Source organism: Haladaptatus sp. DYSN1 (assembly GCF_029489995.1).
Taxonomy (GTDB): Archaea; Halobacteriota; Halobacteria; order Halobacteriales; family Halococcaceae; genus QDMS2.
The window spans coordinates 2,169,881-2,223,201 of the sequence record NZ_CP120470.1 but is presented as its reverse complement, the minus strand read 5'-3'; the positions used below and the strand labels follow the sequence as shown (position 1 = coordinate 2,223,201).

The window sequence follows — 53,321 nt, the reverse complement described above, 5'->3', positions numbered from 1 at the left end:
TCTTTGCCTTTGGAATCGTGTTCGGTTTCATCCTGAGCACTGCCGTTTCGAGATACGCTGGCCGACGTGGCGTCCCATCCTCGAAAAGTGTCTCCGCGTTTTATCTCGTGATTACGCTGGTCCTGCTGTACAGCGTGGGTTCGACGTTCGTCTTCGTCACGTTCCGCAATCACGCGCCTGACCACTCGCTGGTGTGGCCGGTCACCAACGCGGCCGGAATCCTCGTCGCTGTCGTTGGCGGTGTGTACCTGTACCGCGAGCAACTCGGACGCTCGCTCTCTTCCCCGACGAAAAATCAGTAACGGACCGACTATCCGCGTAGCGCTTTCATGTGGTCGATTCTACGCTGGACGAGGTCCGCCTTTCCGATGTCGTGGCGGATGTGGAGGCCTTCCTCGCCAGCGACGGCGAGGGCGTCCTCGGCGATTTCCTCGGCCTCGGCAATCGTGTCCGCGACGCCGACGAGGGCGAAGGACCGAGAGGTAGTCGTGTAGATGCCGTCGTCTCGGTCGTCAACGCTGGCGTAGTAGAGCAGCGCGTCGCCTGCGCTCTCCTCGTCGACTTCGACTTTCGCGCCGGCTTTCGGATTCTCGGGGTACCCCTCGGGTACGGCGTACTTACACACCGTCGCCTGCGCCGAGAAGGCGAGTTCAGGCAGTTCCTCACCGTCACGCGCGGCGGTGAGAACGTCCACAAACCGGGTTTCGAGGACGGGCAGCGTGTTCATCGCCTCCGGGTCGCCGAATCGGGCGTTGAACTCGATGACCTTCGGACCCTCCTTCGTGAGCATGAACTGGCCGTAGAGGATGCCCTTGTAGCCGTCCAGCGCGGAGACCGTCGCGTCGAGGATGCGCAGAGCTTCGTCGTAGTCGCGCTCGGTCATGAACGGCAGTTCCCACGTCGCGTCGGAGTAACTGCCCATGCCGCCGGTGTTCGGCCCCTCGTCGCCTTCGTAGGCGCGCTTGTGGTCCTGCACGGCGGGCGTGGCGCGGAACTCGCCGTTTGCCACGAAGGCCTGCACCGTGAACTCCTCACCAATCAGGCGCTCTTCGAGGACGAGGCGGTCGTAGTCGTTGTCTCGAATGTACTGCTTCGCGCCCTCGGCGTCCACCTGGTCGCCCATGACGACGACGCCCTTGCCGCCGGTCAAGCCCGCGGGTTTCACCACGAGGTCGCCGTCGTACTCGTCGATGAAGGCACAGGCTTCCTCGGGGTCGTCGAACGTCTCGAAGTCGGGGCATCCCGGAATGTCGTACGAGCGCATGAACCGCCGCTGGAACGCCTTGTCAGTCTCGATGCGGGCTTCCTCGGCGTGCGGGCCGAAGGCGTAGATGCCCGCCTCGTCGAGTGCGTCTGCGACACCCGCCGCGAGGGGAGCCTCTGGACCCACCACGGCGATGGTCGCGCCGACGTCTTCGGCGTAGGCGACGATTGCGTCTGCGTCCGTCTCAGAGAGCGTCTCGAAGCCGTCCGCCAAGCGAGCGATGCCGGGGTTGCGGTTGCTCAAACAGGCGTAGAGGTTCACGTCGGGCGCGAGGGCGCGGGCGATGGCGTGCTCGCGGCCGCCGCCACCGACCAGCAGGATGGTCTCGGTCATATCCGAATACCCTACACATGGGAGTGTAAAGGTTGCCCTTCAGCCGGCTGTAATTGTGCAAGAACGTGTATCGGTTCAGCGTCGAAGGCTGCCCCGCGAACGGTCTAGCGAGAGGACGTACAGGACGGCGGTGACGATGCCCGTGTACTGGAGCGTGCCGGCGATGGTGGAGCCGAATCCTCTGAGTACCCCAACCGCGGCGAACAGTTCCCCGACGACCAGCCCGGCGAAGAAGCCGGTGAAGATGATGGCAGCGATATACTTTGCGTGACCGAGAAGCCAGTACACGTTCGGCTGGGTCTGCGTTTTCATCCTCGAAATCAAATCAGGGAGTTGAAATAAGTGAGAGGGTTGCCAGCCCAGCCACCGAACGTACTTGTGAACCTCCTGCGAACGACTCGTATGCCCCGCGACACGTTCATCTCCTGGAAGTGGTTCGCGCTGTTCCTCCTTTTTCCGGGGTTGCTGGTCGTCGCCATCGTCTTCTTCCCACTCCCCCTCGCCGTACTGTTTTGGCTGTACTACCGCGGAAAGCGTCAGACGCGATTCGGGGAATCATCCACGAAAGAGTAAGGTTTTTTTCGCTTATCCCGTCGTTCGAACAATGAATCGAACTCGCCTCGCAGAGTGGGTCATCGTCGCCCACGCGGCGACGGCACTCGCCCTCCACGCATTTCTCCTACTCTGGATTGGGGCCATCTTCCTCCCAATTCCAGGGGTCGTTCAAACTGGCCTCATCGCGTTCATTCCGCTTCCAATTCTCCTCGCAATTCCGTTTTTCTACGCCTTTCAGCTCCAGAAACGCGCGATGGTAGCGGAGTTCGACTGGTCACCGAGCGTTCTCTACTATCTGGCTGCGCTGCCGGCGATGACCAGCCTCCTGTCTGCGGTGTACCTGTTCGAGCGACGGCGGCGAGTCGGACGGTATCAGCTTGTTTGACCAGTTCTACGGGTCCCCCACCCGCCCCAGCACGCAGAACGCGTCCGCCGTCTCAACCACGTCGACAAATTCGAGCTTGCTCGCTGAAACCGTCTCGACTGCCGCATCGCGCGACAGCCCGCTGTGCGTGGAAAACGAGAGCGCCACCGTCCCGTCGGGTTTACAGACGCGCCGAATCTCTTTCAGCCCCGCCTGCGCGTCGGGCCACACTTGCATCGAGTTGGTGCTGAAGGCGCACTCGAACGTGTCGGCTTCGAAGGGGAGCGCCTCAACGTCGCCTCGACACAGACTTGTTCGTCCAGTGGCCAGGGCTTGCTCGTTGCGGGCAGCGGCCTGTTCGACCATGGGACGGGACGGGTCCACCCCAACGACGTGCCCGTCGAAGACGCGGGCGAGTGCGCTTTCGACGCCGAGACCCGGCCCGAACCCAATTTCGAGGACCGAATCGGCGGGTTCCGGGTCGAGTAGCGACAGCGTCCACGCTGTGCTCTCAGTGCTGGACGACGCCATCAGGCGGCCGCCGAGGCGGCCGAGTCGGCCACGCGGGCGGGCGAACATCCGGTGGAGGAGCGCGTACAGAGGATTCATGATTCGAATGCCGGATGCTAGCACTCGTCCAGTCGGGATAAAAACGATTTTCGTGGCCCACGTGCCGCCGCAACTTCGACCTTTTACGTGTCCGCAGGCCCAACCTCCGGTATGGACGACCCCACCGGACGCAACCGCCTGTCGGAAGAGGAGAGTCCGTACCTCCGACAACACGCGGAAAACCCCGTGAACTGGCAGCCGTGGGACGACGACGCCCTCGACGCGGCCCGCGAGCGCGACGTGCCCATCTTCCTCTCTATTGGCTACTCGGCGTGTCACTGGTGTCACGTCATGGAGGAGGAGAGTTTCGAGGACGAGGAGGTGGCCGAACTGATGAACGAGAAGTTCGTGCCCATCAAAGTAGACCGCGAGGAGCGCCCGGACTTAGACCGCATCTACCAGACCATCGGGCAACTCGTGACCGCCCACGGCGGGTGGCCGCTTTCGGTCTGGCTCACCCCGCAGGGCAAACCGTTCTACGTCGGGACGTACTTCCCGAAAGAGCCACGCGGCCAGATGCCGGGCTTCCTCGACCTGCTCGACAACATCGCTCACTCGTGGGAGACAGACCGCGAAGAAATCGAGAATCGGGCGACTCAGTGGACGGCGGCGCTCACCGACGAACTCGAAGACGTGCCCGACCAACCCGGGGAAGCGCCCGGCCCGGACTTCCTCGAAATGGCCGCGAACGCCGCGCTCCGGGGCGCAGACCGCGAGCACGGCGGGTTCGGGAGCAGCGGGCCGAAGTTTCCCCAGACCACGCGGCTTGACCTTCTGTTCCGGGCGTACGAGCGAACCGGGCGGGATGCCTACCGCGAGGTGGCACTCGAAAATCTCGACGCGATGACTTCTGGTGGCCTCTACGACCACGTCGGCGGCGGGTTCCACCGCTACGTCGTCGACCAAACGTGGACCGTCCCGCACTTCGAGAAGATGCTCTACGACAACGCGGAGATTCCGCGTGCCCTGCTCTGGGGCTATCAGGTGACGGGCAACGAGCGATACGCCGACGTGGTGCGAGAGACGTTCGAATTCGTCGAGCGCGAACTCACCCACGACGAAGGTGGCTTCTTCAGCACGCTCGACGCCCAGAGCGAGGGTGAAGAGGGCAAGTTCTACGTCTGGACGCGACAGCAGGTTCGAGACGCCGTCGAGGACGAGGCGGCGGCGAACGTTTTCATCGACCGCTTTGGCGTCACGAAACGCGGGAACTTCGAGGGGACGACGGTGCTCGGCCTCGCAAAGAGCATCGCAGACATCGCAGAGAAGTACGACCTCTCCGAAGCCGAGGTCGAGGAGAAAATCGAGGAGGCCCGCGAGCAGGTGTTCGCCGCCCGCGCAGACCGTGTCCGCCCGGCCCGCGACGAGAAAGTCCTGGCTAGCTGGAACGGCATGATGATTTCGGCGTTCGCGGAAGGCGGCCTCGTCCTCGCAGACCAGTACACGCACACCGCAGAACGCGCCCTCGCCTTCGTCAAGCGACACCTCTGGGACGCGGAGACGCAGACGCTCTCCCGGCGGTTCAAGGACGGCGATGTGAAGGGCGACGGCTACCTCGAAGACTACGCCTTCCTCGGGCGAGGGGCCTTCGACCTGTACCAGGCGACGGGCGACGTGGCGCATCTCGCGTTCGCCCTCGAACTGGCCCGCGCCATCGACCGCGAGTTCTGGGACGAGGAACGAGGCGCGCTCTACTTCACTCCCGAATCCGGCGAAGCCCTCGTCACCCGACCGCAGGAACTCGGCGACCAGTCTACGCCCTCGTCCGTGGGCGTTGCCCTCTCGCTGTTCCAGTCGCTCTCCCACTTCGCCCCCGACGAGGACTTCGGCGAGAAGGCAGAACGCGTCATCGAAACCCACTCGTCGAAGATTCAGGCGAATCCGCTCCAGTACGGCACCCTCGGCCTCGCGGCCGACCGTGTCGGCACGGGCGACCTCGAACTGACCGTGGTCGCCGACGACCTTCCAGCGGTGTGGCGAGCGCGTATCGTCGAGACCTATTTGCCGAACCGCATCCTCGCCCGCAGACCGGCGTCGGACGCGGAACTGGACGCCTGGCTCTCCGAACTCGGACTGGACGAGACGCCGTCAATCTGGGCCGACCGAACCCAGCGCGACGGCGAACCCACCATCTACGTCTGCCGGTCGTTCACCTGCTCGCCGCCCCAGACGAACATCGAGGCGGCCCTCGACTGGGTGGACGAACTCGGAAACGACGCGTAGGCGGGATTGGAATTATAACACTTCACCGTGTTGTCTCGGCTGATGACGTTTCTTGTTCCGTTCGACGGGTCGTCACTCGCCGAGGCCGCACTCGTTCGGGCGGTGGAGTTCGCGAAAGTGTTCGACGAGAAAGTGGTCGCCGTGAGCATCATCCCCCTCGACGACGAGACGTACGCACAGGAAAAAGGATGGCTCGCGACGGGCGACCCATTCGACCGTCACGCCATCGTGGCTCACCTGCACGAGCAAGTGACCGACCTCGCGCCGACGGTCGATTTCTCCCACGAGTTCGTCGGCCGGTACGCCTCCTCGGGGAGCATCGCCCTTGCCATCAGGAAAGCCGCAAAGGAGTTCGACACCTCGATGCTGTTTATCGGGAGCGAGAACGCTGGCCGCCTCGTTAACTCGCTCGCGAGCGTCGGGAGTCAGGTCACCGCAGACCAGGATTACGACGTGGTCATCGTGAGAGACCGGACGCCGGCGAAAATCGAGCGCCTGAAGCGCGTTTCACCGTTTAGGAAAGAGAAATCAGACTTCTACCTCTCGCAATAACCTTACAACTGTTTTTGCAGCTGCTCTGCGAGATAGACGGCCGCCGGTTGTCGTTCCTGCTCGACGTAGCGGGCGACCTCCTTGCCGTCTTTCTCGACGACGATGGTCGGGATGTACTCGATCCCGTACTCGTCGGTGAGTTCGCCCTGTTTGTCGTTGTCCACGGGGTACTCGTGGAGGTTCTCGTCGGGGATGCCTGCGGCTTGCATGGCAGCGGCGAAGTCGGGCAGTTGGTTCCGGCAGTCGCCACACCAGTCGCCGCCCCAGACGCGAATCGTGAGTTCGTCGCCGAGCGCCGCGAACGTCTCGACGGTGGAGGGGTAGGACTCCGCGTCCCAGACGGGGTTCGGTGACATCGTTTCCATGGACACGGCTACGAAGCGGATTCACTTAACCGGCGCGCTCTGTGCAAATTCACGCGAAATCGTCGTACAGCGGCAGCGAGTCGAGGTGGTGCTGTGTCAACTCGGCAACGGCTTTGCTTCGGTCGGAGTAGTCCTGCGCGAGCATGTACGCCTCTGCGGTTCCCTCGGGGTCTGCGACGGGGACGTACCTGACGGTGGTGCCCTCCCCATTCACCGTCACCAGCAGATAGCCCTGCGGGAACGAAGAGAGTGCGGGACAGATGAGTTCGTTCACGCGCTCGGTCCGGGCGACGGCGGGGATGTGCAGGTGACCAGAGAGCGTGAGGGGAACGTCGTGCGTTTCGAGCACTTCGACGAGCGGGTCGTAGTCGAGCATCGGGAACGACGAGCGCCAGGAGACGCCGCCGGTCAGGTCGAGCATCCCCGGGAGGTTGTGGTGCATCACGACGAGCGGACAGATGGCACCGTCTAACACCTCGTCGAGCCACGCCACCTGCGCGGCAGAAATTTTGCCCTTGTGCGTATCGCTGAGGGAGTCGCCGGGGCCCGTCGCAGAATCGAGTCCGACGACGTCTATGCCGCCGATGCGCGTCTCGAACGGCAATCCGCCGGGCGTGAACGTCTCTTCGAACCACTCGAGCGTGGCGGACTCGTGGTGGTCGAACTCCTTTGGCACGTCGTGATTTCCGGGGACGGCGACGGCTGGCGGGTCCAGTTTCGAAACGAGGTCGGCGACGCGCTCGAAGTCCCCTCGCTCGCCGTTCTCCGTCAGGTCACCCGTGAACACGACGCCGTCCACGCCACGACCGTTGATGTCGGCGATGGCGGTTTCGAGGCGCTGTTCGGTTCGGTGGTACACCTTCCAACTGCCGGACTCGCGAGTCGAGAGGTGGACGTCTGAAATAATCGCGAGGGTCGTCTCGGTGGCCGTTCGTGGTCGCGCAAAGCGGGCAAACAGCGGCCCTGCGGCTTCGTGCGGGTGGGCGGGTGTCGGTCGCCGGCTCGGTTGCTGGGGTGCGTCCCGGCGGTTCATGCGGCTTGCTGGTGACTTAGATGCGGTGGACATAAGCGTTCCCCCACTGTCAGTTGGTAGCATTGAACATTCGAGAGACCGAACTATGGAGGGCTCAATAGTAATATATACAGTAATCTGGACAGTCTCGTTGACCCCGAAAAAACGATAAGCCAGCGACGGTGCTACAGGGGGCGTTGTGTCGCACGTGGGAATCTCGTACTGGCCAGTCGGTGGTAACCAGACCAAACAGCGGGTCTTCCGTCGGTTGGGCGAGCGAGTTGAGGTCACGTTCCTCGACCCGTCCGCAGACCATCCCGACCTTGTAGCCCACGAGTTCGACCTCTACCACCTCGCAAAACGTCGCACCGAGTCGATTCGAGACCTCCACCGGGCCGCTCGCGCCGGCGTCCCCACCCTGAATCCGCCAGCCGCCGTGGCCCAGTCGAGCGACCGAGTGGCGACGCTCGATGCGCTTCGCCGCGGGGGTATTCCGGTCCCCGACTATCAGTACAACGCGGCGACGGACGTGACGTTCGACCCGCCGTACATCATCAAGACGCGCCACGAAACCGACGACGGGGCCCACGACCACGACGTCGTGCTCACCGGGAGACCCGCATTCGACGGGGTCAAACTCGTCCAGGAATACGTCCTCGCGACGCGCCACCTGAAGGTGTATCGCGTCGGAGCGACCGTGCGCGTCGTCGAACTCGGCCTCGTTCGCGGCGCGGTTCGCGGCGAACTCGAACCGACGCCTGCACTCGTCGCGCTGACTGAGCACGTCGCGGCGCTCACGGGGCTTTCGCTGTTCGAAGTCGATGTCCTCGACGGGCACGAACCCCTGGTCGTCGACGTGAATCCGGTCGTCAGTCTCGCCGGCGTTGCTGATGCTGAGTCGGTGTATCTCGACTACCTGCTCGCGTCGCTCGCGAAAACAGAACACGCGCAGAATCCGATGCGGGCGACGGCGAGTCTCGACTGACGCGAAAAGGGGTGTCGAATCCCGAAGCGAGTTCGGCGTGGACAGGAGATGGACAGTCGTCCGACTGATTCGACCACCCTTCGGTGACTCCGTTTTCGCGTCTGTGCGACACTGAGCGACCGTAATCCGGCTTCGACAGAGCCCGTCGCGGAGTGAAGGCGGTGACACGGGTGTGATGACGATGAAAGTGTCTCGCCGTCCCTCGCTGCGTGCGTCGGCTGACGCTGACGATGACGCCGGCCGGAACCGAACTGTCTCAGTGTCGTGGTTCACGTCCCGTCGGTACGACGGAGAGCATCCGTCTCCCAACGCGGACACTCGCTTCTACCCGTTCCATCCTCATTATTATCCTGCGAATAAGCGACGGGAACGGGCGGGTTATCTACACATTAAGCAAGAGTGTTCGAACGGAACGGTATGTCATGCCCAGCGTCTGTCCACCGCGGTTGTCTGGAAAAACTGCCCGACTCCATCATCGGTATAAGCACCCGATTCGTAAGAGAGGGCAATGAAAGACAGTATTCTGGATACTGTCGGGACCCCTCTCGTTCGGATTCGCTCCCCACCGGGCTCCATCATCGCGACCAAGTTGGAGTCGTTCAATCCCGGTGGCTCCGCGAAGGACCGCCCGGCCATCTCGATGATTCGGGCGGCAGAACGAGCGGGCATCCTCGAACCCGACTCGCACATCGTCGAACCGACCAGCGGCAACACCGGCATCGGCATTGCCCTCGCCTGCGCCGCGCTCGGCTACGATCTCACCATCGTCATGCCCGCCTCGAAATCGAAAGAACGCCGCCAGTTGATGAAGGCCTACGGCGCGACCCTCGAACTCGTCGAAGGCGAGATGGTCGACGCCCGCGAGCGCGCAGACCAGCTCACCGAACGGGCGGGCTACGTCCAACTCGGCCAGTTCGAAAACGAAGCTAACCCGGAAGCCCACTACCGGACCACGGCCGAAGAAATTCTGCGAGACGTAGGCGACCGGACGATAGACGCCTTCGTCGCCGCGGTGGGTACGGGTGGCACCATCACTGGCACCGCGACGCGCCTGCGCGAGGAGTTCCCCGACATGGACGTCGTCGCCGTCGAACCCGCGGAGAACGCCGTCCTCTCGACGGGCGAAGCCGGCAGCGACGACTATCAGGGCATGGGTCCGGGTTTCGTGAGCGACCTCCTCGACCTCGACCTCCTCGACTCGGTGGAGACGGTCGAACTCGCCGACGCAGAAGACGAGTGTCGAAGACTGGCCCGGTCTGAGGGCATCCTCGTCGGCCAGTCGAGTGGCGCGGCCGCCGTCGCAGCCCGTCGCATCGCCGAACGAATCGCCGACCCACAGGCCGATTGTCTCGCCGCTTCGACCGACGGCGGCACCCCGGACGCGGACTGCCCGCTCGTCGTCACGGTGTTCCCCGACAGCGGCGAACGCTACCTCTCGACCGGCCTGTTCGACTGAAATCCCTCGATTGCTGTTTTCCCGGCAGGTTTACCGCCTGCTCGCGATAGCTTTCTCCATGCGCAGACGAACGGACCTCGACGCTCAGGTACGCGAGGTTCTCGCTGAGTTCGAAGTACAGGGCATCCCGCCGTGGCACGCGATATCCGTGGAGGCCGCGAGAGCGCTGGAAGACGAACTGTTCTCGGCGGGCAGTGGCCCTGAAGTCGGGCGCGTCCAACACCTCGGCATCCCACGGCGGGATGGCCCGGGAACCATCCCGATTCGGACCTACCATCCAGACCCAGCAGCCCCAGAGGACCCGCCGATTCTCGTCTTTTACCACGGCGGTCTCTGGGCGATGGGCACGCTCGATTCGGCGGACGACCTCGCGAGGAATCTGGCTGCACGAGTCGGTGCACTCCTCATCTCCGTCGAGTATCGACTCGCACCGGAACACCCGTTCCCCGCGGGTCTCGAAGACGCCTACGCCGCGTTCGAGTGGGCCAGAGAGCACGGAGCGTCTCTCGGCGGCGACCCAGCGCGCGTCGGCGTCGTCGGCTCCAGCTCCGGCGGTAATTTGGCCGCGGCGGTTGCACTCTGGGCGCGCGACGAGCGTCGGAACGTCGCCGTGCAAGGGCTGTTGTATCCCATTCTTCGGTCCGACTTCGAGACTGGCTCCTACGAGGAAAACGCGGATGCGCCACTGCTGACGCGCGACGCCATCGCCCACTACTTCGACCGGTACGTCAGAAGCGAGGTGGACAGGGCACATCCATTCGTCGCACCTCTTTTGTCCGCAGACCTCTCGAACGTCGCCCCAGCGGTCATCGTGACGGCCGGCCACGACCCGCTGCGCGACGACGGATTCGCCTACGCCGAACGTCTCTCCGAAGCGGGCGTAGAGGTCGCACACCGCAATGAACCGGCGATGTGCCACGGTTTCCTGAGTCTGGCAGACGACGTAGACAGGGCCGCAAAAACGTTCGAGGCTGTTACCGCGGAACTCCGAGCCCGGCTCTAAAATTCGGCTTCAGTCACTCGCACGACGACCGTTTCATCCACGTCGGCGAGGTCGTAGTCGGGCAGGTTTCCGTCGCGTTCCACGGCGAGTGGTTCGGTCAGCTCGCCGTCTTTCACGCCGTAGATGTGGATGAATTCGGCCGACTGCTCGCGGCTGACGTCACCTTCGCGGATGGCCTTCGCCAGTTTTCGCGAGAGCCACTCGTCTTCGGCGACGCTCGGTTCTGTTACGAGCGTGAGTGAGGCAAAGCGCACGAGATACCAGTTCAGGTCGTTCATCAGCGAGACGGCCGCGCCGAGCGAGATGGTATCGACGGCGATGGAGTTCGCGTACGGCTGGTGGAGCCGATACGTCGAGAGCGCCTCGCGGGCGGTGTCCCGCGAGAGCAGTTCGTACCGGAGGTCAACCTCCGGCGACCCGACGATACACACCTGCGTCATATTCAGAACGTGTTTGCCGCCGCGTAAAGCGATTACGCTGTCTGCAGGGCGATGCGTCGCGCCTTCTTCGCCGCCTCGACGGCGAGTTCGGAGAGCTCGTCGGGTTCTGCGGCCTCCACCTGCCCGATGCTGGCACGCGTCTCTGGGCGATTCGGCGCGATACGGTTACACCCGGCTTCGATGTTCGCGGTGGTGAACGTGCCGAGTGCTCGTGCGCGTTCGACGATGTCCGGTTTGTCCATCGTGACGAGCGGCCGGTAGACTGGTAGACTCGTCGCAGCCGTCGTCGTCATGAGGTTCGCGCCGGTCTGACTGGACTTCTGCCCGATCGCCTCGCCGGTGACGATGCCGACGGCGTGTTCCTCGCGGGCGACGTGCTCTGCGACCATGAACATAAAGCGTCGAAGCGACAGCATCCGGGTGTTCTGGAGTTCGTCTACGAGCAGGCGGGCGACCTTCCCAGCGGGAACCATCCGCAGTTCCATATCGAAGTTCGGCGCGTAGCGAGCGAGCGTCTCGACCGATTCGACGACTCGTGCCTGATGGTCCACGCCGCCGAACTCCTCGAAGTCGAAGTAGACGGGGATGATGGGACACCCACGTTTCATGAGTTCCCACGCAGCGACGGGCGAGTCGATGCCGCCGGAGATGAGCGCGACGACGGGGTCCTGCGTTCCGAGTGGGAGACCACCCGGTCCCGCGCGCTTCTCGACGTAGACGTAGGCGTGGTCGGCGCGACACTCGACGAACAGTTCACAGTCGGGCTGTTCTAAGTCCACTTCCGGTTCGAATCGTTCCTCGGTCGCCTCCCAGACGGCAGTCCCGACCTCTCGTTCGATGTCTTCAGAGGAGAATGGGTGGGCGGATTTCTCCCCTGCGCGGCGGGCGCTGACGGCGAACGCACCCTCGGTGTATACCTCGCGGGCGGCCTCGACGACGGCGGATTTCATCGCATCCATCGTCGGGTCGGTGACGGTGACGGGACTCGCAGAGACTACGCCGAAGGCGTCACAGGCGGCGTCGGTGGCCGCGTCTATCGCTTCTTCGGTCGTGTCGATGAAGAGCCGAGAGTGCTGCTTTCGAACGGTGCCCTCGATGGCGCGGTCTGAGAGGAGGGCTCGGATGTTGTCACGGAGCATCTGCTCCATGCGGCCGAGGACCTGCGGACTTTTCACCCCCATATCGCCGTACCTGACGAGGACGGTGTCCGCTCCCGGTGGATTCATACACGAAAATGAACGAGGGGCGAATAAACCCCTATCGCCTTCTTCGCGGCTTAGAACGTGGAGAGTTCGCCGTCGATGACCTGTCGGGTGACGTCGGTCACGTTGGCGAGGCGCTGGTCGATGATGGCCCGGACGTCCGCCTCGATATCTTCGAGTTCAACGCCTTCCTCGGTGACGAGTCGGGCGTCAGCGACGTGGGGTTGGTCGATTGGCTTACCAATCTGGGAGAGTAGGCGGATGCGCAGGTCGCGGATGCCCGCTACGTTCGCGACGACGTCCTCTGCGATTTGCGTGCTGAGCAGGTTGTAAATCTTCCCGATGTGATTGACCGGGTTCTTCCCGGAGGTCGCTTCCATGGACATCGAGCGATTCGGCGTGATGAGACCGTTCGCGCGGTTACCACGGCCCACAGAACCGTCGTCGCCCATCTCTGCTGAGGTCCCGGTGACAGTGAGGTAGACCGACCCAGTCTCGTAGTTGTCTGCGGTGTTGACGTAGACCTCGACAGAGCGGTCCGTGTACTCGCTCGCGAGTTCGGTGACGTACTCGCGGACGTCGTTTACGGCCTCGATGTAGTCGTCTAAGCCTTCGAGATACTTGTCCACCATCGCGGCGGCGACCGTGATGTCGATGTGGTCGCCCTCGCGTTTGCCCATCACCTTAATGTCCTGGCCGAGTTCGCGGTGGTCCGCGGCGTAGACGCCGTTCAGGTGGCGTTCGGTTTCGAGGACGATGGTTTCGGTTTCCGAGAGGGGCGCGTGGCCGACGCCGAAGGAGGTGTCGTTGGCCATCGGAATTGTGGCGTTGTCCTCGCCGAACACCGACTGGAGGTCGCCGGAGCCTTCGCCGAGTTTCACGTCCACGATGATGTCCGTCCCCACGTCGATTTCCGGGAAGTGAGCTGAAAGGTACTCGCGGGCGGCGCGGAGGGCGATTTTCTCCGTCGGAATGTGGATGACCTCGTCTTTCTCCTCGTCTTCGTAAATCTTGGTCGCCCGCCCGACGATGAGCAGGTAGATGGGATTCATAACCTCGCCGCCACCGTACTTCGGGGCCGAGTTGCCAGCGACTAACTGCGTCTCGTCTGTGTTGTAGTGGAGGACCTTTCCGACACGCGTTAAGTATTCGTTGGCGAGCGCCTGGCAGACTGCCTCGGCGACGCCGTCGCAGATGGAGTCCGGGTGGCCGATGCCTTTTCGCTCGACGATTTCGACCTCCTGGTCTTCCACTGCACGTCGATCGATCGGTTCGACGCGAATATTGCGTTCTGTCATTACATCGTATTCGACACCAGCATTTCTATAACTTCCGAAAACCACGACCGCCAAAAAAATTACTCTGAGTTATTCGATTCGAGCAGTAAACCGAGATACGACGTCCGAATTTGGGTCTCAGGGTCCACGCCTAATTTCTCCAGTACGTTGTAGGCCCCCTCTCGCGCCGGTTCTACCGCCCCCTCGACTTCCGTCTCGACTTCGACGAACTCCCCGAGCCCGGTCACGTCGTCCAGTGTGACGGTGTAGCCGTCGAGCTCGTAGAATACTCGACGCTTCTCCACCGTCGCGGTGGCCGCGTATCCGAGACCGGACAGGATGCGGTCCATCGTCTCTCCGTCCGCGACGACGGTTTCTGCCTCTTTGCGGGTTTTCGACTCCTGCTCTACGAGCGGTCCCTTGTAGGTCACCTTCGTGACCGTCTCCTCGTCTGTCATCTCGGTTCGGATACGGAGTGCCTCGTCAGTCTCAGCGAAATCGCGGTCGGGAGCGTTGTAGTAGGTGTCTCGTTGGGTAACGGTGCGCACCTGCGTCGCGCCGCACGCGGCGAGTTTTTCACGCACGGCGTCGTGGTCGGCCCGGACCTTGACTTCGACCTCGTACATGGCATTTCGGAGGTGCTACCTGCTGAAAAACGTGGGTGTTCTTCCGGCGCGAGAAACGTGATTCTTAAGGGTGCAACGACTGTCCGTTGACGTATGAGTGAAGAACCTCAGGCCGAGGAGGCCGAGCAACCGGACGACGTCGAAGAAGAAGTCGAAGAGACGGAGGCTGAGGCTGAGGAAGGCGGGCTCCAGGACGGAGATTTCGTCAAACTCGCCTACACCGCACGCACCGTCGAAGGCGGCCAGCTCGTCGACACGACGGACGAAGAAATCGCAGAGGAAGAGGGCGTCGCAGACCAGGGCGAGTTCGAGCCCCGCGTCATCGTCCTCGGTGCCGGCCACATCTTCTCCGCAGTCGAAGAGGCAATCATCGGCGGCGAAGTCGGTGACTCCGGCACAGTGACCGTGCCTGCCGAAGAAGCGTTCGGCGAGTACGACGAGTCCGAAGTCCGCACCGTCGCCGCCTCGAAGATTCCAGAAGACGACCGCTACCCAGGCGGCCACGTCGACATCGACGGCCAGCACGGTCACGTCGAGACCATCATCGGCGGCCGCGCCCGTGTCGACTTCAACCACCCGCTCGCCGGTGAGGACATCGAGTACGAGTACGAAGTGCTCGGCGTCGTCGAAGACCGCGAGGAACAGGCGAAAGGGCTGCTCGGGATGTACCTGGACGCGGACCTCGAACTCTGGATCCAGACCGACGAGGTCGAAGAGGAAGTCGTCGTCGAATCCGACGACGATGACGAGGACGCAGAGCCGGAGACGGAGATGGAGACCGTCGAGAAGGAGACGCTCTACATCGAGTCTACGCCACAGCTCGCGTTCAACCAGCAGTGGATGTTCCAGAAACAGCAGATTGCCCAGCAGATTATGGACCGCCTCGACTTAGACCGCGTCATCATCCAGGAGACCATCGACGGCTCCGGCGGTATGATGGGCGGCATGGGCGGTATGATGGGCGGCATGGGTGGCGCTGGCGGTGCAGGCGGCGCTGACTTAGAAGAACTCGTCGAAGACGCAGACATCGACGCCGAAGAACTCGTCGAAGACTTAGACGAAGAGTAAGTCGGCTTCCCCATTTTCGATTTTCACGCGACGAGCCGCAGGCTTTGCGGCACAGGCAACGAGGAGAAACGCGCAGTCGCCTCAGGCGATGTCCCGGCTGGTGTCGATGGCGACGCGCTCTGAAAGCTGGAGCTTCACCGTCTCCGGCAGTGCCGCGCCACCGCGGAACTTCGGAATGGCGAGTCGGTTCACGATTTGGTCGCCCTGCACCTTCGTCTCCAGTTGGAAGATGACGTCCACCATGTGTTCGGTGGTGTCCCGAAGTTCGGGGACGTTTCTGCCTTCCAGTGCGTGAAGGACGGCGAGGCTTCCGGTGTTGTAGATGTGATTTTGCAACTCGTTCAGGAAGTTCCGATAGCGGGGGGCCTCCTGCTCTTCGAGGATGTTGACCGGGTCGATGATGAGGTTCGACTCCTCTGGCAGGCTCTTTATCATCTGTCCAGCCCGGTCGAGCGGCGCGTCGCCGGAAACGTATCGTACCGTCGGTTTCCCGGTGCGTGCCGTCGTGTTCTTGATGCTGTCTGAGACCGCCTGCTCCGTCCGGTCGAGCGTGAGATAGAGCGTTCGTCTGCCAGCGGTGAGCTCGTAGAGGAAGAGCTCCGCCTGACTCGCTGGGCTCGCGGTCAGGGCGACGACGCTCCCTGCCGGAATCCCGCCGCCAAGCTTCCGGTCAAGTACGTCGATTCCGGTTGGCAGCCGCTTCGACATACCCGAACATACCAATTCCACCGAATTAAGTGTTCCCCAGTACTGTCCGGGAAACGAGCCGGTCGAACACCTTCGCTTTCTGGCGATTCTGTGTCTCCGACGCCGCGTCCAAATCGAGTGCGGCGAGCACGTCACACTGGAGGAGTCGGTCGATTCCGTCCGGCGTCGTCTCACAGCGCGTGAGCACTACGCCAATGGGGGGCGCGTCGAGCGCTCGGGCCATGGCGGCGGTTTTGGCGGCGTCACGGAGACTCGCCGGATTGCACGTCGAAACGAGGAGCGTTTGCGTGGCGAAGCGGCGTAGCCGCCGCGTTCCCCGCACCCGCCGGACAGTCGAGAAGCGTGCATCCCGCGTCCGGCAGGCGCGAGAGCGCCCTGTTGAGGCTGTGCGCCGCGCCCGGTTTGCCGGCGGGTACGATTCGGAGACGCGGGGTCCTCGGGCAGTGGATGACTCGCCGCCTGGAGGGTCGCACCTCTTTCGAGCGCTGGCAGGCCGGGTTCCCGGTCTACGTCGGCGACGGCGTGGAGGTTCGGCATGGCGGTGTCAGTATCCACCGCGACGACGTCGTGGCCGTGGCGAGCGAGTGCGCGAGCCAGTCCGAGCGTCGTCGTCGTCTTTCCACAGCTTCCTTTGCCTCCCGCGACGGCGAGCATGTGCTCGTCTGGTTCCGTGTTCCTACTTGAACCTTCGGCGGGTGTCGGGAGTTTCAAGAGTGCTGGCGTCAGCCTCTATGATGATGTGGAAGGACCAGCTCGTCAGCGCGAAACAGCTGTCGCGGGCGGACATCGAGGCCGTTCTCGACCACGCGGCTGCAATCGACGACGACCCCGCAGCGTTCGCCGACCGACACACCGACAAACTCCTCGCACTGCTTTTCTACGAACCCAGTACCCGGACCCGCCTCAGCTTCGAGACGGCGATGAAGCGCCTCGGCGGCGACGTCATCGACATGGGTTCGGTCGAAGCGTCGAGCGTAAAGAAGGGTGAAACCCTCGCGGACACGGTGCGCGTCATCGAGGGCTACGCCGACGCAATCGTGCTCCGCCACCCAAGCCAGGGGGCGGCGACGATGGCCGCGGAGTTCGTAGACGTTCCGCTCATCAACGCGGGCGATGGGGCCGGCCAGCACCCGACCCAGACGCTCCTCGACCTCTACACCATCCGCAAGAACGTCGGGTTCGACGACCTGACCGTGGGCATCATGGGCGACCTGAAGTACGGGCGGACGGTCCACTCGCTTGCCCACGCGCTCACGCAGGTGGACGCGAGCCAGCACTTCATCAGCCCCGAGAGCCTGAAACTCCCACGCCGGGTGCGCTACGACCTCCACGAGGCGGGCGCGAACGTCAAGGAACACACCGACCTCGCAGGGATTTTACCGAGCCTCGACGTGCTCTACGTGACGCGCATTCAGCGCGAGCGGTTCCCCGACGAGAGCGAGTACCGGGCGGTCGCCGGGCAGTACCAAATCGACGCGGAACTCCTCGAAGCGGCCAAGGACGACTGCATCGTCATGCACCCGCTGCCTCGCGTGGACGAAATCGCCCCGGACGTAGACGAGACCGACTTTGCGAACTACTTCGAGCAGGCCCACAACGGCATCCCCGTTCGCATGGCGCTGCTCGACATGATGTTAGACCATGAGTGAACACGAACTTCGCGTCAGCAAAATCAAAAGCGGCACCGTCATCGACCACATCCCCGGTGGGCAGGCGCTCAACGTGCTCGCCATCCTCGGCATCGACGGCTCGACGGGCGAGGCCGTGAGCGTTGGGATGAACGTTCCGTCAGACCGCCTCGGCCGCAAGGACATCGTGAAGGTCGAGAGTCGGGAACTCAGTCAGGAAGAAGTGGACGTCATCTCGCTCATCGCACCGATGGCGAGCATCAACATCATCCGCGACTACGAGGTCGAACGCAAACACCGCGTCGAGCGACCGGGGTCCGTCGAGGGCGTCCTCGAATGCCCGAACCCATCGTGTATCACCAACGAGCGCGAACCCGTCAAGACCCGGTTTACCGTCCTCGACGACGCAGTTCGCTGTAATTACTGCGAAACCATCGTGCGGGACAATATCGCGTCCCACATCGCGAGCGAGTAACCTCGTCCGCGGCGAGCACGCGCCCGGTTCAGGCGGATTCGTCCGACGCCCGAACTATTTTATTCTGCGTTTGCGAACATTAGGTATGGCTCGAAAAGTCAAGTTCCTGTTCGCCCTGCTCGCCGTCGCACTGCTCTTCAAGGTCGTCCTGAAGAAGTAACCACCCGCCGTTTTCGAATCACTTACCCCTGTACCCGACTACCTCTCGGTATGTTCGGCGTCGTCACACGAAACGCATCGGAGGTCGACATCCCCGAGTTCGACCGCGCATTCTACGAGGTCAAAGACGTGACCGGGCGGGCCGCCCCGCCGCTGGCAAACGCCATCAACATGGTGTCCTGTTTCGGCGACAACGCCGCCGCGAACGGCAACCCGGACCTCGTTCCGATCAACGAGGAGGGCGACCTCGCCACCCGGGACCAGCCGTACTTCGACTGGGCGTACATCTGCCCGACAAACGAGAAGTATCGGGCTGGTCTTCTCGAAATCATCGACGACTGCGTCGAGGAAAACGAGGACGTCCGCCTGGACGACGTGGGCTTCCCGCGAGAGGGCTACTGCCACTGCGAGCGGTGCAACCGCCTGTTCGCAGAAAGCGACTACGAGGACCGAAACGAGTGGCGTGCATCCGTGATAACGGAGTTCGTCGCGGAGGCCACCGAGCGAATTCCGGGCAAGGTGTACCTCACGCTCTATCCCGACCCGTATCCGGGCCACCTCTATCGCCGGGCGGGGCTCGACGTGGAGGCGCTCGCAGAATACGTAGACGAGTTCGTCGTCCCGCTCTACGACATGGCCTACTCGACGACCTACTGGCTCGAAATCATCGTGACGGGCTTTCTCGACCTCCTCGCGACGCCCTTCAGCGTCGAACTCTACGCGGTGGACGTGGACATCGACAACCTGATTCACGCGACGGACGTGGCCGACGCCTACGCCAACAACGTCTACTTCGGATACGACGCCTCGAACGCGACGGCGGCACTCAGGCGGATGAAAGCAGAGGACAGAGAGGGCGTCTCACACGGACAGTGAACGCTCGCGCCAGGAGACTAACTCCTCCCGGTCGCGGGTATCGGTTGGAATCGCGTCGAACCACTTCACATCCGAGATTTCGTCGTCTGGGTCACACACCTCGGGGTTCGTCGTCTCCGCCCGCGCTGCGAACACCGGGAGGACGCCCCACGTCTCGTAGCCTCCACAGCGCACCGTGATTTTCGTGACGAGTGCAAGCCCGTCGTAGGTCGCTTCGACGCCCGCTTCTTCTGCGAGTTCGCGTCGTGCGGCTTCGAGAAACGATTCGCCGGGGTCGATTTCGCCGCCCGGGAGCACCCACAGGTCGACGCCCTCGTGGCGACAGAGCAGGAGCTTCCCACAGGGTTGGTACACGATGGTGTGTGCGCCGTACGGGGCGCCACACCGGGCGATGCGCGTCGCGAGCGTTCGAAATCGGTCGCGGGACACAGTCCGGGTGCGAGCGTGCTCGATGTACCCGTCGTACGCGTCGGTCAGGCGGTGATAGGCCTGTGCCGCTCGCTGGTTTGCGTTCGACGAGAGAAACCAGAGGTCGTCGACGCGACTCATGGCTTCCCGCGGCCCAGCCGACCAGCAGTAACCGCGAGAGACACCGCACAGCAGAGACGAATCGTGTCAGTCATTGCTCTGTATTCGAGTGGCCACCGGTATAAAGCTTCGAGAGCCTACGGGAGGTAACTGCGACACTGCGTCGCGACTTCTGGCAGACGCAGTTGATAGGAGTCGGCGAAGGTTACGAGCACCTGTTGTTTGTCCGCGACAGGAAGCCGTAACAGCGTCAGTTCGTCGTATCCCTGGACGGTGTAATTGAGGTCACCGACGGTTTCTGTGGCTGGTTCGCGTTCGTCGGTGAGAACTTCGTTTGCCACTTCCGTGATGGTCTCTGTCGGTTGCCCGTTCGTGTATTCCTCCAGCACTGCAGGCGTGTGTGAGTAGACGGAGACGCCGTCCTGGGTGTAGGCGACGACCCCGCGCAACTCGTCGTCGACGTTCGTGAGCAGATACTCGAGGAGGTCGTGGTAGGGGAACCCGGCTGCATCGACGAACTCGAACGAGATGTCCTGGTTCTTGCGGTACACCTCCCAGATTATCTCTTTTCCGTCCCCGGTGAGGCCGTAGAGTCGCCCCTTCTGGGTTTCCTCCGGGACCAACAGGGTTACGAGGTTATTTTCCCGCAGTTCGGCAATGCTGCGCGAGATGTGGGGAAGCGGTCTGTCTGTGGAGTCAGAAATCTCTGATGGAAGCGCCGGGCCTTTTTCAAAGAGGTGACATAACACTTCCGTTCGATGTGTCGAACTCACGACAAACTGTACGCTTTCCCAGTGTTCACTCACTATGAATTCCTCATTACAACCTGGGAGTTGGGTCCGCCGATGTTTATAACCTTGGTCGACGCTGTCCGATTCACCCGCCGTTGGCGATTTATTATGAATTAGTTACAGCAAATAGTAAGAATACAGATAACTACCGTGGATTGTGGAGTTAGTGGCTCCTGACAGGATTCGGTGGCGCTGGTGAGTCACCGCAACTGGACGGACCGCATCGCGCCGTGGGTCGAAAACTGACTGGAACCACGACATTTTTACGCCGCTCAGTTCTAAACCGGCTATGAGTTTCGACGAAGGTGACCAAGTCATCCTGCACGACAAGCACAGCGAATTCGACGGCCAGTCCGGCACCATCAGCCAGGTCGTAGAGAACATGTTCGGTGGCGCGACGTACACCGTGATGTTCGACGAGGGGCAGGAACAGGGAATCGCAGAGGATTCCCTCGAAGCACTCGAAGAGTAAGACCTTCTGGCGACGAGTACGACGCTTTTTACCGACGCGGGGCCAACGCTCGGCCATGTCGAAGGTTCCGTTTCACTACATCGACCTCCGGACGTTTTGCTACGCGACGGAGGACGAAAAGCGCGTGACAGATGCCCTCCAATCGTTTCTCCCCGCTGAGTTCGAACTCGAACGAATGGAGACGAAGGGCCACCACGGCGACCGAATCGTCATCCTCTCGGCTCGCGTCGAGAACGCAGACGACGTTCGCGTCGTCTTAGACCGGCTTGCCACGCTCGAAAACTTAGACCAGGTTCGCGTTGAAATCGACCAACGCGTAGACGACAACTGCTCGTTTTTCATCCATCTCGACAAGCAGGCGGCGTTCAAGGGCGTCACCAAACTTGGCGAGGGCATCTCGCTTCGTGGAAAGGTCGAAGCCTACCCGGCGAAAAAGGAGAAAGCAGTCGAAATCATCCGCGAAGCAATCTAACCGGGGCAGAAACGTGGCCCATGTTACCTAGTAACAATGCTTATGGGGATGGCCCGTGTCGATTGGAAAGAGGCATCATCGAATGCAAGCCTGTCCGTACTGTAATTCTGAGTTGAGCGGAACCAGGAGCCGAACATCGACGCGAACGGGTGGCGGGCGAAAGACGACCGGATCCGAGTTGGTTTCCTGTCCGGACTGCGGCGGGGTTATCGACGGCTTTTCGTCTCACTGACGCGGCCGCCGGGTCGCTCCTTTTATTCGCCGTGGCACGAAACCCGTGAGTGACAGCGCCAGAGGCTTACATGTACGAAGCAGTTCACGCACACCCCGACGGCGACAGCACGGTCGCCAGATTCGCCACCACGGCAGCGACGTACGGCTACGACGGCATCGTCGTTCGTAATCACGGCGACGCAGACGTCACGTTCGACGCACCTGCCCTGAGCGAAGCGACCGGCATCGACGTCGTCGAGGCAATCGAAATTCGCGCCGACAACCCCGCACAGGCGAGCGGTCACGTCGGGAACTACCGCCCGAAGAAGACGCTGCTCGTCGTCCACGGTGGGTCGACGAAGGTGAACCGCTTCGCGTGCGAGCAAGAGCGCGTGGACGTCCTCGCCCACCCGATGGCCGGGCGCGGCGACGTGAACCACGTCCTCGCGAAAGCGGCCGCCCGAAACAACGTCCGTCTCGAATTCAACTTTGGCGACGTGCTTCGCCGCCACGGCGGCCCCCGCGTGCAGGCGCTCCAGAATCTCAGAAAACTGCGCGAACTCGTCGAGTACTACGACGCCCCGTTCGTCGTGAGCGGTGACCCGCACACCCACCTCGAACTCCGCGCTCCCCGCGAACTCGTCGCACTCGGGGAGGCGATTGGCTTCTCGCGCGACCAGGTCGAACGCGGTCTCACGGAGTGGGGGGAGATTGTGGCGCACAATCGCGAGGTCCAGCGTGCGGACTTCATCGAACCCGGCGTCCGCCGCGGGCGCTACGAGGAGGTCTCAGAATGAAGCACTTGCCAAAGCACATCCGCCCCCGGTGGCGCTACCTCGCCGTCCACCTCGAAACGTGGCCGGATGCGCGTCTCGACCGGCGGACGTTCCAGCGTCACGTCTGGTACGCCGCCCAGAACCTCCACGGCGACCCCGGCGGGGCGGACCTGGACATGAAGGTGATTCGCTTTGCGTTCGACGACGGAATCGGCCACGCCATCGTCAGGACACGCCGCGGGGAGGAGGACCGTGCCCGAGCGGCGCTTGCGTGCCTCCACGAAATCGATGGCGAATCGGTGGGCGTACGCGTCGCCGGAATCAGTGGGACGGTGCGTGCTTGTGAAGAAAAGTATATAGGTCGCCGAAGGGTAAAACCGACACAGAGAAAAGTCGTCTTCGCAGGCGCAGACGCAACCGCCGTCGAACGGGGTTCCCGGGTCGACGTGCGGTTAGATGGCGCGTTTGTTGGGGCGACAGAACTCGATCTCGAGTGATACTACATGCAGGGACAAGCCCAACAGCAGGCATACGACCGCGGAATTACGATTTTCTCCCCGGACGGACGCCTCTACCAGGTCGAGTACGCCCGTGAGGCGGTCAAGCGAGGGACGGCGAGCATCGGTGTCCGGACGACGGACGGCATCGTGCTCGCAGTCGACAAGCGCATTCGCTCGCCGCTCATGGAGCGCACTAGCGTCGAAAAGATTCACAAGGCCGACGACCACATCGGCATCGCGAGCGCCGGGCACGTCGCAGACGCTCGCCAGCTCATCGACTTCGCCCGCCGCCAGGCGCAGATCAACCAACTGCGCTACGGCGAGCCAATCGGCGTCGAGACGCTGACGAAGGAAGTCACCGACCACATCCAGCAGTACACGCAGGTCGGTGGCGCACGCCCGTTCGGCGTCGCGCTCATCATCGGCGGCATCGAGAACGGCCGCCCACGTCTCTACGAGACGGACCCCTCCGGCACGCCGTACGAGTGGAAAGCCCTCGCCGTCGGCGCAGACCGCGGCGAGATTCAGGACTTCCTCGAAGCGAACTACGCAGATGACATGGACTTAGACGCCGGCGTCGGTCTCGCGCTTCGCGCACTCGCACAGGTCAACGACGGCAAACTCCGTCCAGAGGGTATCGGTGTCGCCACCATCTCCCTCGACGAGGACTTCGCCGAACTCGACGACGAGTCGGTCGAATCCTACCTGACCGAACTCGACCTCCTCGACACCTCCACCGACGAGGAATAACCCCGTCTCGTTCTTTTCTGGCTCGCTTCCCGGAGCCACTGCTCTCGGCCAATTTTCACCCCGAATGAGGACAACACCCTTTACCCGTGCTGTACTATATTGCACCATGATTTCACTTGACGAGGCCGTCACCGCTCGGCTCGAATCGCACGGTGCTCGATTCGAAGTTCTCGTAGACCCAGACGCCGCCCTCGCTATCAAACGCGACGAATTCAAGGGTGACCTGGAAGACGTCATCGCCGCAGACGACGTGTTCGAGGACGCCTCCCGAGGCGACCGACCGGCAGAAGAGGACCTCGAGAAGGCCTTCGGGACGACAGACCCGATGGAAATCATCCCCGAGGTCATCAAACGCGGTGAGATACAGATTACCGCAGAGCAGCGCCGGGAGATGCAAGAACAGAAGCGCAAACAGCTCATCGCGACCATCGCCCGCAACGCCATCAACCCGCAGATGGACGACGCCCCCCACCCGCCAGACCGCATCGAGAAGGCCTTGGAGCAGGCGGGATTCAAGGTCGACCCGATGGAGCGCGTCGAAAACCAGGTCGAAGACGCCCTCGAGGCGCTGCGCCCAGTCATCCCGATTCGCTTCGACACGGTCACCATCGCGGCGAAGATTCCGGCCCAGTACGCAGGCAGCGCACAGGCTCGCATCCGGAAGTTCGGCGACTTAGACCGCGAGGAGTGGCAAAACGACGGCTCGTGGGTCGGCGTCCTGACCTTCCCTGCAGGGTTGCAAAACGACTTCTACAGCCTGGTAAACGAACTGTCGAGCGGGGAAGCAGAGACCCAGATAATAAAGGACGAAGACGACATAAAAACGCGGTAGCGAGAGCGACCTGAAACACGGAGCCGAAAGGAGCCTGAAAACGACAGACAGGGTCGCCTCGGCAATCGCCTTTTTACAGCCTGACTGCTGAGTCTGTGACATGTTCGGTCAATTCGGGGCTCCCTTCGGACTGCCCACAGCACTCGCAGATTACCAGGAGGTTCTCGCCGAAATCGTCGCGTTCCTCGTCGGAGCGACAATCGTCTATTTCGTCGGCAGAATTCTCCTCTCACCGCTCATCCTTCGGGTCGTCAGGGCGCGCAATCACAACAACCCGACTATCGAGACGGCAGTCGAGACGTACCTCAAGGTCGCCTTCGCGCTCCTCGCCATCTTCACGGGCATCATCGCTGCCGGACACGGGGACGTTCTCACCGGGTCTGCGGTCATCATCGCTGCGCTCACCTTCTTGCTCGGTATCTCCGGTCAGGAGGTGTTCGGGTCGCTCATCAGTGGCATGTTCCTCGTCGCGGACCCCGATTTCAACGTCGGCGACTGGATTTCGTGGTCGGGCGGGGCAGGCACCATAGAGGCGGTCGACTTTCGGGTGACGCGGATTCGGACCGCGAACAACGAGACGATAACCGTCCCGAACACCGAACTCACGACCAACTCGCTCACGCGTCCGTTCGGTCGGGCGACGTTTCGCGTCACCGAGCGGGCGTTCGTCCCGTACAACGAGGACACAGAACAGGCACTCTTGGCGCTACAGCAGGTGGCGGCGAATCAGCCACAGGCACTCTCGGACCCGGCTCCGAACTCGCGCATCACCGACCTCGGAGCGAACGCCATCACCCTCCAGGCTGAGTTCTGGGTGGACGACCCCGCACGGAGCAACGTCGCGACGATTCGCTCTGACTTCAGACGCGAGTTGAAACGTCGGTTCGAAGAGGCGGGACTGACCCTCGCCCCGCCGTCGGGCCAGGAACTCTCCGGGTCGATTCGTGTCGAACGCGAGGCTGTCGAGAACTGAGTTCGAAAAAGCGGGGATTGGGCCTATCCTTTGCGGAAGCCAAGGAGGAAGCCGGCGGTGAAGGCGGCTCCAACCGAGAGCGTTTCGAGAATCGACGTGAGCCACGACGGCGGGGTCGCAGACGTGGCTTCCTCGCCGACCTTGACGAAACCGGCGGTGAGTCGCTCCCAGTCGACGGTGAGAATCTGGCGCGATTCTAAGAATTTGAACAGGGCAAGTTCGAGGCCGATGATGACGGCGATGAGCTTTGCCACCTTCTTGGCCGCAAAGCCGATTATCGCCCCGATGAGGGCACCACCCCCGGCTTCGATGCCGAGTTGTTGGAGGTTGATATCCACCATACCCCACACTCCGCACGTAACTGTTAAGACTTTTGTCCTGAATGGGCCGGTTCCACGTCGGTCACCGCGGGTGGTACGCCGTGACATTGAAGATGCGAGGGCGCATACAGGCGGGCATGAACGTCAGGAGAACAGCGGAGGTGGTCCGCCGTCGATAAGTTGGACCACGATGTGGTGTCGTACCGCATCGAGACGGGTGTATCGTCGCTCCGTGACGCTGCTGACGGGGACCTGCTATGAAGGCCGTTATCGTCAAACGCGTCGACCGGGGGAGTGCCGATGTTGGAGAGATCTGTGACCTCGCGCAAGCGGCCGGCTACACTGTCGCTGGCACGCTCACGCAAACGCGCGAGCAGGACGTCGCCCTCCACATCGGTTCAGGGAAAGCGGACGAACTCGCCGACCTCGTCGTCCAGACGGGAGCCGGCATCGTCATTTTCGACAATCGGCTTGGACCGTATCAGGTGTTCAACCTCGGAAAGCGCCTCCCAGACGGTGTCGAGGTCGTAGACCGCTTCAAACTCGTCCTCGAAATCTTCGGCCAGCGGGCTCGCACGCGCAAAGCACAGTTGCAGGTCGAACTCGCGAATCTTCGGTACGAACTGCCGCGAGCGGAAGCAAAAGCCAGCCTCGCAAAGCGCGACGAGCGTCCGGGGTTCATGGGACTCGGTGAGTACGACCAGAACCGCGAACGTGACATCAAATCGCAGATTTCCCGCGTCCGCGACGAACTCTCGCGCATCGAACAGCGCGAAGAGCAGCGCCGCGAGCACCGCCGGGAGACGGGATTCGACCTCGTCGCCCTCGCCGGGTACACGAACGCGGGTAAATCGACGCTTCTGCGCCAACTCGCCCGCGACATCGAGGTCGACGAAAACGACGACTTACACCCCGACATCGAGGCGACCGCCGAGTCTGAAGACCGCCTCTTTACGACGCTCGGAACCACGACCCGGCGGGCAGACATGGAGCGAAACGTCCTCGTCACGGACACGGTTGGGTTCATCATCAACCTCCCCCACTGGCTGGTCGAATCGTTCAAATCCACGCTGGATGCGGTGTACCACGCAGACCTCGTGCTCCTCGTCGTGGACGTTTCAGAGCCAATCGAGGACATTCGCGAAAAACTCGTCACCTGCCACGACACGCTCTACGAGCGCAACGAAGCACCCATCGTCACCGTCTTGAACAAGGCAGACGCGGTCGAACAGGCGGAGATTCAGGAGAAAATCGAGGCGCTCTCCGCGCTCGCACCTGACCCCGTCGTCATCAGCGCGAAGGAGGACCTGAACATGGACCTCCTGCGCGACCGTATCGAACGCGCCCTGCCACCGTTCGAACACGAGCGCCTCGTCCTCCCGATGACGGACGAAACCATGAGTCTCGTCTCGTGGATTCACGACAACGCCCGCGTCAACGACGTGGATTACGGCGACCAAGTCATCGTAGACTTCGAGGCGCGGCCAGCCATCGTCGAAAAGTCCCGCTCGAAGGCTGGCGACCTGCCAGTTGCAGAATCAGCCTGAATATTCGAGCCTGCGGAGCGTTCCCATCCGGTCGTCGAAGACGTACATTTCTGACTGGGAGACGACAGTGAGTTTGATGGGCCTGTTGTCGAGGTTAGCACTCCACTGCTCGGTTCCGTCGGCGGCGAACTTGACGAGTGCATCGTCCGCCGAAAGGGCATACACGTTACCCTCGGTGACGTCCACGAAGTGAATGGTGTGCTCCTCACTTCGCCACTGCACTGCGCCAGTTTCTACGTCGAGTGCGGTCATCGGGCCCGCACCGTCCGGGTCTTTACTCCAGCGAAACGCGGGAATCTGCCCCCAGAGATACACCTGCGAATCGACGAGCGGCGACCGACTGGGATTGTAGTCCGTCTCTCGGTCCCACACCTGCTCACCAGTCGCCGGGTCGAACGCCGTGGCTGACCCTTCGCCAACCGCGACGACGGCATCCGAGGATGCGCCGACGAACGAATCGAGGCCCACCTCGCTTGTCCATAGTTTGCTCCCGTCTGCCGGGTCGATTACGATGACCTCGGTCACGGCGGCGAAGAACGCGCGTGTTCCGTCGGTTGCGTAATCTCGAATTTCGGTATGGCTCACGGCATCGCTTTCCCACACCTGCTCGCCAGTCGTCGCCGCCACTGCTTCGAGGGCTCCATCTTTCGTCCCGATGAGCGCCATATCCTCGAACAGGTGAAATTCGATGAGTTCCGTCTCGTCGAACGTCCGTTCCCAGACTTCGGTCCCGTCGAAATCCATCGCCAGGATTCGTAGTTCCGCGGCGACGAGGACGACGTCGTCGACGACGTATGGACCAAACCACACGGCTGAGCCATGCCGCGTCGAATCGTCGAAGTCGTACGATGCAGTGACGTCGCCCGTTTCCCGGTCGATGAGATGCACCTGGCCGTCGTACTCGCTCCCCGTCACCACCGTGTCCGACGTGAACGCGAGTTTGCCGACCGGTGAACCCCCGCTTATCTCTGCACTCCAGACTTCTGATACGGGTTCAGGTAGTGGATTTGCTGAACAGCCAGCGAGTGCTGCACTCGCGCCTGCAACAGTAGCGAGAAACGACCGGCGTGACGACGGCTGCATTGCGCCAGACTCCTCAACCATCCAGCAAGTGCTTTCCGGTCAGTCCAGTGACTTCTTTTCTTTGTCCAGCACGCGAACGTTCGAAATCTGCGTCGCTGGATACTGGCCGTCTTCGTCCTTCTCGACGGCTTTCACCATGTCCCAGACGACGTTAAGGCCGGTGGTGACGCCTTCGAGCGCTTCCATCTCACAGCCTGTTTTGCCGGTGGTTTCGACGGCCACGGTCAGCGTAATTTTCTCGTCTCCCACGTCGAACTCCGTGTCCACGTTCGTAATCGGAATCTGGTGACACATCGGGATGGTCTCCCATGTGTGCTTGACCGCCTGAATCGCGCCGACGCGGGCGGTTGCGAGCACGTCGCCTTTACCGATTTCGCTTTCACGAATCGCGTCGATAGTCGAAGCTTTGAGATGAATCTCACCGCGCGCGACGGCGCGGCGGGCGATGTCGGGTTTCTCCCCGACGTTCACCATCTGGACCTCACCCGTTTCGGTCGTGTGGGTCAGGTCGTCACTCATCGCGCTCACCCCAGAGCGCAATCGGGAGGTTCGAGAGTAGGTCAGTTGCCATCATGCCATAGCCTCTTTCCTCTGCGACTATATCACCAGCGCGTCCCGTCGCGTAGGCGGCGATGGCCGCGGCCTGTGGTGGGTCGTGCGTCGCGGCGAGTGCACCAGTCGCACCCGCGAGGACATCGCCGGTTCCGCCGACGGTCATGCCGGGGTTCCCGGTTCGATTCACGCGAATCGTCTCGCCGTCTGAAATCACGTCGTAGGCGCCTTTCACGAGCAGCGTCTGCTCCAGTTCGGCGGCGAAATCGGCGACGAGGTCTTTGCGAGTGCGCCAGTCCGAGTCAGTTTCCCCGCCCATCTTCTGGAGTTCACCCTGATGGGGCGTGCAGATGAGTGTGGCCTCTGTCTCGACGTTCGGAACGACTTGCAGGGCGTCTGCGTCGATGACGGCGGTTCCGTCGAGCGATTCGAGGAACTCACCGACGGCCTCAAGCGTCTCATCTGCGCTCCCGAGGCCCGGACCGAATACGACGGTGTCGTGGTCTGCGGCGAGTTCGAGGAGCGACTCGACGTGGGCGGGTTCGAGCTGGTCGCCGTCGAAGGGCCGTACGATGAGGTTCTCGCTGTAGCCCTGAATCTCGCGAGCGATTGATTCGGGACAGGCGACGCGCACGAGGTCGGCCCCGGCGCGGAGGGCAGACTGGGCGGAGAGTGCGGGCGCACCGGTGTACGGGCCGCCCCCGACGACGAGCACCTCGCCGTGGTCGCCCTTGTGGCTGTCCGACTGGCGCGTGAGCGACTGGAGGTCGCCCGGCCCGACGAACAGTTCGGCGGCTGCCGGAATGCCGATGTCCGCGACTGTTACGTTCGGGAAGTTCTCGAGGCCGGGTTTCATGTCGTGGAAGGTAACGACGTGGTCTGCGCCGACGGCGATTCCTTCCGAGGACCCAGTATCTGCGTCCATGCCCGTTGGAACGTCTACCGAGACGACCGTCGCGCCGGCAGCGTTGATGGCTTCTGCCGCCGATTTCTCGGGTTCGCGGAGTGCGCCGGTCACGCCCGTGCCGAGCATTCCGTCGATGATGAGGTCGGGGCTTCCGAGGTCGAGGTCAGTCGAGTCGCGAACTTCGCGGGAGTCGTACTCCGCTTCTTGCAGGGCTTCCCAGTTCTCGCGGGCGATGTCGGTCGAGATGGTCTCCTCGCGGCCGAGGAGGTGGACCGTCACGTCGTACTCGTCGAGAAACCGGGCGGCGACGAAGGCGTCACCGCCGTTGTTCCCCCGGCCCGCGACGATGGCGACGGCTGCCCCGGGTGCTACGAGGTCGCTGACGACGCGGGCGACGGCGTTGCCACTCGACTCCATCAACTGCTTCTGTGGAACTCCGAGGGCCGCGGCGTTCGCGTCGACGGCGGCCATCCGGTCGCTCGAAATCATGGCAGGGAGTTGTTCCCCATCCCGGTTAAACGTGCGGGGGCGGTGGAGTCAAATTCCTCCGGCCCCTCCTCTCGCGTGTGAACGTCTTCTGGTTGGACGAAGACCCCCGAAAAGCCGCCCGCTATCACTGCGACCAGCACGTGAACAAGATGCTGCTCGAAGCCGCACAAATCCTCTCGACGACGCTCCGCGCCCACGGCCACGACGAGGCGTTTCTATACCAGCCGACTCACACGGGCCATCCGACCGTGAAGTGGGCCTCGCACTCGCGAGAGAACTGGCTCCGGCTCTACGAATTCGCTGGCGCACTGAACGAGGAGTTCATGGAGCGATTCGGCCACGACGAGGCCCATGCGAGTTGGCGTATGCTTCAGTTAATCGACCGCGACAGCATCGCCATTCCGGCGCGAGAGCCAACAGAACCGCCTCAGTGCATGCCCGAGGAGTACTGCCGCGAGGACCTCGTGGACGCCTATCGCGCCTACTACGCCAACGACAAGGAGTGGGCCGAGTGGAAGTACACGGCGGAACCCGACTGGCTGCTCGAATACCGACTCAACGCTTAATTTCGAATCCGTCGAGGCCTTCTGGTGGCTCGAACTCGGATTCGACGCTCGTCACGTCGGCGGCCGGACTGCCGGTGTAACACCACTCAATCATCGACTTCACGCGGTCTTTTTCACCCTCGAAGATGGCTTCGACGCGGCCGTCGTCCAGATTTCGCACCCAGCCGTCGACGCCGAGTTCCGTCGCTCTGTCTCGGGTGTTTGCACGGTAGTAGACTCCCTGTACGGTTCCAGTCACGTACACGTGAGCGCGCGTTCGCTCAGGCATGTGCATGCGTGCAAGCGCGAGGAGCAAAAATGTCCGGACTCACTCGTCGTTGGCCGGGCCGCCGGTCCGGAGATAGTGGAACACGTACGTCTGGGCGTACCCTGCGTACTCACCGCCGAACTGCGCGCGGATGGACCGCGACGTGTTCGTGTAGTTCCCCTGGTCGCAGTCGGGATAGTGGTCGGCGATGGCCGATTGAATCCACGTGTCGAGTGGGACCGCTTCGAGGTAGCCGAGTGAGAACAGCAATACGCAGTCTGCCACTTTATCCCCCACACCGACGAACGTTTTGAGTTCCTCGCGGGCGTTCTCGTAGTCCAGACCTACGGCATCTTCGGGATGGGCGAGCCCCTGCGCGACGATTTCAGCGGAGCGTTGTACGTAGGGTGCGCGGTAGCCAAGGTTCAGGTTGCGAAGTTGCGCCTCGCTCGCGCCCGCGAGTGCTTCGGGCGTTGGGAACGCGTGGTACGCCCGGCCGTCGAACTCGACTTTCTCGCCGAAGGTGCGCGCGAGGCCGAGTTGCATCTGATGGATGCGGGCGACGCGCATCTGCGCAGAGCAGATAAACGAGATGAGCGTCTGGAACGGTGGGTCGCGCACGAGGCGCATCCCCTCGTAGGCGTCGTAGGCCGCGTCGACGAGTGGGTCTGTCGGGATGGCGTCGAAAATCGCGGGCAGGTCGTCGTCCAGGCGGAGCAGGTGGCCGAGCGTCTCCGCGGCGTCGAACTGCGATTCCCACTCTAGCTTGTCCCCGCGCTGGCGGACGCGCAGGACGGCTGGGTCCCCGTCAGCGTAGGTCCCGGGAAGGACGGTGTAGTACCACGCTTCGCCGCCGTAAGCGGGCGTCTGTTCGTACATCCGTCCGTCTTCGCGTCGCCACAGGTAGGACTGACCGCTTTCCACCGTCGATTGCAGGTCGAATTCTCCCTTCAGGTTGCCAAGTGCGAGGGTGCCCGACTCCATTATCACCGCAAAGGAGTGGCGGGCGTTTTGCGCTTTCGACTCCAAAATGACAAACAGGTCACAAACGCGACGTATGACGATTTTGCCTAACCTTCTTACGATAGCGGCGTGAATAATACTCTATGGACTGCAGAGTTGTCGTCGAAGCCGCAGTCCCGGTGTACGACGTCGGAACGCCGGACGAGGCGGTACGCATCGCCATCTCAAAGACTGGTGAGATGCTCAACCCCGACTTGAATTACGTAGAAATCAACATGGGAGAACGGGTCTGTCCGCACTGCAAGGAAGACCTCGACCCCGCTTTCCTGAGCGCAGACGAGAGTCTGGTCGCGCTCGAACTCGAGATGACGGTGTTCAACGTCGAACGGGAGGAACACGCCTCACGCATCGCGCGCAAGGAAATCGGCCAACGACTCCACAACATCCCACTCGAAGTGCTCGACGTGCGGGTACTCGACGAGGACGACGACGAACCAGCGACGGAGGAAGAAGACGACGACCTGCTCGAAATCGAAGAAGTCGCGGACAACTGATGGCTCGCTTTTTTCGAGCGTTGTGACTCGGCGGTGAGTTAGGTCCGGAAGAACGGCGTCTTCGGCGACGCGCTTAATCGGCCGTGGCGGAGATCTTTTCGGATTCCGCCTCGGTCATCTCTGCGGTGATACCGTCTGCGAGTGCGAACACTGCTGCTTTGTGGTCAGTTTTCGATTTGTGGATTGAAGTCGGTCGTACACCGAGAGACTCGTACGCTTCGTGTTCAATTGTAATTCCAAACTCTGTCTCGTAGTGGTTGCATACCTCCGAGAGGAGGCCGTGCAGGTGGATGAGCTCCTGCTTCTTCATAACAACACCATCTAACGAGCGGAGGGTTATATTACTATCTTGAGTCTCGTTAGCATACTTACCGGTTTAGACGGGCTGTATCGACAGTATTCGCCGGAATTTCGTCCGGCTCCCTTCGGGCAGTTGACGGGTCTATTGCGTGACCTTTGACTATGGTTGTCACACGAGTTAGGCTCCGGCAAACTGATTTTTACGAATTCCTAACGAGCCACTCCCACAGACCGTCCCTCGTGTTGACCACAAGTAGGAAACGCAGGTGCTTTCGAGTTGAGCTGATGCGTCGCGAAAAAAATCGAGAGTACGGTTTTGCAGACCGTCACCGCGTCTATTCGAACTGTTTCACCGTGTCGAGGTCGTGGTCCGTGCGCATGAACTCAGAGAGCCGACGGCTCGCGTGACAGTTCGGACAATGAAAGGTCGTTTTGAGGGGCGGAAGTTCACCCGGCGTCGATTCCCAGTCTTTTCCACATTCAGGACAGAGTAGACGGACGTATGCTTCCACCATGTGTGCCTACCTTTCGCAGGGGTAAATGAAAAAGGTTGTTGCCTTGCTCACATCGGGACGTCGCTGCCCTGCGCTTCGAGGAGTTCCTTGTAGCGGTTTCGGATGGTGACTTCGCTGATGTTCGCCACGTCTGAGACCTCGCTCTGGGTGACCTTCTCGTTCGAGAGCAGTGCGGCGGCGTAGACGGCGGCGGCGGCGAGGCCGACCGGCGACTTGCCGCTGATGATGCCGAGTTCCTTCGCGTTGCGGAGCAGGTCGCGTGCCCGGCGCTCTGCCTCGTCAGAGAGGTCTAAGTCGGAGGCGAACCGGGGCACGTAGCTCTCTGGGTCCGCGGGCTTGATTTCGAGGTTGAGCTGGCGGACGATGTAGCGGTAGGTCCGGGTGAGTTCCATCTTGTCCACCCGCGAGACCGTCGCGATTTCGTCTAAGCTCCGGGGCATGCCGGCCTGGCGGGCGGCGGCGTAGACTGCCGCCGTCGCGACGCCCTCGATGGAGCGGCCGGGAAGGAGATTCTCGGAGAGCGCGCGACGGTAAATAACCGACGCCGTCTCGCGAACCGTGCTCGGAAGCCCAAGGGCCGAAGACATGCGGTCGATTTCCCCAAGCGCCTGTTTGAGGTTGCGCTCCTTGCTGTCACGCGTGCGGAAGCGCTCGTTCCAGGTGCGAAGGCGCTGCATCTTCGCGCGCTGGCGGCTGCCGAGGGACTTCCCGTAGGCGTCCTTGTCGCGCCAGTCGATGTTGGTCGAAAGCCCCTTGTCGTGCATCATCTTCGTCGTCGGCGCACCGACACGGGACTTCGAGTCTCGCTCGCCGGCGTCGAAGGCGCGCCACTCCGGGCCGCGGTCGATTTCTGCTTCCTCGACCACGAGGCCGCAGTTGCGACAGACCGTCTCACCGTGCTCTGAATCGGAGACGAGCGGCCCAGCGCACTCTGGACACACCTCAGTCTCGTCTACCCTCCGTTTCTCTTTTTCCTGTGGCTGTTCGCCAGTGTATGTCCTGATTGTTGTGTCACTCATGATTGTCTCTCCGTCGGGCCAGGGATGCGGGCGTCTACCGGGGGGTGGAAAACCCTAAAAAGCCGGGCGCTTGACCTTACGTATAGTTAGTCCGTAAAGCTTATAAATGTTTTGCTTGTGTGCACAAGCCAAAAACACACGACTGCAACCGGACGATTCGGATTTACTCGAAGTAACCGTCGAGGGCCGACATCGCCGCTTCGTCGGTCACCTGTTCGAAAGTTTCATAAAACTGTCCCACGGCGGTGAAGTACGCTGGCGTCATCTCGCAGATGACCTCGTCGGCCTCGCTCATGAGTCGCTCTGCGCCCGACTCAGAGGACACTGGAACCGCCAAAATCACGCGACTCGCTCCGGCGGCTTTGGCCAGTCGAACGCACGCAAGCGCCGTCGCGCCCGTGGCGATTCCGTCGTCCACGATGACGACGCGCTTGTCGTTCAGGTCCGGCGTCTCGCGCTTTCCTCGATACCGCTCTGCTTTCTCGTGGGCGTTTTCCCGCTCTTTCGCAATCGTCTCCTCTAGATACCCCTCTGTCACGCCGAGCGAGTCGATGAGCATCTCGTTTCGCCAGACGCTCCCGTCTGCCGCCACCGCGCCGATGGCCAGTTCTGGGTTGCCGGGCGCGCCGAGTTTTCTGGCGACGATGATGTCGAGCGGCGTGCCGAGCAAGTCGGCGACGATGCGTCCGACTGGAACCCCTCCCCGCGGAATCGCGAGGACGATGTCGGCTGCAACGTCGTGGGCGTCCACGACGCGAGCCAGTTTCTCCCCCGCGTCCGTTCGATCTCGGTACATTGTCTGAGATAGGCGCGGCCGGGGCTTAAACCTCGGTAGCGACGCCCCTCACGTCGTCGTCTCGGTACCGTCGTCTGTGGTGGTCGTTTCGGCACCGTCGTCGGTGGTCGTGGTCTCCGTTCCCTCTCCGTCCGTCGGTTCCTCACCGGGTTCTCCACCGCCGTCCTCCGAGAACAGTTCCTCGGGGTCGAAGGTCGGAATCTCGCCTTCGAGGTCGGTCCACGCAACCGGACCGTTTTCGACGATGTTCTCGGGTCGAAGCCGGTCTGCGTCGAGGACGGCCGCGACTGGAGGTGGAAGCTGGTCGCTTCCAGCCGGTGCTTCGGGCGCTTCACAGCTCTTCTTGGTGACGACGACGCGCATCACCATTCCCAGTTCGAAGTGGGGCAGACACTGAATGTCGTAGACGCCGGGTTCCGTAAACCGATAGAGCCAGTTCTCGTCGGTCATTACCGGCGGTGAGGAGAACGGCGCTGCGCTCTCGGGGATGCGCTGGGGGAGCCCGAAGAAGCGCGGATGGATGGCCGTCACCGTGTGCAGGTCCGCCGAGGGATTCTGGAACTCGATTACGTCCCCTGCCTCGACGGCGATGCCGACCGGGTCGAAGTAGAAGTCGGGGAAGCCCTCCGTTCCTTCGCCTTGCCCGTCCGTGTCGGTCTGCTCGTCTGCCGGCGTCTGCTCCCCGTCTGCTTCCTCGGGAAACAGCACGTCCGCGTCGTCCACTCGCATCTCGACTGTGTGCTGGGGTCTGAGCGCCGTCGGCACGTCGAGTTCCGTCGTCAGCGAGGCGTACCCTGCGAGGTCGTCGATGCAGGGCGGACAGTCTGTCTCCTGTAGCCCCCACGTTCCCTGTTTTTCGTCACTTTTCGTTTGTGCCGTCGCCACCCCGCCGAACGACGCCACGGCAGTCCCTGCCCCGAGCGTGCGCAGGACGGTGCGCCGCGTTCGTTGCCAATCCCTCGTTTGCTCGCCAGTTTCCCGTGACATGGCGACAGAAGATTCACCGCGAGGGTTCGTTATTATCCAGATGCCAAGGTATCACCCCACAGGAACGCAGAAAGTGGTGGCCGCCGCGGCGAAACCTGGTTCTAACTAATGTGCATGCCGTGGGTCGGTTTATTGAACGGTCAGAAGGCTAGACTCGAACCAGCGTCAGTCCCACGCCGTCCAGGAGAGAAACAGCAAGCCGACGAACTGCAAGACAGCGAGCAGCATCATCGACTGCCAGACGATGGTCGGAACGGCGGAAGCGTACCACGCAGAGAGGTCCGGGTCGATGAGGTAGTAGTAGAGCGTGAGCGCGTTTTGGGCGAGCAAGAACACCGAGAACATGAACAACCCGATGGTGTGTTTCGAGCGGAACTTCAGGTAGTTTCGGCCCCACACGTAGCCGAGACCCGCGAGGAGGAGCACGTTCAGCGCGGTCGCGCCCTGTGCGACCGTAACCCAGATACTCATCTACCTTCACCTTCCCAACGGGTTGTAATAACGACTAGCCCAAATTCGGCCATAATCACTCCACCTGCTCGATGATTTGTTCGATGGTATCCCAGTGGTGGCGGGCGTTTTCGCTCGGCAAGTAAATCGCTCCGTAGTCGTCGCCGCTTGTAATCACGATGTTGTTTTCCATGAGCACCTCGAGGTGGTGGCGAATCGTCTTGTAGTTCAAATCCAGATCCTCCGCGAGCTGGTTTGCGTTCCGGGGTTGGTCGTGGAGGGCCTTCAACAGTCGAACCCGGTTGGCTCCGCCTCGGGTACCGGTTAACACGTACCAGAGGGCAGCCTCCATTGAAACAACCCTCTCTCCCCGGCCATGTAAGCCCATCGACAGGGGAAGGTGTCGTACCGGCGTCGTCGGCCGCTTCAGCCGCAGTTCGGGCCAGTCAGACGGTGAACAGGTGACCCTCGTCTGGCACCTTGAACAGCCCAATGCGAGCGCCGGCGTCCATCCAGCCGTGACCGTAAGAGAAAGAGGCGAGCGCGTTCACGAGGTCGTCGTTCGCCTTGAAGTGACGGCCATCGTCCAGATACGACTGGGCCATCTCGCGGTACTCGGCGGCTGACTCGCCGAGGGGCGTGTTCGGCGGGTTCACGTCCTCTGCGGCGTCCAGTGCCTCTGCGAGTAACCGCTCGTACCGGTTCGTCTTCTCCGCTAAGTCCGCAGGCATGTTCGATGCTTGCTCGGGTGGGCATATGGGCCTTCCCACCGTCGGCCGAATTCTGCCTGAACGAACACCCGGAATCGCACCCCGACTGCAAGACAGCGCAAGGTAAATACTTGTCCACGGTCAAGTTGTTCGCATGTCGAAAGGGGACGCAACCGAGGTCGAGCACCACCGACTCGTCATCGCCGGGTCAGGCATCGCTGGGCTCACCGCGGCCATTTATGCTGCTCGCTCGAACAACGAACCGCTCGTCTTAGAGGGCACAGAACCCGGTGGCCAGCTCACGCTGACCACCGAAGTGGACAACTATCCGGGCTTCCCGGAGGGAATCAGCGGGCCCGAACTCGTGAACAACATGAAAGCGCAGGCAAAGCGCTTTGGCGCAACCGTGAAAAATCGCGTCGTCAAATCCGTCGACGCATCCGAGCGCCCGTTCAAAATCGAATTCACGACGGGCGACGTCATCACGGCCGACGCCTTCATCGCCGCCTCGGGTGCGAGCGCCCGAACGCTCGGCATCCCCGGCGAGGACGACCTGATGGGCTACGGCGTCTCGACGTGTGCGACCTGTGACGGCGCGTTCTTCCGCGACCAGGAGATGGTCGTCATCGGCGGCGGCGACGCCGCGATGGAGGAAGCCTCTTTCCTCACGAAGTTCGCCTCGAAAGTCTACCTCGTCCATCGCCGCGAGGAGTTCCGCGCCGAGGACTACTGGATCGACCGCGTGAACGAGCAGGTCGAAGACGGTACAATCGAAATCCTTCGCAACACCGAAGTCACCGAGATTCACGGCACGCCAGAAGACGGCGTCAGCCACGTTCGGATGGTCCGCCACCCCGAGGGCCACCCGACCGAGAAACTCGACGACCCCGAGACCGAGGAATTCGACTTCGAGACGGGTGCCGTGTTCCTCGCAATCGGCCACACGCCGAACACGGACTACCTCGAAGGCACGGGCGTCCAGCTGGACGACGCGGGCTACATGATTACGAAGGGCGGCAAGGGCGCACAGCAGACCGCCACGGACGTGGCCGGCATCTTCGGCGCGGGCGACGTGGTGGACTTCCACTACCAGCAGGCCATCACCGCAGGCGGGATGGGCTGTCAGGCCGCCATCGACGCGGACGATTACTTAGAGGACTTAGACCGCGAGAAACGGGCCGAAGAACCAGTCGCCGCGGCAGAGTCAGACGACTAAGCTGTATTTCTCTTCGTTTTCCACGCCAGCGAGCGCCAGCCACGTTTGTGCGCACACCGGGCACGCATTCCACAGGCCCTTTACGTCCGGACGCGAAGTCCCTCCCATGTCCGACTCCTTAGACACAGCCACGTTCACCATCGAATCGTCCGACGGCTCGACCGACGAGGTCGAACTCCCGACCGAACTCATTGACATCCTCTCGGAAGAAGAGACGACGGCCGAGGCCGTCACCGACGTCGTCCTCATCGGGTTCGCCCAGCGCGCCCACGCCATCGTCCACCACGCGCAGGCCGACTTCGACGCCGACGTCGAAGCCCTCGAAGAAGCCGTCCTCGACACCTTCGAAGAGCGTTTCGGCATGACGTTCGCCGAGATGACCGGCCACGACCACTAGAGTCGACGATTGGTGTCGGCCCACGACCGCAGCCGGTCGAGCACTCGCTTTTCTCGCCGCGAAATTTCGTCGTCACGGCCGAGTTCGTCGCTCTCGAGGGCGTTGACCACGGCCACCGTCGCCGGGTCCAGCCACTCGAACAATCGAGTGACGTCGCTCCCGGCCGCCTGAAACGGAATCGTCGCGTCGTTTACGAACGCTGCCGTGGGCGTCGGGGCCGTTTCGAGCAGCGAGCGTGCCCGAGTTGCGTTCTCACCCGCAAGTTGGGACGCTTCGGCGGGTGAGGAGGCAGCGGCCCGCGGTGCGTGAGCGTCGATGACTCCGTACCAGACGCCCTCTGGAATGTCGAGAAACCGCGTGAGTCGGCCGCCGAGAAGTCGCCCGTCGCGTTCTACCTCGGGGGCGAAGTCGAGGACGACCACGCCCTCGGTTCCGTGGCCTTCGACCCACGCCTGCAATGCCTCGGCGGTTCGTTTCGTCTTTCCGACGTTGGAGGGCCCGGTGAAGAGCAATCGTCCGGCGGGAGGGCTTTCGCGTGTCATCACTGGGTGGCGGCCCGGGGCGTCTCTTCTCTGAGCGCGGTTCGGACGGCCAGTCCGAGGACGACGAGCGTCGCGGTGCCGAGCACTGCGGCGAAAACGAGGACGAACGCGCTCAGCGGTTCCCCGGGCGTCGCGAGGTGGCCGCGGACGAACGACCCGGCGGTGAGCACGGTGATGCAGATGAGCACGACGCCGCCGAGATTCGTCCACGGAGCGGGGGTCTCGCCGACCACTCGCCGGTCGTTCAACAGCGCGAGGACGATGGCGATGGCGAAGGGTGTCCCGACGAGGCCGAACGCGAGCACCAGCACGAGCAGCGGGAAGAACGACCCGCCGACGAACGGGCCAACGGCGGAGACGAGCGCGAACCCGGCAAGGAGCAGGCGGTAGCGCGAATCCTCGACGGTGGTTCCCCAACCGAGTTTGTCCGCGAGCAGAAATGGCGGGACGACGGTGTTGCCTCCGAGCGTGGAGACGGCGGCCCCCCAGAGGCCGAGCAGGAACAGCCACTTCGCGTTCGCGCCGACGAGCGGGCCGAGCGCCTGCGAGGCCGAGACGTGCGTGAGTCCCTCGGGCGAAACGGCCCCGTGGAGCACGCTCGCGGCGACGAGGAAGATAGCGAGGCTGTAGATGCCGAAGGCGACGAACATCGACGCCACGATGTCGGTGGTGGCGATGTCTGTGTCGTCGCGGGTCCAGCCACGGGCACGCATGGTGTAGGAGTGCATCGTGATGAGCGTGATGTGGACCGCTCCACCGAGGATGCCGGCGACGACGAGCGCCCCCGACAGCCCAGCGGGCATCGTCGGGACGAGGCCGGCGATCGCCGCACTGGGGTCGATTGGGACGACGAAGAGGGACGCGATGAAGGCGCAAACGACGGCCGAGACGAGAAGTTTTGCACCGAGTTCTGCCACGCGGTACCCTCCCCCCGCGAGACCGAACGCGAGGACGAGTGCCCACGCAACGCCCCAGATGCGGGCGTCGATGCCGGTGATGGTCGCGCTGATGTCGGCGACGCCCTTCATGATGACGAGTTGGGCAAGTCCCGCGGCGAGGACGGCGTCTGCGACGAGCAGCCACGCCCAGCCACCGCCGAGGTGTCGTTCGACGGCAGCGACAAGGCCGGTTTCAGTCCGGAGACCGAGACGCATCGCGAGGTACTGAGCGAACGTTCCGAGGATTGCAGAGAGCACGACGACCCAGAGAAGCGCGAATCCGAACGACGTGCCGGCGGTCAGCAGTGAGGCCATCGTCGCCGGGCCCGCCGCAATCGCCCCGGCGAGCCACGAGGGCCCCATCTTTGCGTACAGTTTAGCGCCGCCACTTCTGAGCGCGGTGAATGTCATACACCTCTCTCGACGAGGCCGGATGATAAATGGGTGGTATTACTGGGTGGTTTCCGGAACGTAGCTGAGCACTACGCCGTCGTCCATCCGCTGGACGTCGGTCAGTTCGAGGCGGGGGAACCCAGCGACGAATCCCTCACCGTCCGCGAGCGTCGGGGCTTCGCGCCCGCCGATGATCAGCGAGCCGACGAACACGGTGAGTTCGTCGACGAGTCCCTCCTCGAACAGCGAGAAGATGAGTTCGCCCCCGCCCTCGACCATGATGGACTCGATGCCGTGGTCTGCGAGCGCATCGAAGGCGGCGGTGAGGTTCACCCGGTCTTCGCCGGCGACGATGACGGTCACCCCTTCGCGCTCCAGTTTGCGGATGCGCACGGGATGGGCGGATTCGGTCACGAGTAGGTAGGTGTGTGCCCGGTCGTCGAACACCTGGGATTCGCGGGGGCAGCGGGCGTGGGAGTCTGCGACGATGCGGGCGGGATTCTCGGGGACGCCGCGGGCCTCACGGGCGGCCCGGCGGTCGGGGTCGTCAACCGTCAGGCTGGGGTCGTCGGCGACGACGGTTCCCGCGCCGACCATCACGGCGTCGTTTTCGGCGCGGATGGCGTCCATCCGGTCGAAGTCGTCGTCTCCGCTGATGACCACCTGTTTGCGGCGGCGGTGGGAGAGCTTTCCATCCACGCTCATGGCTGCATTGACGACGACGCGCATGGATGGTGATACGTCAGAGGGGTGAAAACCGCTTTCGGTGGGGAGTTCCGCGAACGCTTTTTATGGCATCCGGACGAAGATTCGGTGATGAGTCTCGACGACACCGCCGAAGAGCTCGCCTCCGCTCTCGGCGCAGACAAAGCGGAGGTCAAACGCGACTTAGAAAACCTCGTCCAGTACAGCGTTCCACTGGAGGAAGCAAAACAGAGCGTCCGTCGGAAGTACGGTGGCGGCGGGGGGAGCGCACCCACGCCCGAAACCGTCTCCATCTCGGACATCACCACCGACAACTCGAACGTGACGGTGACGGCGAAGGTGCTCACGGTCGGCAAGCGCTCGATTCGCTACCAGAACGAAGACCACCTCATCCACGAGGGTGAACTCGCAGACGAGACCGGCAAAATCTCGTACACCGATTGGCACGATTTCGGTCTCACCGCCGGCGATACCGTGACCATTACGAACGCCGGCGTCCGCGAGTGGGAGGGCAATCCCGAACTCAACCTCGGGGACAGTTCCTCGGTGGACCCGGCAGAGAGCATCGAGGTGCCGTTCGCCGTGGGCGGGGACAAACCGCTCACCGAACTCGCACCCGGTGACCGTGGGGTCAACGTCGACGTCGTCGTCAGTGAAGTAGAGGAGAAGACCATCAGCGGTCGCGACGGAGAGACGACGATTCTCTCCGGCGTCTTCGCCGACGAATCCGGTCGTTTGCCGTTCACCGACTGGGACCCCCACCCGGAACTCGAGGCCGGCGCGTCGATTCGCGTCAGTGGGGCGTACATCCGCGAGTTCCGTGGCATCCCCTCGGTGAACATCTCCGAGTTTTCGACGGTCGAAGCGCTCGATGCCGACCTCGAAGTGAGCGACGACGCGCCGCGAAAGCGCATCGACGAGGCCGTCGGCATGGGCGGCCTGTTCGACGTCGAACTCGTCGGCAACCTCCTGTCGGTGCGCGACGGTTCTGGCCTCATCCAGCGCTGCCCCGAGTGCAACCGCGTGACCCAGAAGGGGCAGTGTCGCTCCCACGGACAGGTCGACGGCTACGACGACCTGCGCGTGAAGGCCATCCTCGACGACGGCACGAGCGCGCTCACGGTCATTCTGGACCGTGACCTGACCGAGCAGGTGTACGGCGGGTCGCTCGAAGACGCCCTTGCCGCCGCCCGCGAGGCGATGAACCAGGAGGTCGTCGCCGACTCGATTCGTGAGAACATCGTTGGCGGCGAGTTCGTCGTCCGCGGCAGTCTGAGCGTCGACGACTACGGCGCGAACCTGGACGCGACCGCGTTCAGCGAGTCGGCGGACGACCCGGCCGCGCGTGCTGCGGCCGTGCTCTCGGAGGTGGACGCATGAGCGCCACGCCAGTCGGCCGCGAGGTCGCCCACCGCCTGTTCGCGGCCGAGTTCGACGACGCCTCGCTTTCCTACTCCGAATCGGACGAGGAACGCGCGCCGAACTACGTCGTCACCCCGACCGGCGCACGGGTCAACCGGATGTTCGCCGTTGGCGTCCTCACGGAGGTCAATACGGTGAACGAAGACCAGCTGCGCGCCCGCATCGTCGACCCGACCGGCGCGTTCGTGGTCTACGCCGGCCAGTACCAGCCAGAGGCGCTCACGTTCCTCGAAAACGCCGCCGTCCCGACGTTCGTCGCGGTGACGGGCAAGGCACGGACCTTCGAACCGGAGGACTCCGACCGCGTCTACACGTCCATCCGGCCCGAGAGCATCAGCGAGGTGGACGCAGAGACCCGAGAGCGGTGGACGGTCACCACCGCAGAGCGCACCTTAGAACGCATCGAAACGTTCGCCGGGGCGCTCGACGTGGACGCCCGCGGTGAAGACCTGCGTGCGCAGTTGCTCGCACAGGGAGTAAGCGAGAGTCTCGCCGCGGGCATCCCGAAGGCAATCGAACATTACGGCACCACGAAGGCTTACCTCGCAGCGATGGAGACGCTCGCGACGCAAGCACTCGAAGTCGTCACCGGCGACCGCGACTCGGTTCCGTCGTTCGATGCGGAGCCGTCGATGGCCGGCCCGGAGACGCCAAAACGCGTCCGCTCGTTCGAGTCGGTCGAGACGGCCGCAGACGCCGATTCAGCAGGGGCAGACGCCGTCGAAGCGGAAGTAGAAGCCGAACTCGAAGTCGACGGCGACGATTCTGCGGCCGTGGCCGAGACGACGGAACCCGAACCGAGCGACGTCGAAACCGACGAACCAGTCATCGAGGACAGTCCGCCCGAGGAGTCAGAACAAGTCGTCGAAACGGAGCCAGCCATCGACACGGAACCACCTGAAGACGACGCGACTGGTACGGTTCCCGAGGCCGAACCCGTCGACGCTGCGGAGGCGACGGCGACGAGGCAGGGGGAACCGGACGACGATGTGGACGACGCACTCGGCGAACCAGCCGAGAACGCACTCGATGAGGTGGCGGAGTCAGTCTCGGACCCGGACGACGACGTGGAGGACTTCGACCCCGGCGAGGTAGACGAGATGTACGAGATGGACGAGGAAGAGCGCCAGCAGGTCGAAGAAGAGTTCGGCACGGAGTTCTCGACGGGCTCTGAAGTCGGCCCCGCGGGCGAGGCGGGCATCGACGTGCCAGACCCCGAAGAAGTCGAAGCAGAGGCGGCTGAAACGGCCGCCGAACCGGAACCCGAACCTGAAGCCGACGAACCGGAAGCAGAAACCGACTCCGAAGCAGATGGTGACGTGGACCTCGAAGACGCCGTCCTCTCGGCCATGCGCGAACTCGACGACGGCGACGGTGCGGACCGCGAAGCCGTCATCGCCGCCGTGGTCGAAGAACACGGTGTGGCCGTCGACGCCGTCGAAGACGCGATTCAGGACGCGCTCATGGACGGCCAGTGCTACGAACCTGACGAGAACACGCTGACCGCCATCTGATGGCGAGTTCGGTCGAGCCGATTCCGGGGCAGGCGGCGGCGATAGCTGACCTGTCCAGGGAGCGTGCGCTCGTCGTTGCCGACTACCACGCGGGCCTCGAAGTCGCCCTTCGGTGGGATGGCGTTTCCGTCCCGAGCAAGGCCCCAGCACGGCGCGAGCAGCTCGTCCGCCTGCGAGAGGAATCGAACACAGACCGCGTCATCGTTTTAGGTGACTTCGGCAACGCAATCGGCGCAGGCTCGAACGAAGAAATCGAGGAAATTCACACGCTCCTCGCCGCCCTCGACTGCCCCGTAACCGTCGTCAAGGGCAACCACGACGGCGATATCGAGGAACATATCGATGGCATCGACGTGACGCCCGCCCACGGCATCCGCCTCGGTGATGTTGGCTTCGCCCACGGTCACACCTGGCCGGCCCCAGACGTTCTCGACGCCGAGATTCTCTGTACCGCCCACGAACATCCACAGGTCAGACTGACCGACGACGTGGGTGGGCAGCGCACCGAGCGCGTCTGGCTTCGCGGGACGGTGGACCCTGCGCCGTTCGCGGAGTTCCACGGCCGCGAGTTCGACGGCGGCGCGCCGTTCGTCGTCTTCCCGGCGTTCAACGACCTCGTCGGCGGGACGTGGGTGAACGTCCAAGAAGATGGCTTTCTCTCGCCGTTTCTCCCCGCGGGTCTCCGCGACGGCGAGGCCTATCTGCTCGATGGGACTCGGCTCGGGAACTACGACCGAATCTGACTGGCCGCGCTGCTTATTCTCCTCTGGCCATTAGGAGTGGCAATGACTGACGGCGAGGTCGCGGGAGCCGACGCATTCACTCACCTCGGCGAGGCGGTTCGCGAGGCCCTCTCTGCGCGTGGCTTTTCGACGCCGACGGCTCCCCAGCGGCGGGCGATTCCGCCGCTCGCATCCGGTCGGGACGCGCTCGTCATCGCGCCGACTGGGACTGGAAAGACGGAGACAGCCATGCTGCCCGTCTTCGACGCCATCGTCGCGAAATCGCCCGAGGAGCGCGCGGGCATCTCTGCGCTCTACATCACGCCACTTCGCGCTCTGAATCGCGACATGCGCAGTCGCCTCGAATGGTGGGGCGAGACCCTCGACGTGGACGTGGACGTTCGTCACGGGGATACGACGCAGTACCACCGGAGCAAGCAGGCGAACGACCCGCCAGACGTGCTCGTGACCACGCCGGAGACGCTGCAAGCGATGCTCACGGGGAAGAAACTCCGCAAAGCCCTCGAAGACGTTTCGCACGTCGTCGTCGACGAGGTACACGAACTCGCCGCATCGAAACGCGGCGCGCAATTGACCATCGGTCTGGAGCGGCTGCGCGAACTCGCTGGCCCGTTCCAGCGAATCGGCCTCTCGGCGACCGTCGGCGACCCGAGGGAGGTCGGGAAGTTCCTCACTGGCGACCGAGGGTGTGCCATCGTCGAGGTGGACGTGGGCAGTCGAATTGACCTCACCGTCCACGAACCTGAACTCGTCGACGAGGACGAGATGCTCGCCGGGAAACTGCTGACCGACCCGGACATCGCGAGCCACGTCCGCGTCATTCGCGACCTCGTGGCCGACCACGAATCCACGCTCATCTTCGTGAACACCCGACAGACGGCGGAAGCCCTCGGGTCGCGGTTCAAGGAACTCGACCTGAACATCGGCGTCCACCACGGGTCGCTCTCCCGAGACGCCCGCGTCGAGGTCGAAGACCAGTTCAAGGCGGGCGAACTCGACGCCCTGCTCTGTACCTCGTCGATGGAACTCGGCATCGACGTGGGCCGAGTCGACCACGTCATCCAGTATTCGAGTCCCCGCGAAGTCTCGCGGATGCTCCAGCGCGTCGGGCGGGCGGGCCATCGCCGAGACGCCACCTCCCACGGCACTATCGTCACGACGCGCCCGGACGACACCTTCGAGGCGATGGTCATCGCTCGCCGCGCCGGGGTCAACGAGGTCGAGGAGGCGAACATCCACCACGGTAGCCTCGACACCGTCGCCAACCAGATTGCGGGCATCGTCATGGATTTCGGCGACGTGTCGGGGCGCAAAGCCTACGACATCGTGACGCGAGCCTATCCGTTCGCCGACCTCACCGAAGAACAGTTCAAGGAGGTCGTCGAGGAACTCTCGTACAACCGCATCGTCTGGCTGGACGAGGAGAAAGACCTCCTCTCGAAGAGCGGCGGGACGTGGCGTTACTTCTACGCGAACCTCTCGATGATTCCCGACGAGGAAACCTTCGAGGTGTACGACATGGCGAGTGGGCGGCAGGTCGGCACCCTGGACGAGCGGTTCGTCGTCAACTTCGCTGGCCCGGGCGAGGTGTTCATCCAGCGCGGCGAGATGTGGCGCATCACGGAAATCGACGACGAGAAACAGCGCGTGCAGGTGACGCCCATCGAGGACCCCTCCGGCGAAGTGCCCTCGTGGACGGGCAGCGAGATTCCCGTCCCGTTCGAGGTTGCCCAGGAAGTCGGCGAACTCCGAGGGGTCGCCAGCGACCAAATCGACGACGACGAGGACCGCAAAGCGGTCGCCCGGTTCATCGCCGGGCGGTATCCGGCCGACCACCGCACCATCGAGGAAGCCCTGAACCCCATCGCTCGCCAACGCGAACAGGGTCACCCAATTCCGACCGACGACCGCGTCGTCATCGAGTTCCAGGGGCGGACCGTGGTCGTAAACGCCTGCTTCGGACACAAGGTAAACGAGACGCTCGGCCGCGTGCTCTCCGCGCTTATCGGCCAGCGAACGGGTTCATCCGTGGGCCTCGACGTAGACCCCTACCGCATCGAACTGGAGGTGCCCCGCGACGTGACCGCGAGCACGGTGGTCGAGGTGCTCGAAGCGACCGACCCCGACCACCTCCAGCCACTCATCGAACTGAGCCTGAAGAACGCAGACGCGCTCAAGTTCAAACTCGCGCAAGTTGCGGCGAAGTTCGGTTCGCTGCAGAGTTGGCAGGGCGATTCGAACCGCCAGTTCGGCCTCAGCCGCCTGCTCTCGGCACTCGCGGAGACGCCCGTCTACGACGAGGCGGTCCGCGAAATACTCCACGAGGACTTAGACATCGCCCGCGCGGCGGCCGTCCTCGAACGGATACAGTCCGGTGACATCGAACTCGTCAAGGTGGGCGGACGCACCGCCATCGGGGTGGACGGCCGCTCCTCGGGACGCGAACTGCTCGCCCCGGAGAACGCAGACGCGAGCGTCATCCAGACCGTCCGCGAGCGCATTCAGAACGACCGAATGTTGCTGTTCTGTCTGCACTGTCAGGAGTGGGAGCGAAAACAGAAGGTCAGCCGAATCCCCGACCAGCCCCAGTGCCCGCTGTGTGACTCAAGTCGCATCGCTGCGCTCAATCCCTGGGCCGACGAGGTAGTGTCGGCGGTCAAGGCACGGGAGAAAGACGACGAACAGGAGAAGATGACGCGCCGAGCCTATCGTTCGGCCAGTCTCGTCCAGAGTCACGGCAAGAAGGCAATCATCGCGCTCGCGGCGCGCGGCGTCGGCCCACACAACGCCGCGCGTATCATCGGAAAGTTACGCGAAAATGAAAACGAGTTCTACCGCGATATTCTGGGCCAGGAACGCCAGTACGCTCGAACGAAGTCCTTCTGGGACTAATCAGGTGAGGTGCGGTCGCGGGTACCTCCGCGCCCAACGGGCGAGTTGGAAGGCGTGTTCGAGGAAGTCGAGGTACTCCCGTAGAGACAGCTTCGACTCGCCGTGCTCGCGTTGGTGGAACACGTAGGGAACGTCGACGACGAGCGTGTACTCACACCGAACGAGGAGTTCGAGAAGAATCTTGTAGCCGATCGGAGCGAGCGTCACTCCGGAGACGAGCTCCCGTCGAAACGCGAAGAAGCCGCTCATCGGGTCGGTCACGCTTCGCACCTGCGGGATGAGGAGTTTTGCGATGACGAGCGCTCCACGACTTACGAACCGCCGGTACGGCGACCAGTTCTCAATGCCGCCGCCGGCGGTGTATCTGCTGGCGATGGCGATGTCAGCCCCCGACTCGAGGGCCGCGAGGAGCGCCGGAATCTTCTCTGGTGGGTGTTGCAAGTCCGCGTCGAGGATTACACAGCAGTCGTACGTCGCGGCGCGGATACCGTGTGAGACTGCCGTCGCGAGCCCACGCTCCTCGGTTCGTCGGATGACGCGTATTCGACTGTCACCTGCGTACACGGTACTCACAACTCGCCAGGTGCCATCCGGCGAGTCGTCGTCCACGATAACGATCTCGAACGGATGGCCGGCGAGTGCCGTTCGACACCGGTCTATCACGCGTTCGACGTTCTCGGATTCGTTATACGTTGGGATGATAACCGACACCGAAAGGCCACTCGTTGTCTTCACCGACTCGTCGTACGTTCGGTCTTCTCTAACTGCTCCCTGCTGAACCGGTGGTCGGGTAGGTAGCTGGGCTGCCGGTGGCGCTGTTGACGTTGCCATCTTCGCTCGTTGAGAGAGCCAAGTGCAGACCCGCGTAAAAACGCCGAATATCGTTCACGAATATGGGTCCGCGTTAATTGCCGTCGTATTTACAGTGTATGGAAAAACGGAGTGTTATAGATCATCGTACCAATTCGTTGTGGTGAGACGGTCACGTTCGCAAGCAGGTAGACTCACGGTGTAACCAGCGCGGGTAGCCGTCACGCCATCGCTTTTTTCGGGCGATTGCTCGTCCGGCCTGTGCCCATGAGCATCTGCGTTCAGGGCAGGCTGAGTGTCGAGAGTACTGGACCGTTATCGCCAATCGTTCCAGTTGTGTTTCCGTTCACACGACCCCGTTAATCGACCTCCATTCCTGACCGACAGAATTAACAGAAGTATACTAATCACGTCGCTTCTCCTCCCTACGGGACAATGGAGAGTCAGCGATCTCGTACGTTCTGTGCGCAGGTTCTATTCGACGTAGAGGGCTAATGCGCGTCGTCCTCTGTCCCCACCTCTCGCTCGAACACTATCGCGGGGGTGAAAAATGGACCGCAGCACTCGCAAACCGCCTGGTCGAAGATGGCGTCTCGGTCGCCGTCCGAGCGCTCCCCTACGCGCCCGATGGAGTCAGACGGGTCGCCGTCCGCGACGTCCTCGACAGCCGTGTCTCCTACCGGGAGGCCTGGCACCACGACCTCTCGGCGTTCGACACTGCGTACCTCTTCTACAATCCTCTCTCGCAGTTGTTTTTTACCGGGGCACCTCGGTACGTCGCGGGTATCCACTCGTGGCTGTTCGTCACCGACAGACTGTACGAACCGTTCTACGGCGTCGTTCCCACTGGCGTCAAACTCCTCTACCGGCTGGTAGGTCCGCTCGACTTACGGCGATTCGACGTCGTCCACTCGGTCACGCGGGCCTACCGCGCTGTCCACCCGCGGACGGTGTACATTCCGAACTTCGTGGATACCCATCGTTTCTCTCCCGACCGCGCTCCGCTCGCATCCGAATTTACGATTCTCGTGACGGCGGCGCACATCCCCGAGAAGGGGTGGGACCTCGTCAGGGAGACGGCAGACCGGTTGCCGATGGACATGCGCCTCGTCACGACGGGAACGTGCGACGATGCGCGCATCGACGGTCTCGGGTTCGTCACCGAGGACGAACTGGCGATGGCGTACGCTCGCGCACACGTCGTCTTGCACCCGGCGCGAGTGGACACCGACAGCATGGTGATAAACGAGGCGTGTGCGTCTGGAACTCCGGTCATCACCACGCCAATCGCGACCCATCTGCCGGCAACAGACGCGGTGCTTCACGCCGAAACGGTAGAGGAGATATTCATACATCTCCGATTGCTTCGAACGGAGTGGGAACAGAACACCGGCTACACGGCGCGGTGTGAAGCTGCCCGCGCTGCCGGAGAAGCTCACGATTTCGACCTCATCTACCCGCAGCTCAAATCACTGCTTCTCGGTTCCGGAGGAGAGGCCGCGTGAGTGTAGTCACTGAATTTCTGCAAGCGCGACTCCCGGTCGAATCCCAGACGCGCCGGTTCGTCCAATACCTGCTGGTCGGCGTGCTTGGACTCGCGATCAACGAAGGGACGCTCTTTCTCGTCACGTCGGTCGCCGGGGCGTCCTACGTCATTGGCGGCGTCCTCGGACGGGTCGTGAGCATCCTCGCAAACTACGCGGTAAACGACGTCTGGACGTGGCGCTCTCGCGGCGACCCGGGCGCTAGGAACTGGCTCCTGCGGGGCGGGAAGTACGTCCTCACGCGCGTTGTCGGCATCGCTATCGGACTCGCCACGCTCATCGTCCTGGTCGAACTGTTCTCGATGCACTACCTCATCGCGAACGTACTCGCGGTTGGGGTCGGCGTTATCTGGGGGTTCGGAGCGAGCGACCGCTGGGTCTGGCCCACGACGGCGAGCGTCCCTGTCACCGACCGGGTCGAGACGCTCTGGACGCGAACGGCGGCTACCCGTCGCCGGTTTTGGACGCGACTCGGAGCGATAGACCGGCCGACGTGGTATGTCATCGGTCTCGCCGGCGTGCTGTTCGTCTGGTTCTCGTTTTACACCAGCCTCCTCTATCGAGGCTACATCCTCACCGGTGCCGACCTCGGCACGTACGTCCACATGTTCTCGACCACGCTGGACGGCCACGGCTGGCTCTTACAGGGGAAATATCGCGTTAGCCACCCCGGTGGTTCCTACTGGGGGGCACACTTTACGCTCACGCTGCTCGCCTTCCTCGTGCCGTACGCAATCGCTCCCTCCGCGATAACGCTTCTCGTCGCGAAGGCGTTCGTCTTAGCGGCGAGCATTCCCCTGTGCTGGCTGGTCGTCCGGACGCACGTTGCTGACGTTCGCCTCGCTGGCCTCGTGACGGTTTCCTACGCGTTCAATCCTTTCTTCTGGTCTGCGTGGTCGTTCGACTTCCAGGAACAGGCAGTCTTGCCGCTGCTCATCTTTCTCACCTACTACGCGTTCGTCAAGGGGCGCGACGCGCTCTTTCTCGGCGCGTTTTCGCTGATGGTGCTCACCAACGAGTTCATGATTTTCATCGCCTTTGGCTTCCTCGTTGGCCTCACGTTGCTGAGTCATCGCGAGAACAGGCTCGCGTCTCGCTCCCGAATGCTCGGCTCGGGTTTCGTCATCGCCGTCGGCGCACAACTGCTCGCCGGCTACGTCATCTCTCAGTTCAGCGTCGAATCCGGCATCCCCACCCGGGCGGTTGCTGTTCCCTTCCAGCAGTACATCGAGGGGACCCGAGTCGCGGTCGGCAGCCTCGTCGGCATCGTTCTCGCCCACCCTCAGGTGCTCATCGACTCGCTGTCCATCAGTCTCTCTGCTAAGTTCCTGTTCTTCATCGCGCTGCTGTTACCGGTGGCGTTTCTCTCGCTCACGGACGAACTGACGCTCTCGTCGCTCACGCCGTATCTCCTCTTCGCGTGGTTCCTCGGCCACAAGCAGGCGTACTTCGCCTTTGGTGCCCACTACCCGTTCTACTTCTTGCCCGTGCTCTACATCGGAACTGCGCGGATTCTCTCTCGCGTCCAGTTGCCGCGTCTCTCCCGGGAGACGGCGAGTCGAGCGCTGGTGTACGTCATCTTACTCAACGTGGCGAGCGGACTCATTATCGCCGGCGGGAACATCCAGCCGTTCCCCGTCATCGACGACCACACCCGGACGCTCGACGCGGCAATAGCCACGGTTCCCGAGGATGCGACGTTGGTGACTCAGAACAACATCTATCCGCACGTCGCAAATCGCCCCGGTGCCTCTTTCATCATCAGCCCGTACGAAATCGAGGTGTATCAGGCTGCGTACGGAGTGCTCACGCCGGAGTACGTGCTCTACGATTCCCAATCGAAGTGGGCGCGCGTCGTCGAAGACACGTTCGTAGACCGTCTCGACGGAGAGTACAGTCTGTACCGGTACGAAGACGGTATCTGGGTGTTCAAGCGAGGGTACGACGGCCAAGCGACGACGATAACGTCCGGTGAACCTCTCTCGTGGTTCGCGGGCACAGAGCGGCGGTACGATGCACAAACCCTCTCGGTCGGGTCGGGAACCCAGGTCGAAGGGACTATCGTCGGAGGCGGTGGGCCTCCAGGCGAAGCCATCTGGTACGGACCCTACGAGACGCTCGCACCGGGAATCTACACGGTGACCTACCGCGTGTTCGTAGCGGGAGAGACGACCGGCTCGGTCGCTCGCCTCGACGTGGTCGGCGGCGAGGACCACCGCGTGCTCACCAGAAAGACGGTCATGCCGGCGAATCGCTGGCAAGAGGTGACGACCACCTTCACGCTCACGCGACCCCAGTCGAAAGTCGAGTTCCGCGGTCACTCGACCGGGAGAGCGGGAACCGTCACGCTCGATTGGGTCAGAATCGAACGCCGGGAGGCCACATCGTGAACATTCTTCTCATCACCATCGATGCGTGGCGGGCGTCGCACGCGTCGTTCAACCCCGGAAGCGACCCGACCTATACGCCGACCCTCGCCGCGTTCGCCGAGACGGGCACCGTATTCACGCAAGCGGTCAGCCATGGTCCGTCGACACCCTACGCATTTCCCGCAGTGTTCTCCTCGTCGCTTCCGCTCGATTACGGCGGGTACGAGCGACTCAGCGACGAGCGTGTCCTCCTGAGCGAGGTGCTCTCGACCAACGGATATCGGTGCGTTGGCGTCCACGGCAACCCGTGGCTCGGTGGTAAGTACGGCTACGCCCGCGGCTAC

63 protein-coding genes (2 of these 63 running past the window's edge) are annotated in these 53,321 nt (G+C 62.8%); 31 read left to right on the top strand and 32 right to left on the bottom strand.

Annotated elements, in window-relative coordinates; translation table 11 throughout:
- Window positions 1-302 carry the 3' portion of a hypothetical protein gene (locus P0648_RS11895; RefSeq protein WP_277504101.1) on the top strand. It extends 139 nt beyond the left edge of the window, so only the last 302 of its 441 coding nucleotides appear in the window; its start codon lies beyond the left edge, outside the window; the stop codon is at window positions 300-302.
- A gap of 8 nt (window positions 303-310) precedes the next feature.
- On the opposite strand, the gene purD is transcribed toward P0648_RS11895, so the two are convergent.
- Entirely contained in the window at window positions 311-1,597 is a 1,287-nt protein-coding gene (gene purD, locus P0648_RS11890; protein WP_277504100.1) for a phosphoribosylamine--glycine ligase, read from the bottom strand.
- Between the two features lie 75 nt (window positions 1,598-1,672).
- On the bottom strand, window positions 1,673-1,909 hold the full coding sequence (locus tag P0648_RS11885; RefSeq protein ID WP_276247037.1) for a hypothetical protein: 237 nt from the start codon (window positions 1,907-1,909) through the stop codon (window positions 1,673-1,675).
- A 90-nt stretch (window positions 1,910-1,999) separates the two neighbouring features.
- Here P0648_RS11885 and P0648_RS11880 point away from each other — a divergent pair, with 90 nt between their 5' ends.
- Both P0648_RS11880 and P0648_RS11875 read left to right on the top strand, forming a co-directional pair.
- Window positions 2,000-2,170, top strand: a complete 171-nt coding sequence (locus P0648_RS11880; protein ID WP_276247038.1) for a hypothetical protein — start codon at window positions 2,000-2,002, stop codon at window positions 2,168-2,170.
- Between the two features lie 31 nt (window positions 2,171-2,201).
- A complete protein-coding gene (locus P0648_RS11875) occupies window positions 2,202-2,537 on the top strand; it encodes a hypothetical protein (RefSeq protein WP_276247039.1) in 336 nt (111 codons plus the stop codon).
- Window positions 2,538-2,543: 6 nt separating this feature from the next.
- Here P0648_RS11875 and P0648_RS11870 read toward each other — a convergent pair whose 3' ends face one another.
- Window positions 2,544-3,125, bottom strand: a complete 582-nt coding sequence (locus P0648_RS11870) for a class I SAM-dependent methyltransferase (protein WP_277504097.1) — start codon at window positions 3,123-3,125, stop codon at window positions 2,544-2,546.
- Window positions 3,126-3,236: 111 nt separating this feature from the next.
- Here P0648_RS11870 and P0648_RS11865 point away from each other — a divergent pair, with 111 nt between their 5' ends.
- Complete coding sequence (locus tag P0648_RS11865; RefSeq protein WP_277504096.1) at window positions 3,237-5,348, top strand: thioredoxin domain-containing protein; 2,112 nt, start codon at window positions 3,237-3,239, stop codon at window positions 5,346-5,348.
- Window positions 5,349-5,390: 42 nt separating this feature from the next.
- The gene (locus tag P0648_RS11860) at window positions 5,391-5,900 is read left to right on the top strand and encodes a universal stress protein (protein ID WP_276274847.1); all 510 of its coding nucleotides are present in this window, start codon (window positions 5,391-5,393) and stop codon (window positions 5,898-5,900) included.
- A gap of 2 nt (window positions 5,901-5,902) precedes the next feature.
- On the opposite strand, the gene P0648_RS11855 is transcribed toward P0648_RS11860, so the two are convergent.
- Both P0648_RS11855 and P0648_RS11850 read right to left on the bottom strand, forming a co-directional pair.
- Window positions 5,903-6,265: a thioredoxin family protein gene (locus tag P0648_RS11855; protein ID WP_369685087.1), complete on the bottom strand. Its 363-nt coding sequence runs from the start codon at window positions 6,263-6,265 to the stop codon at window positions 5,903-5,905.
- A gap of 49 nt (window positions 6,266-6,314) precedes the next feature.
- Window positions 6,315-7,298 (bottom strand): metallophosphoesterase, encoded by a 984-nt coding sequence (locus P0648_RS11850; protein WP_276247044.1) that lies wholly within the window; start codon window positions 7,296-7,298, stop codon window positions 6,315-6,317.
- 187 nt (window positions 7,299-7,485) lie between these two features.
- Here P0648_RS11850 and P0648_RS11845 point away from each other — a divergent pair, with 187 nt between their 5' ends.
- The 3 genes from P0648_RS11845 (at window position 7,486) to P0648_RS11835 (ending at window position 10,721) form a co-directional block, all read left to right on the top strand.
- Complete coding sequence (locus P0648_RS11845; RefSeq protein WP_276247045.1) at window positions 7,486-8,262, top strand: RimK family alpha-L-glutamate ligase; 777 nt, start codon at window positions 7,486-7,488, stop codon at window positions 8,260-8,262.
- 508 nt (window positions 8,263-8,770) lie between these two features.
- A complete protein-coding gene (locus tag P0648_RS11840; RefSeq protein ID WP_276247046.1) occupies window positions 8,771-9,718 on the top strand; it encodes a PLP-dependent cysteine synthase family protein in 948 nt (315 codons plus the stop codon).
- Window positions 9,719-9,776: 58 nt separating this feature from the next.
- Window positions 9,777-10,721 carry an alpha/beta hydrolase gene (locus P0648_RS11835; protein ID WP_277504093.1) on the top strand — a complete coding sequence of 315 codons (945 nt, stop codon included), beginning with the start codon at window positions 9,777-9,779 and terminating at the stop codon, window positions 10,719-10,721.
- Here the strand turns inward: P0648_RS11835 and P0648_RS11830 are convergent.
- The 4 genes from P0648_RS11830 to cyaB are packed head-to-tail and all read right to left on the bottom strand — an operon-like array spanning window position 10,718 to window position 14,266.
- The gene (locus P0648_RS11830; protein WP_277504092.1) at window positions 10,718-11,161 is read right to left on the bottom strand and encodes a DUF5804 family protein; all 444 of its coding nucleotides are present in this window, start codon (window positions 11,159-11,161) and stop codon (window positions 10,718-10,720) included. The genes P0648_RS11835 and P0648_RS11830 overlap by 4 nt on opposite strands.
- Window positions 11,162-11,193: 32 nt before the next feature.
- A complete protein-coding gene (locus tag P0648_RS11825) occupies window positions 11,194-12,387 on the bottom strand; it encodes a tRNA sulfurtransferase (RefSeq protein ID WP_276247049.1) in 1,194 nt (397 codons plus the stop codon).
- Between the two features lie 50 nt (window positions 12,388-12,437).
- Window positions 12,438-13,661 (bottom strand): methionine adenosyltransferase, encoded by a 1,224-nt coding sequence (locus tag P0648_RS11820; protein ID WP_276247050.1) that lies wholly within the window; start codon window positions 13,659-13,661, stop codon window positions 12,438-12,440.
- Window positions 13,662-13,720: 59 nt separating this feature from the next.
- Window positions 13,721-14,266 (bottom strand): class IV adenylate cyclase, encoded by a 546-nt coding sequence (gene cyaB, locus P0648_RS11815; RefSeq protein ID WP_277504091.1) that lies wholly within the window; start codon window positions 14,264-14,266, stop codon window positions 13,721-13,723.
- 93 nt (window positions 14,267-14,359) lie between these two features.
- On the opposite strand from cyaB, the gene P0648_RS11810 reads away from it, so the two are divergent.
- Window positions 14,360-15,334 (top strand): peptidylprolyl isomerase, encoded by a 975-nt coding sequence (locus tag P0648_RS11810; protein ID WP_277504090.1) that lies wholly within the window; start codon window positions 14,360-14,362, stop codon window positions 15,332-15,334.
- A gap of 81 nt (window positions 15,335-15,415) precedes the next feature.
- Here P0648_RS11810 and P0648_RS11805 read toward each other — a convergent pair whose 3' ends face one another.
- From P0648_RS11805 to P0648_RS11795, 3 genes are read right to left on the bottom strand one after another with little or no spacing between them, the layout of a single operon-like run.
- Window positions 15,416-16,042 carry a transcriptional regulator gene (locus tag P0648_RS11805; RefSeq protein WP_276247053.1) on the bottom strand — a complete coding sequence of 209 codons (627 nt, stop codon included), beginning with the start codon at window positions 16,040-16,042 and terminating at the stop codon, window positions 15,416-15,418.
- A gap of 25 nt (window positions 16,043-16,067) precedes the next feature.
- Complete coding sequence (locus tag P0648_RS11800; protein WP_277504088.1) at window positions 16,068-16,229, bottom strand: hypothetical protein; 162 nt, start codon at window positions 16,227-16,229, stop codon at window positions 16,068-16,070.
- A complete protein-coding gene (locus tag P0648_RS11795; protein ID WP_276247055.1) occupies window positions 16,229-16,696 on the bottom strand; it encodes a ParA family protein in 468 nt (155 codons plus the stop codon). The genes P0648_RS11800 and P0648_RS11795 overlap by 1 nt, the downstream gene beginning before the upstream one ends.
- An 83-nt stretch (window positions 16,697-16,779) precedes the next feature.
- Here P0648_RS11795 and pyrB point away from each other — a divergent pair, with 83 nt between their 5' ends.
- The 3 genes from pyrB to P0648_RS11780 all read left to right on the top strand — a co-directional run bounded on the left by pyrB (window position 16,780) and on the right by P0648_RS11780 (window position 19,180).
- Window positions 16,780-17,691: an aspartate carbamoyltransferase gene (pyrB, locus tag P0648_RS11790; protein WP_277505876.1), complete on the top strand. Its 912-nt coding sequence runs from the start codon at window positions 16,780-16,782 to the stop codon at window positions 17,689-17,691.
- A complete protein-coding gene (gene pyrI, locus P0648_RS11785) occupies window positions 17,684-18,145 on the top strand; it encodes an aspartate carbamoyltransferase regulatory subunit (protein ID WP_276247056.1) in 462 nt (153 codons plus the stop codon). Before pyrB ends, pyrI begins: the two co-directional genes overlap by 8 nt.
- Window positions 18,146-18,355: 210 nt before the next feature.
- Entirely contained in the window at window positions 18,356-19,180 is an 825-nt protein-coding gene (locus P0648_RS11780; RefSeq protein ID WP_277504085.1) for a hypothetical protein, read from the top strand.
- Here the strand turns inward: P0648_RS11780 and P0648_RS11775 are convergent.
- On the bottom strand, window positions 19,166-19,729 hold the full coding sequence (locus tag P0648_RS11775; protein WP_277504084.1) for an NUDIX hydrolase: 564 nt from the start codon (window positions 19,727-19,729) through the stop codon (window positions 19,166-19,168). The genes P0648_RS11780 and P0648_RS11775 overlap by 15 nt on opposite strands.
- Before the next feature lie 116 nt (window positions 19,730-19,845).
- Complete coding sequence (locus P0648_RS11770; protein WP_276247059.1) at window positions 19,846-20,331, bottom strand: hypothetical protein; 486 nt, start codon at window positions 20,329-20,331, stop codon at window positions 19,846-19,848.
- A 457-nt stretch (window positions 20,332-20,788) separates the two neighbouring features.
- Between P0648_RS11770 and P0648_RS11765 the strand changes: the two genes are divergently transcribed.
- The 7 genes from P0648_RS11765 (at window position 20,789) to P0648_RS11735 (ending at window position 25,487) form a co-directional block, all read left to right on the top strand.
- Window positions 20,789-20,971, top strand: coding sequence for a DUF1918 domain-containing protein (locus P0648_RS11765; RefSeq protein ID WP_276247060.1), 183 nt, complete (start codon window positions 20,789-20,791; stop codon window positions 20,969-20,971).
- Between the two features lie 55 nt (window positions 20,972-21,026).
- Complete coding sequence (locus tag P0648_RS11760) at window positions 21,027-21,443, top strand: RNA-binding protein (protein WP_276247061.1); 417 nt, start codon at window positions 21,027-21,029, stop codon at window positions 21,441-21,443.
- 302 nt (window positions 21,444-21,745) lie between these two features.
- Window positions 21,746-22,453 (top strand): RNase P subunit p30 family protein, encoded by a 708-nt coding sequence (locus tag P0648_RS11755; RefSeq protein WP_276248470.1) that lies wholly within the window; start codon window positions 21,746-21,748, stop codon window positions 22,451-22,453.
- On the top strand, window positions 22,450-22,929 hold the full coding sequence (locus P0648_RS11750) for an Rpp14/Pop5 family protein (RefSeq protein ID WP_277504082.1): 480 nt from the start codon (window positions 22,450-22,452) through the stop codon (window positions 22,927-22,929). Before P0648_RS11755 ends, P0648_RS11750 begins: the two co-directional genes overlap by 4 nt.
- Window positions 22,930-22,935: 6 nt before the next feature.
- Entirely contained in the window at window positions 22,936-23,682 is a 747-nt protein-coding gene (gene psmA / locus P0648_RS11745) for an archaeal proteasome endopeptidase complex subunit alpha (protein ID WP_276247063.1), read from the top strand.
- Window positions 23,683-23,788: 106 nt separating this feature from the next.
- The gene (locus P0648_RS11740) at window positions 23,789-24,514 is read left to right on the top strand and encodes a ribosome assembly factor SBDS (protein WP_276247064.1); all 726 of its coding nucleotides are present in this window, start codon (window positions 23,789-23,791) and stop codon (window positions 24,512-24,514) included.
- A 100-nt stretch (window positions 24,515-24,614) separates the two neighbouring features.
- Window positions 24,615-25,487: a mechanosensitive ion channel family protein gene (locus P0648_RS11735; RefSeq protein ID WP_276247065.1), complete on the top strand. Its 873-nt coding sequence runs from the start codon at window positions 24,615-24,617 to the stop codon at window positions 25,485-25,487.
- A 23-nt stretch (window positions 25,488-25,510) separates the two neighbouring features.
- On the opposite strand, the gene P0648_RS11730 is transcribed toward P0648_RS11735, so the two are convergent.
- The gene (locus P0648_RS11730) at window positions 25,511-25,828 is read right to left on the bottom strand and encodes an FUN14 domain-containing protein (RefSeq protein WP_276247066.1); all 318 of its coding nucleotides are present in this window, start codon (window positions 25,826-25,828) and stop codon (window positions 25,511-25,513) included.
- Between the two features lie 236 nt (window positions 25,829-26,064).
- On the opposite strand from P0648_RS11730, the gene hflX reads away from it, so the two are divergent.
- On the top strand, window positions 26,065-27,354 hold the full coding sequence (hflX, locus tag P0648_RS11725; protein WP_277504081.1) for a GTPase HflX: 1,290 nt from the start codon (window positions 26,065-26,067) through the stop codon (window positions 27,352-27,354).
- Here hflX and P0648_RS11720 read toward each other — a convergent pair.
- From P0648_RS11720 to P0648_RS11710, 3 genes are read right to left on the bottom strand one after another with little or no spacing between them, the layout of a single operon-like run.
- On the bottom strand, window positions 27,346-28,437 hold the full coding sequence (locus P0648_RS11720) for a PQQ-binding-like beta-propeller repeat protein (RefSeq protein ID WP_276247068.1): 1,092 nt from the start codon (window positions 28,435-28,437) through the stop codon (window positions 27,346-27,348). The two genes, hflX and P0648_RS11720, sit on opposite strands and share 9 nt — an antisense overlap.
- Window positions 28,438-28,476: 39 nt before the next feature.
- The gene (moaC, locus tag P0648_RS11715; protein ID WP_276247069.1) at window positions 28,477-28,956 is read right to left on the bottom strand and encodes a cyclic pyranopterin monophosphate synthase MoaC; all 480 of its coding nucleotides are present in this window, start codon (window positions 28,954-28,956) and stop codon (window positions 28,477-28,479) included.
- The gene (locus P0648_RS11710) at window positions 28,949-30,385 is read right to left on the bottom strand and encodes an NAD(P)H-hydrate dehydratase (RefSeq protein ID WP_277504077.1); all 1,437 of its coding nucleotides are present in this window, start codon (window positions 30,383-30,385) and stop codon (window positions 28,949-28,951) included. Before P0648_RS11710 ends, moaC begins: the two co-directional genes overlap by 8 nt.
- Window positions 30,386-30,462: 77 nt before the next feature.
- Here P0648_RS11710 and P0648_RS11705 point away from each other — a divergent pair, with 77 nt between their 5' ends.
- Window positions 30,463-30,951: a hypothetical protein gene (locus P0648_RS11705; protein WP_277504075.1), complete on the top strand. Its 489-nt coding sequence runs from the start codon at window positions 30,463-30,465 to the stop codon at window positions 30,949-30,951.
- Here the strand turns inward: P0648_RS11705 and P0648_RS11700 are convergent.
- Both P0648_RS11700 and P0648_RS11695 read right to left on the bottom strand, forming a co-directional pair.
- Window positions 30,941-31,219, bottom strand: a complete 279-nt coding sequence (locus P0648_RS11700; RefSeq protein WP_276247072.1) for an acylphosphatase — start codon at window positions 31,217-31,219, stop codon at window positions 30,941-30,943. The genes P0648_RS11705 and P0648_RS11700 overlap by 11 nt on opposite strands.
- A gap of 39 nt (window positions 31,220-31,258) precedes the next feature.
- Window positions 31,259-32,182, bottom strand: a complete 924-nt coding sequence (locus P0648_RS11695; RefSeq protein ID WP_277504074.1) for a DNA-3-methyladenine glycosylase — start codon at window positions 32,180-32,182, stop codon at window positions 31,259-31,261.
- Between the two features lie 122 nt (window positions 32,183-32,304).
- On the opposite strand from P0648_RS11695, the gene P0648_RS11690 reads away from it, so the two are divergent.
- Entirely contained in the window at window positions 32,305-32,715 is a 411-nt protein-coding gene (locus P0648_RS11690; RefSeq protein WP_276274852.1) for a DUF555 domain-containing protein, read from the top strand.
- 73 nt (window positions 32,716-32,788) lie between these two features.
- Here the strand turns inward: P0648_RS11690 and P0648_RS11685 are convergent, their stop codons facing one another.
- The 8 genes from P0648_RS11685 to P0648_RS11650 form a co-directional block, all read right to left on the bottom strand.
- Entirely contained in the window at window positions 32,789-33,025 is a 237-nt protein-coding gene (locus P0648_RS11685; protein ID WP_276247075.1) for a UPF0058 family protein, read from the bottom strand.
- A 325-nt stretch (window positions 33,026-33,350) separates the two neighbouring features.
- On the bottom strand, window positions 33,351-33,530 hold the full coding sequence (locus P0648_RS11680) for a hypothetical protein (RefSeq protein WP_276247076.1): 180 nt from the start codon (window positions 33,528-33,530) through the stop codon (window positions 33,351-33,353).
- Window positions 33,531-33,577: 47 nt separating this feature from the next.
- Window positions 33,578-34,549: a transcription initiation factor IIB family protein gene (locus P0648_RS11675; protein ID WP_276247077.1), complete on the bottom strand. Its 972-nt coding sequence runs from the start codon at window positions 34,547-34,549 to the stop codon at window positions 33,578-33,580.
- A gap of 163 nt (window positions 34,550-34,712) precedes the next feature.
- A complete protein-coding gene (locus P0648_RS11670) occupies window positions 34,713-35,345 on the bottom strand; it encodes a phosphoribosyltransferase (protein ID WP_276247078.1) in 633 nt (210 codons plus the stop codon).
- Window positions 35,346-35,393: 48 nt separating this feature from the next.
- A complete protein-coding gene (locus P0648_RS11665) occupies window positions 35,394-36,332 on the bottom strand; it encodes a plastocyanin/azurin family copper-binding protein (protein ID WP_276247079.1) in 939 nt (312 codons plus the stop codon).
- 165 nt (window positions 36,333-36,497) lie between these two features.
- Complete coding sequence (locus tag P0648_RS11660; protein ID WP_276247080.1) at window positions 36,498-36,803, bottom strand: hypothetical protein; 306 nt, start codon at window positions 36,801-36,803, stop codon at window positions 36,498-36,500.
- Between the two features lie 55 nt (window positions 36,804-36,858).
- Window positions 36,859-37,134 carry a winged helix-turn-helix domain-containing protein gene (locus P0648_RS11655; protein ID WP_276247081.1) on the bottom strand — a complete coding sequence of 92 codons (276 nt, stop codon included), beginning with the start codon at window positions 37,132-37,134 and terminating at the stop codon, window positions 36,859-36,861.
- A gap of 94 nt (window positions 37,135-37,228) precedes the next feature.
- Entirely contained in the window at window positions 37,229-37,513 is a 285-nt protein-coding gene (locus P0648_RS11650; RefSeq protein WP_276247082.1) for a DUF357 domain-containing protein, read from the bottom strand.
- Between the two features lie 133 nt (window positions 37,514-37,646).
- On the opposite strand from P0648_RS11650, the gene P0648_RS11645 reads away from it, so the two are divergent.
- Together P0648_RS11645 and P0648_RS11640 are read left to right on the top strand one after the other, a co-directional pair.
- Window positions 37,647-38,708 carry an NAD(P)/FAD-dependent oxidoreductase gene (locus P0648_RS11645; protein ID WP_277504066.1) on the top strand — a complete coding sequence of 354 codons (1,062 nt, stop codon included), beginning with the start codon at window positions 37,647-37,649 and terminating at the stop codon, window positions 38,706-38,708.
- Window positions 38,709-38,814: 106 nt separating this feature from the next.
- Window positions 38,815-39,105: a hypothetical protein gene (locus P0648_RS11640; RefSeq protein WP_276247084.1), complete on the top strand. Its 291-nt coding sequence runs from the start codon at window positions 38,815-38,817 to the stop codon at window positions 39,103-39,105.
- Here P0648_RS11640 and P0648_RS11635 read toward each other — a convergent pair.
- From P0648_RS11635 to P0648_RS11625, 3 genes are read right to left on the bottom strand one after another with little or no spacing between them, the layout of a single operon-like run.
- Window positions 39,102-39,647, bottom strand: coding sequence for a hypothetical protein (locus P0648_RS11635; RefSeq protein WP_276247085.1), 546 nt, complete (start codon window positions 39,645-39,647; stop codon window positions 39,102-39,104). The two genes, P0648_RS11640 and P0648_RS11635, sit on opposite strands and share 4 nt — an antisense overlap.
- On the bottom strand, window positions 39,647-40,996 hold the full coding sequence (locus P0648_RS11630; protein WP_277504063.1) for an NRAMP family divalent metal transporter: 1,350 nt from the start codon (window positions 40,994-40,996) through the stop codon (window positions 39,647-39,649). Before P0648_RS11630 ends, P0648_RS11635 begins: the two co-directional genes overlap by 1 nt.
- Before the next feature lie 39 nt (window positions 40,997-41,035).
- Entirely contained in the window at window positions 41,036-41,707 is a 672-nt protein-coding gene (locus P0648_RS11625; RefSeq protein WP_276247087.1) for a 2,5-diamino-6-(ribosylamino)-4(3H)-pyrimidinone 5'-phosphate reductase, read from the bottom strand.
- A gap of 87 nt (window positions 41,708-41,794) precedes the next feature.
- Between P0648_RS11625 and P0648_RS11620 the strand changes: the two genes are divergently transcribed.
- The 4 genes from P0648_RS11620 to P0648_RS11605 are packed head-to-tail and all read left to right on the top strand — an operon-like array spanning window position 41,795 to window position 48,254.
- Complete coding sequence (locus P0648_RS11620) at window positions 41,795-43,063, top strand: Single-stranded DNA binding protein (protein ID WP_276247088.1); 1,269 nt, start codon at window positions 41,795-41,797, stop codon at window positions 43,061-43,063.
- Window positions 43,060-44,619 carry an RPA family protein gene (locus P0648_RS11615; protein ID WP_276247089.1) on the top strand — a complete coding sequence of 520 codons (1,560 nt, stop codon included), beginning with the start codon at window positions 43,060-43,062 and terminating at the stop codon, window positions 44,617-44,619. Before P0648_RS11620 ends, P0648_RS11615 begins: the two co-directional genes overlap by 4 nt.
- On the top strand, window positions 44,619-45,362 hold the full coding sequence (locus P0648_RS11610; protein WP_277504060.1) for a metallophosphoesterase: 744 nt from the start codon (window positions 44,619-44,621) through the stop codon (window positions 45,360-45,362). Before P0648_RS11615 ends, P0648_RS11610 begins: the two co-directional genes overlap by 1 nt.
- Before the next feature lie 42 nt (window positions 45,363-45,404).
- Window positions 45,405-48,254: a DEAD/DEAH box helicase gene (locus P0648_RS11605; protein ID WP_277504058.1), complete on the top strand. Its 2,850-nt coding sequence runs from the start codon at window positions 45,405-45,407 to the stop codon at window positions 48,252-48,254.
- Here P0648_RS11605 and P0648_RS11600 read toward each other — a convergent pair whose 3' ends face one another.
- Window positions 48,255-49,085, bottom strand: a complete 831-nt coding sequence (locus P0648_RS11600; RefSeq protein ID WP_276247092.1) for a polyprenol monophosphomannose synthase — start codon at window positions 49,083-49,085, stop codon at window positions 48,255-48,257.
- A gap of 473 nt (window positions 49,086-49,558) precedes the next feature.
- Here P0648_RS11600 and P0648_RS11595 point away from each other — a divergent pair, with 473 nt between their 5' ends.
- The 3 genes in view from P0648_RS11595 to P0648_RS11585 are tightly spaced (each overlapping or abutting the next) and all read left to right on the top strand, a layout consistent with a single transcriptional unit that may run on beyond the window.
- Window positions 49,559-50,569 carry a glycosyltransferase gene (locus tag P0648_RS11595; protein ID WP_276247093.1) on the top strand — a complete coding sequence of 337 codons (1,011 nt, stop codon included), beginning with the start codon at window positions 49,559-49,561 and terminating at the stop codon, window positions 50,567-50,569.
- Window positions 50,566-52,998, top strand: a complete 2,433-nt coding sequence (locus P0648_RS11590; protein ID WP_276274855.1) for a DUF2079 domain-containing protein — start codon at window positions 50,566-50,568, stop codon at window positions 52,996-52,998. Before P0648_RS11595 ends, P0648_RS11590 begins: the two co-directional genes overlap by 4 nt.
- Window positions 52,995-53,321, top strand: the 5' portion of a protein-coding gene (locus tag P0648_RS11585; RefSeq protein ID WP_277504056.1) for a sulfatase. Its footprint extends 1,017 nt past the window's final position; only the first 327 of its 1,344 coding nucleotides appear in the window; the start codon lies at window positions 52,995-52,997; the stop codon falls past the right edge of the window. The genes P0648_RS11590 and P0648_RS11585 overlap by 4 nt, the downstream gene beginning before the upstream one ends.

What these genes read in the sequence shown, in the direction of transcription:
- purD (WP_277504100.1), bottom strand. Translation starts at nt 1,597, where the DNA reads ATGACCGAGACCATCCTGCTGGTCGGTGGCGGCGGCCGCGAGCACGCC.
- P0648_RS11885 (WP_276247037.1), bottom strand. Translation starts at nt 1,909, where the DNA reads ATGAAAACGCAGACCCAGCCGAACGTGTACTGGCTTCTCGGTCACGCA.
- P0648_RS11880 (WP_276247038.1), top strand. Translation starts at nt 2,000, where the DNA reads ATGCCCCGCGACACGTTCATCTCCTGGAAGTGGTTCGCGCTGTTCCTC.
- P0648_RS11875 (WP_276247039.1), top strand. Translation starts at nt 2,202, where the DNA reads ATGAATCGAACTCGCCTCGCAGAGTGGGTCATCGTCGCCCACGCGGCG.
- P0648_RS11870 (WP_277504097.1), bottom strand. Translation starts at nt 3,125, where the DNA reads ATGAATCCTCTGTACGCGCTCCTCCACCGGATGTTCGCCCGCCCGCGT.
- P0648_RS11865 (WP_277504096.1), top strand. Translation starts at nt 3,237, where the DNA reads ATGGACGACCCCACCGGACGCAACCGCCTGTCGGAAGAGGAGAGTCCG.
- P0648_RS11860 (WP_276274847.1), top strand. Translation starts at nt 5,391, where the DNA reads ATGACGTTTCTTGTTCCGTTCGACGGGTCGTCACTCGCCGAGGCCGCA.
- P0648_RS11855 (WP_369685087.1), bottom strand. Translation starts at nt 6,265, where the DNA reads ATGGAAACGATGTCACCGAACCCCGTCTGGGACGCGGAGTCCTACCCC.
- P0648_RS11850 (WP_276247044.1), bottom strand. Translation starts at nt 7,298, where the DNA reads ATGAACCGCCGGGACGCACCCCAGCAACCGAGCCGGCGACCGACACCC.
- P0648_RS11840 (WP_276247046.1), top strand. Translation starts at nt 8,771, where the DNA reads ATGAAAGACAGTATTCTGGATACTGTCGGGACCCCTCTCGTTCGGATT.
- P0648_RS11835 (WP_277504093.1), top strand. Translation starts at nt 9,777, where the DNA reads ATGCGCAGACGAACGGACCTCGACGCTCAGGTACGCGAGGTTCTCGCT.
- P0648_RS11830 (WP_277504092.1), bottom strand. Translation starts at nt 11,161, where the DNA reads ATGACGCAGGTGTGTATCGTCGGGTCGCCGGAGGTTGACCTCCGGTAC.
- P0648_RS11825 (WP_276247049.1), bottom strand. Translation starts at nt 12,387, where the DNA reads ATGAATCCACCGGGAGCGGACACCGTCCTCGTCAGGTACGGCGATATG.
- P0648_RS11820 (WP_276247050.1), bottom strand. Translation starts at nt 13,661, where the DNA reads ATGACAGAACGCAATATTCGCGTCGAACCGATCGATCGACGTGCAGTG.
- cyaB (WP_277504091.1), bottom strand. Translation starts at nt 14,266, where the DNA reads ATGTACGAGGTCGAAGTCAAGGTCCGGGCCGACCACGACGCCGTGCGT.
- P0648_RS11810 (WP_277504090.1), top strand. Translation starts at nt 14,360, where the DNA reads ATGAGTGAAGAACCTCAGGCCGAGGAGGCCGAGCAACCGGACGACGTC.
- P0648_RS11805 (WP_276247053.1), bottom strand. Translation starts at nt 16,042, where the DNA reads ATGTCGAAGCGGCTGCCAACCGGAATCGACGTACTTGACCGGAAGCTT.
- P0648_RS11795 (WP_276247055.1), bottom strand. Translation starts at nt 16,696, where the DNA reads ATGCTCGCCGTCGCGGGAGGCAAAGGAAGCTGTGGAAAGACGACGACG.
- pyrB (WP_277505876.1), top strand. Translation starts at nt 16,780, where the DNA reads ATGTGGAAGGACCAGCTCGTCAGCGCGAAACAGCTGTCGCGGGCGGAC.
- pyrI (WP_276247056.1), top strand. Translation starts at nt 17,684, where the DNA reads ATGAGTGAACACGAACTTCGCGTCAGCAAAATCAAAAGCGGCACCGTC.
- P0648_RS11780 (WP_277504085.1), top strand. Translation starts at nt 18,356, where the DNA reads ATGTTCGGCGTCGTCACACGAAACGCATCGGAGGTCGACATCCCCGAG.
- P0648_RS11775 (WP_277504084.1), bottom strand. Translation starts at nt 19,729, where the DNA reads ATGAGTCGCGTCGACGACCTCTGGTTTCTCTCGTCGAACGCAAACCAG.
- P0648_RS11765 (WP_276247060.1), top strand. Translation starts at nt 20,789, where the DNA reads ATGAGTTTCGACGAAGGTGACCAAGTCATCCTGCACGACAAGCACAGC.
- P0648_RS11760 (WP_276247061.1), top strand. Translation starts at nt 21,027, where the DNA reads ATGTCGAAGGTTCCGTTTCACTACATCGACCTCCGGACGTTTTGCTAC.
- P0648_RS11755 (WP_276248470.1), top strand. Translation starts at nt 21,746, where the DNA reads ATGTACGAAGCAGTTCACGCACACCCCGACGGCGACAGCACGGTCGCC.
- P0648_RS11750 (WP_277504082.1), top strand. Translation starts at nt 22,450, where the DNA reads ATGAAGCACTTGCCAAAGCACATCCGCCCCCGGTGGCGCTACCTCGCC.
- psmA (WP_276247063.1), top strand. Translation starts at nt 22,936, where the DNA reads ATGCAGGGACAAGCCCAACAGCAGGCATACGACCGCGGAATTACGATT.
- P0648_RS11740 (WP_276247064.1), top strand. Translation starts at nt 23,789, where the DNA reads ATGATTTCACTTGACGAGGCCGTCACCGCTCGGCTCGAATCGCACGGT.
- P0648_RS11735 (WP_276247065.1), top strand. Translation starts at nt 24,615, where the DNA reads ATGTTCGGTCAATTCGGGGCTCCCTTCGGACTGCCCACAGCACTCGCA.
- P0648_RS11730 (WP_276247066.1), bottom strand. Translation starts at nt 25,828, where the DNA reads ATGGTGGATATCAACCTCCAACAACTCGGCATCGAAGCCGGGGGTGGT.
- hflX (WP_277504081.1), top strand. Translation starts at nt 26,065, where the DNA reads ATGAAGGCCGTTATCGTCAAACGCGTCGACCGGGGGAGTGCCGATGTT.
- P0648_RS11720 (WP_276247068.1), bottom strand. Translation starts at nt 28,437, where the DNA reads ATGCAGCCGTCGTCACGCCGGTCGTTTCTCGCTACTGTTGCAGGCGCG.
- moaC (WP_276247069.1), bottom strand. Translation starts at nt 28,956, where the DNA reads ATGAGTGACGACCTGACCCACACGACCGAAACGGGTGAGGTCCAGATG.
- P0648_RS11710 (WP_277504077.1), bottom strand. Translation starts at nt 30,385, where the DNA reads ATGATTTCGAGCGACCGGATGGCCGCCGTCGACGCGAACGCCGCGGCC.
- P0648_RS11700 (WP_276247072.1), bottom strand. Translation starts at nt 31,219, where the DNA reads ATGCCTGAGCGAACGCGCGCTCACGTGTACGTGACTGGAACCGTACAG.
- P0648_RS11695 (WP_277504074.1), bottom strand. Translation starts at nt 32,182, where the DNA reads ATGGAGTCGGGCACCCTCGCACTTGGCAACCTGAAGGGAGAATTCGAC.
- P0648_RS11690 (WP_276274852.1), top strand. Translation starts at nt 32,305, where the DNA reads ATGGACTGCAGAGTTGTCGTCGAAGCCGCAGTCCCGGTGTACGACGTC.
- P0648_RS11685 (WP_276247075.1), bottom strand. Translation starts at nt 33,025, where the DNA reads ATGAAGAAGCAGGAGCTCATCCACCTGCACGGCCTCCTCTCGGAGGTA.
- P0648_RS11680 (WP_276247076.1), bottom strand. Translation starts at nt 33,530, where the DNA reads ATGGTGGAAGCATACGTCCGTCTACTCTGTCCTGAATGTGGAAAAGAC.
- P0648_RS11675 (WP_276247077.1), bottom strand. Translation starts at nt 34,549, where the DNA reads ATGAGTGACACAACAATCAGGACATACACTGGCGAACAGCCACAGGAA.
- P0648_RS11670 (WP_276247078.1), bottom strand. Translation starts at nt 35,345, where the DNA reads ATGTACCGAGATCGAACGGACGCGGGGGAGAAACTGGCTCGCGTCGTG.
- P0648_RS11665 (WP_276247079.1), bottom strand. Translation starts at nt 36,332, where the DNA reads ATGTCACGGGAAACTGGCGAGCAAACGAGGGATTGGCAACGAACGCGG.
- P0648_RS11660 (WP_276247080.1), bottom strand. Translation starts at nt 36,803, where the DNA reads ATGAGTATCTGGGTTACGGTCGCACAGGGCGCGACCGCGCTGAACGTG.
- P0648_RS11655 (WP_276247081.1), bottom strand. Translation starts at nt 37,134, where the DNA reads ATGGAGGCTGCCCTCTGGTACGTGTTAACCGGTACCCGAGGCGGAGCC.
- P0648_RS11650 (WP_276247082.1), bottom strand. Translation starts at nt 37,513, where the DNA reads ATGCCTGCGGACTTAGCGGAGAAGACGAACCGGTACGAGCGGTTACTC.
- P0648_RS11645 (WP_277504066.1), top strand. Translation starts at nt 37,647, where the DNA reads ATGTCGAAAGGGGACGCAACCGAGGTCGAGCACCACCGACTCGTCATC.
- P0648_RS11640 (WP_276247084.1), top strand. Translation starts at nt 38,815, where the DNA reads ATGTCCGACTCCTTAGACACAGCCACGTTCACCATCGAATCGTCCGAC.
- P0648_RS11635 (WP_276247085.1), bottom strand. Translation starts at nt 39,647, where the DNA reads ATGACACGCGAAAGCCCTCCCGCCGGACGATTGCTCTTCACCGGGCCC.
- P0648_RS11630 (WP_277504063.1), bottom strand. Translation starts at nt 40,996, where the DNA reads ATGACATTCACCGCGCTCAGAAGTGGCGGCGCTAAACTGTACGCAAAG.
- P0648_RS11625 (WP_276247087.1), bottom strand. Translation starts at nt 41,707, where the DNA reads ATGCGCGTCGTCGTCAATGCAGCCATGAGCGTGGATGGAAAGCTCTCC.
- P0648_RS11620 (WP_276247088.1), top strand. Translation starts at nt 41,795, where the DNA reads ATGAGTCTCGACGACACCGCCGAAGAGCTCGCCTCCGCTCTCGGCGCA.
- P0648_RS11615 (WP_276247089.1), top strand. Translation starts at nt 43,060, where the DNA reads ATGAGCGCCACGCCAGTCGGCCGCGAGGTCGCCCACCGCCTGTTCGCG.
- P0648_RS11610 (WP_277504060.1), top strand. Translation starts at nt 44,619, where the DNA reads ATGGCGAGTTCGGTCGAGCCGATTCCGGGGCAGGCGGCGGCGATAGCT.
- P0648_RS11605 (WP_277504058.1), top strand. Translation starts at nt 45,405, where the DNA reads ATGACTGACGGCGAGGTCGCGGGAGCCGACGCATTCACTCACCTCGGC.
- P0648_RS11600 (WP_276247092.1), bottom strand. Translation starts at nt 49,085, where the DNA reads ATGGCAACGTCAACAGCGCCACCGGCAGCCCAGCTACCTACCCGACCA.
- P0648_RS11595 (WP_276247093.1), top strand. Translation starts at nt 49,559, where the DNA reads ATGCGCGTCGTCCTCTGTCCCCACCTCTCGCTCGAACACTATCGCGGG.